Raw genomic sequence first — 56,683 nt, 5'->3', positions numbered from 1 at the left:
CAGGTCGTCGGGCTCGTCACGGCGAACGGCGCGTTCGTCGTCGGAGTCGCCGACGCGCTCAACCCCTGGGCGTTCGGGATCGGCGGCGCCCTCGGCATCTGGACCCTGCTGCTGTCGTACGCCCACGGCTGGAAGCCCGCCGACTGACGTCGGCCCTGAGAGAGAACGGATACTCATGACCATTCCCCCCGTCCCCGGCGACGTCATCGACGGCCTCGCCGCTCTCCCGGTCGCCAACATCGGCGACTCCATGGACCGCCTCGGCGTCGTGGATGCCGGCATCCAGGCCGTGTGGCCGGGTGCGACGCTCGCCGGTCCCGCCTTCACCGTCGAGGTGGCGGGCGGCGACAACGCCGGCATCCACGAGGCGATCGCGCAGGTTCCCGCGGGCGCGATCCTCGTGGTCAACGGCCACGGGGTCACCGATCGCGCGCTCATCGGCGAACTCATCGCGGAGCGCCTGCGCAGGGTCGGCTGCGCCGGCTTCGTCGTCGACGGTGCCGTGCGCGACGTCGACGACCTGGAGGAGATGGGCTTCGCCGTCTTCGCCCGCGCGAAGAGCCCGGCGGGTCCCTACAAGAACGGCCCCTTCCGCATCGGGGTGCCGATCGCCCTCGGCGGAGTCGTCGTGAGCCCGGGCGACGTGATCGTCGGCGACTCCGACGGCCTGGCCGTCGTTCCCGCCGTCCAGGCCGAGGCCGTGCTCGAACGAGCGCGTCGCAAGAACGCGGACGAGACCGAGACGCGGCGACGGATCCTGGCGTCCTGAGCGATCCGACACACTAGGTGGATGAGTTCGGCTCGTGAAGACACGTCAGGTCAGCCCACGGTACGCAGCGTCGAACGCGCCCTCGACCTGCTGGAGCTGCTCGAACGCGCCGACCGGCCGTTGCGTCTCGTCGACCTCGGGCGCGGCACGGGTCTGTCGACCGCCACGGTCCTGCGACTGCTCGGAGTGCTGCAGCGGCGCGACCTCGTCTCCAGCGTCGGCGGGGAGTACCGCCTCGGCGTCGCGACGCTCGGCATGGCCCACGGCTACATCTCGAGCGACCCGCTCAGCAACCGCGCGCGGCCGCACCTGCAGCAGCTCGCCGACACCACCCAGCTCACGACGTCGCTGTACGTGCGAAGCGGCGACGAACGCATCCTCGCCGTCCGCGTCGACGGGGAGCACCCCCTGCGGTACCAACTCCCGCTCGGGCGGCGGCTGGCTCTGCACCTCGGCGCGGGCAAGCCGATCCTCGCGCACCTTCCGGCCGACGAGATCGCTCGGATCCTCGACGCCCTCGGTGAGACGCAGACCGCGGGAGGGCTCACCGTCTCGACGGAAGGACTCGACGCCGATCTGGCGGAGATCCGCCGCAACGGGTTCCACATCTCGGTCGCCGAGCGCGACACCGCCGTCGCCTCCATCAGCGTGCCGGTGTTCTCTTCGACCGGAGAGGTCATCGCCTCGCTCTCCGCATCGGGACCGGTCGAGGCGACCGACCCCACCCACCTGCCCGACTGGGCACCAGAACTCCGACGGGCGGCAGCCGCCGTCGGCCGCTAGCGCGGGAATCCTCTCGCGCTTCTCGAGAGGAACGACATGCGCGTGATCGGAATCATCGGACTCGGCGAGGCGGGCTCGCTCTACGCTCGCGGAGCGGTCGAGGCGGGCTACGAAGTGCACGGCTTCGATCCGGCCCCCACCCCCACCCCCTCGGGTGTCGAGCGCTCGGGCTCGCTCGAAGCCCTCGTCGCGGCATCCGACCTCGTCATCGTGTTGACGGGCGCCGCGCTCAGCGAACGCATCGCCGCCGACGCCGCGCCGCACCTGCGCGCGGGCAGCGTCTACGCCGACTTCACCACGGCCTCGCCCGGTGTGATGGCCGAGGTCGCGGAGCTCGTCGAGCGCACGGGCGCCCGATTCGCCGACGTCGCGATCCTCGGGCCCGTCCCGACCAAGGGAGCCGCCACCGAGACGATCGTCAGTGGCACCGCCAGCGAAGACGTGGCCGAGGTGCTCCGCCGCTTCGGCGCCGACGTCGAGGTCATCGACGGCCCCGCGGGCGACGCGACCTCGCGCAAGCTCCTGCGCAGCGTCCTCATGAAGAGTCTCGCGGCCATCGTGGTCGAGGCGCTCGAGGCCGGCCGCGCGGCAGGATGCGAGCCGTGGGTCCGCGCGCAGATCGCCGCGCAACTGTCGGGTGATGCCGAAGCGAAGATGGACCGGTACGAGACCGGCAGCCGCAAGCACGCGGTTCGCCGCTCGCACGAGATGGAGTCGGTCGTCGAGTACCTCGGTGCACTCGGGGTCGATTCGGAGATGTCGGACGCCGCCCGTCAGGTGCTGACCCGGCTGGGGGAGCAGCAGGGCTGAGGCGGTGGCGCGAGCGTCCACCGATCGGTGGATGCCGACTCCACCGGCTCGTCGTTCCCGTGGCGGTCCCGCCCCGTCAGACTGAGGGCATGAGCGAGAACGTCGTCGAGGTCGAGAACCTCCGCAAGACCTACAAGGGCGGTCTCGAAGCGCTGCGCGGGGTGTCGTTCGACATCTGCCGCGGTGAGACGTTCGCGCTGCTCGGGCCGAACGGCGCGGGCAAGAGCACGGTCATCGAGATCCTCGAGGGCTACCGCGACCGCACGAGCGGAGACGTGCGCGTGCTCGGCGTCGACCCGCACCGCGGTGGCCTCGACTGGAAGGCGCGGCTCGGCATCGTGCTGCAGAACACCGGCGAGGCACCCACCGCGAGCGTGCGCGAGCTGCTGGCGCACTTCGCCTCGTTCTACCCGCGGCCGCGCGACGTCGACGAGGTCATCGCGTCGGTCGGTCTGACCGAGAAGGCGAAGGTCTCGGTGCGCAAGCTCTCGGGCGGGCAGCGGCGTCGCGTCGACGTCGCCCTCGGCATCGTCGGCCGACCCGAGCTGCTGTTCCTCGACGAGCCCACGACCGGCTTCGACCCCGAGGTCAGGCGGCAGTTCTGGGATCTCATCCGCGACCTGCAGCGCGAGGGCACCACGATCCTGCTGACCACCCACTACCTCGACGAGGCAGCCGAACTCGCGGAACGCGCGGCGATCATCGTGGGCGGGCAGATGGCATCCGTCGGTCGAATCGACGAACTCGGGGGACCCGACGCGCGCGTGCCGCTCGTGCGGTGGCGCGAGGGCGGCGAGACCCGCGAGCAACGTACGCAGGACCCCGGAGCCCTGGTCGCCCAGCTCTACGCCCGCCTCGGCGAACCCGAGCGGCTCGAGGTCGTGCGCCCGAGTCTCGAAGACGTCTACCTCTCGTTCCTCGGCGACGAAGCGCGCCGCACGGCCGCGGCGGGAGGCCTCGCGTGAGCCGCGTGCTGCGGCTGGGTGCCGCGCGCATCGCTTTCGAGGTGCGCTCGTACTTCCGCCAGGGCGACTCGGTGTTCTTCACCTTCCTGTTCCCCGTGATGATCCTGCTGATCTTCGCCGTCGCCTTCGACGCGCAGACCTTCGGTCCGCCCGGAGACGAGGTGGATGCCGCGCAGTTCTACCTCCCCGCGATGCTCGCCGCGGGCGTGCTGCTGTCGGGCCTGCAGAACATGTCGATCGACATCGCGATGGAGCGCAGTGACGGCACCCTCAAACGCCTCGGCGGAACCCCGCTCAGCCCGGTGTCGTACTTCATCGGCAAGCTCGGGCAGGTGCTGGTCACCGGCTTCCTGCAGTCGGCGCTGCTGATCGTGGTGGCCGCGGTGTTCTTCGGCGTGCCGCTGCCGACCGACCCGGAGCGCTGGTTGACCTTCGCGTGGGTGTTCCTGCTGGGCGTCACCACCTGCGCGATCCTCGGCATCGGCCTGTCGGCGCTGCCCCGCACCGGCCGCAGCGCCACGGGCGTCGTCATTCCGATCGTGCTGCTGCTGCAGTTCATCTCGGGCGTCTACATCAACTTCGCCGCCCTCCCCGAGTGGCTGCAGAACGTCGCGAGCGTCTTCCCGCTGAAGTGGCTCGCGCAGGGCTTCCGCTCGGTGTTCCTGCCCGAGGGGTTCGCGGCGGGCGAGCCGTCGGGCTCGTGGGATCACCCGCTGATCCTGCTGGTGACGGGCCTGTGGCTGGTGCTCGGGCTCGCGCTCGTGCGGCTGACGTTCCGGTGGATTCGAAAGGACGCGTGATGTCGCAACTCACCGCCGCCCCCGTCGCCGCCTCGGAGGGGGCGGATGCCGGACTCCCCACGACGCGAGGGTGGATCGTCGCCTTCCTCGCGGCGGGAATCCTGGGCGCCGGCATCGCCGTCGCGTCGGCGATCGTCGCCGGCATCCCGTGGGCGTCTGCCATCGCGGCGCTGACGCTTCTCGGGGCGTACACCGTGTTGATCCTTCTCGTGCTGCCCCGTCTCCTCCGACGCGAGGCGGGGACGATGGGCGCGCTCGAGGTGGTCACCATGGTGGTCACGGTGCTCGCGGTCGCCCTGCTGACCTTCCTCGTGCCATGGCTGGCGATGCTGCAGTTCTGGGTCTTCCCGCTGCTGTGGACGCTGGCCGCGTCGACCCGGATAGCAGTGGGCGCGTGCTTCGTCTCCGCCGCGTCGATCTTCGCCGCGCTGCTGCCTTGGACGGGCGGAGGATCGTGGGCGGTCATGGCCCTCGTGCAGGGCGCGTCTTTCGTTTCCGCCGTCGTGCTGGGTCTCTGGATCAGCGGCATCTCGCGGTACGGCTCCGAACGCGACGTCCTCGTCGCCGAATTGACGGCAGCGCAGAGCGAACTCGCCTCTCTGCATCGCGACGCCGGCGCGACGGCCGAGCGCGAGCGCCTCGCCGCCGAGATGCACGACACGATCGCCCAGAGCCTCGCCGGGACGGTCATGCTCGCGCAGCGCGCCCGGCGCGAGCTGGTCGAGGGAGCCTTGTCGCCGTCGACCCTCGAGCTCGTCGAGGAGGCCGCCCGGGCAGCGCTCGCCGAGACCCGAGAGCTGGTCGCCGGGGGAGCCCCCGCCTCGGTCGGGGTCGGCGGACTGACCGAGGCATTGCGCACGGTGGTCGCGCGGGCCGTCCGCGAGACGGGTCTCGACGTCGAGCTCGTGACCTCCGCCGTGCCGCCGCTCGATCGCGAGGCGGAGGTGGCGCTGCTGCGGTGCGCGCAGGAGGGACTGTCGAACGCGAGACGGCACTCCGATGCCCGTCGCGTCGAGGTCACTCTCGCCGAGCGGCACGGCGTCGTGGAGGTCACCGTGCGCGACGACGGCGTCGGTTTCGACACCGCCGCACGCGCGCACGGCTTCGGCATCGAGGGGTTGCGAGCACGCCTGAGCGCCCTCGGCGGGTCGCTCGAGGTCGACGGCACCCCCGGGGCGGCGACCGTGCGGGCCGGGGTTCCGGTGACGGCGGGGCGCTCGTGATCCGCGTCGTGGTCGCGGACGACCACCCGATCGTGCGCGCCGGGCTCGTCGGCATGTTGGACGCCGCCGACGGCATCGACGTCGTCGGAGCGGCATCCGACGGGGTGGAGGTCGTGGCCCTCGTCGAGAAGGAATGTCCCGATGTGGTGCTGATGGACATGCGGATGCCGCGCCGCGACGGCGACGAGGCGACCGCGATGCTGCGCGAGAGCGCACCCGCGACGCGTGTCATCGTCTTGACGACCTATGAGAGCGACGACGTCATCATGCGTGCGATCGCCGCGGGTGCAAGCGGATACCTGTTGAAAGCCGCCCCCGAAGCGGAGCTGCTCGCCGGTATCCGCGCGGTTGCAACCGGCGAGGTCGCTCTCGCGCCGAGTGTCGCCCGGGTGCTGGTGGCGCAGGCGGGGCGGGCGCCCGACGCGCCGACGCTGACCCCTCGAGAGGTCGAAGTGCTCTCCCACGTCGCGCAGGGGCTGAGCAACCGCGAAATCGGCGCTCGTCTCCACCTCGGCGAGGCGACGATCAAGACCCATCTGCTCAAGGCCTACGCGAAACTCGACGTCGCGGATCGCACACGCGCGGTCACGAGGGCGATGGAGCTCGGCATCCTGCGATCGCCCTCGTGAGAGGTCGGAATCGGTCGCTCCGCTCTCTGACAGGCGACACCCTCCGACCCCTCACGCCGACATCCGGATGCCGCGGCCCCGGTGTCGGTGGCCGGGTCTAGCGTGGAGGAATGGTCGCTTATCGCTATCTCGGTAACAGTGGATTCAAGATCTCGGAGATCACCCTCGGCAACTGGGTGACCCACGGCTCGCAGGTCGGTGACGACGCGGCGATCGCCACGGTGCACGCCGCCCTCGACGCGGGCATCACGACGTTCGACACCGCCGACACCTACGCCAACACGGCCGCGGAGACGGTCCTCGGCAAGGCTCTCGAGGGGCAGCGGCGCGAGTCGCTCGAGATCTTCACGAAGGTCTACTTCCCGACCGGTCCGAAGGGACCCAACGACACCGGCCTCAGCCGCAAGCACATCATGGACTCGATCAACGGGTCGCTCAAGCGCCTCGGCACCGACTACGTCGACCTCTACCAGGCGCACCGCTTCGACTACGAGACGCCGCTCGAAGAGACCTTCCAGGCGTTCGCCGACATCGTGCGCCAGGGCAAGGCGCTCTACATCGGCGTCTCGGAGTGGACGGCCGAACAGCTGCGCGACGGACACGCGCTCGCGAAGCAGCTCGGCATCCAGCTCATCTCGAACCAGCCGCAGTACTCGATGCTGTGGCGCGTGATCGAGGGCAAGGTCGTGCCCACGAGCGAAGAGCTCGGCATCTCGCAGATCGTCTGGTCGCCGATGGCCCAGGGCGTGCTGAGCGGCAAGTACCTGCCCGGTCAGCCCGTGCCCGAGGGCTCGCGCGCGACCGACGAGAAGAGCGGGGCCACGTTCATCAAGCGGTTCCTCGCCGACGACACCCTCGAGGCCGTGCAGCGACTCAAGCCCATCGCCGACGAGGCGGGGCTCTCGATGCCCCAGCTCGCGATCGCGTGGGTGCTGCAGAACCCCAACATCTCCGCAGCCCTCGTCGGAGCGTCGCGACCCGAGCAGCTCGCCGACACCGTGAAGGCCTCGGGCGTGACCCTGGATGCCGACACCCTCGCCGCGATCGACTCGGCCCTCGGCGATGCGGTGTTCTCCGACCCCGAGAACACCTACGAGGTGTCGCCGAAGCAGCGCGTGGCCTGACCCGCGCAAGACGGTGGGGCGGGGCTTCGGCTCCGCCTCACCGTCTCTCGTGGCGCGAAGAGGGGCGCTCGGCTGCGCCTCAGGCCGCGCTCAGGAGAGAGCAGGGTGGGCGTCGTACCCTGTGCGAATGTCCTTTTCCGCTCACCGGCCGGGCCGCTTCGGCTCCGATGGCCGCATCGAGTTCACGACGGACGAGGAACGCGAGCAGTATCTCGACGACATCCTCGCCGCGCAGAACGCGGCCCACCGCCCCGCCGAGGCCCAGGACCACACGTCCGAGCCATGGGGTGCGCCGCGCGCCGACGACGAGCCCGTCGACCCGTTCGTTTACGACGCACGCGACGCCGAGCCGGCCGAGACCCCCCGCGACGACGCCCCCGCCGACGACCACGACACCGTGGTGATCGACCGCGCCGAGCGCGCCCGCGCCGACGACGAGACCGCGGTCATCTCCGACGAGGAGCCCGAGCGAGAGCTCGAGCCCGTGGCATCCGCCCCCGTCTCTTCGGAGCCGCGCCAGCCGCGCCTGCGTCGGCACGACCCGCGGCGGCCGCGCCTGTCGCTCATCCGTCGCATGGCAGTGCTCGGCGGTGCCGACAACGACGTGCTCGACGAGGTGCCCGAAGAGGTGCCGCGTTTCGTGCAGATGTTCCTCGTGCTCGCCGGAACCGCGCTGGTGTCGGCCCTGTCGATGATGTTCGCGCTGCTGACCGGGGTGCGCGTCAGCATCCTTCTCGCGATCCCCCTGGCCCTCATCTGGGGCCTCATCATCTTCAACCTCGACCGCTTCCTCACCTCGACGATGCGCTCGACCAAGAACATCTTCCGGCTGCTGGGCCTTGCCATGCCCCGCGTGATCATGGCCGCGCTCATCGGCATCGTGGTGGCCGAGCCGCTCGTGTTGCAGGTGTTCCAGAACGACATCGCGCGCGAGGTCAACGCCACCAACATCACCCAGGCCCTGGGCGACCAGGACGCCGTGACCAGCGGCCCCGAGAAGCAGGCCCTCGACGCCGCCAGCGCACAGGTGTCGGCGCTCGAGAATCAGGCCGCGACCGGCATCGTCACCGGAACCTCGTCGACCTCGGCCGAATCCGCCGCCGCGCAGCAGACCGTCGACCAGCTCACCCAGCAGCTCGCGGCGCAGCAGACGGTGATCGACCAGGCCCGCGCGGTGTACCAGTGCGAGCTGACCGGCCAGGGCGCCGGCACCGTCCCCGGCTGCACGGGCGTCGCCGGCAACGGCGCGAGCTCCGACGCCGCCCAGGCCCAGCTGCAGCAGGCGCAGTCGGCGTACGACGCGCTGTCGACGCAGCTGCAGCAGGCGCAGTCGACCCTCGCCTCGGCGAACTCCGCCGGTGCCGAGGCCGCGGCTTCGTCGGCCGACGCCAACAAGCAGCAGGCCGAAGACCAGCTGCCCGCGGCCCGCGCGCAGTACGAATCGGCGCTCGCCGCGTACAACCAGCGCGCGTCGTCGATCGCCGACGGAAACGCCGGCGCCGTGGGTCTACTCAGCCAGATCACCGCCCTCGAACGCCTCTCCGACCGTGAGCCGGTGCTCCGCTGGGCGCACTACCTGATCGCGGCGCTGTTCTTCATGATCGAGCTGCTGCCGGTGCTCGTGAAGGTGCTCACCGGATTCGGCGGACCGTCGCTGTACGAGAAGGCCGAGAAGATGCGCGGACAGATCGCCCTCGACCGCGTCTCGGCCCGCACGTTCCGCAAGCGCGCCGACATCATCGCCGACGAGGCGAACCGGGTGCCGGCCACCGTCACCTGATGGTCGTGTGGAGTGCGGGACTGCTGCTGTACCGGCTGACGCCGGAGCCGCAGGTGTTCATCGCGCACATGGGCGGCCCGTTCTGGGCCAAGAAGGACGCCGGCGCCTGGTCGATCCCGAAGGGCGAGTTCGACCCCGAATCCGAGGGTGCTCTGGATGCCGCACGCCGCGAGTTCCGCGAGGAGCTCGGCGTCGAGCCGCCCGAGGTCGAGTGGGCCGAGCTCGGCACCTTCGCGTACTCGAGCGGCAAGAAGGTGGTCGTCTTCGTGGGCGACGGCGCCGGGTTCACGGCATCCGGAGACGATCTCACCTTCGGGGAGTTCGAGATGGCCTGGCCGCCTCGGTCGGGACGCACGGCCTCGTTCCCCGAGGTCGACCGCGCCGAGTGGATGGCTCCGGATGCCGCGCGCGAAGCGCTCGTGAAGGGCCAACGCCCCGCGATCGACGCGCTCGAAGCCGCGCTGGCGGAGCTGCCCGGGTCGTGACGCGTCGCGGATGCCCGCGGTCCCGTCGAGTGTCCACGACACGCCGCATTCCGTCGCGTGGGGCGGCGTGTTTCGGACACTGAACCGGGGGTTCGCGCCAGCGGGGGACCGCCGCGGCACCCGCTCAACGCGCGAGTGTCCAGAACACCCGGACGTTTCGAAGAACGGTCCGGGTGTTCTAGACACTCAGGGGTGGCGGCGGGGCCCCCGGCGCCGCGAGGCGCGCGGCGCGACCAGCCTTACGGGCGCAGCAGCACCTTGCCGACGCGGGGCGAGTCGCTCGCGCGGGCGGCCTCGCGGGCGTCCTCGAGACCGAAGGTGGCCGCGACCGGGAGCGTCAGGGTGCCGTCGGCGAGGTAGCGCGACAGCTCGCCGAAGAGGGCGCCGCGGGTCTCGGCATCCATCGTCTTGCTGACGACGCTGCCCCAGAAGCCCTTCACGGTGGCCTGGCGGAAGATGATGTCTCCGGCGCCCAGCTCGAGCTTGCCGGCGCCCATCGACCCGAAGATCACGAGCGTGCCGTTCTCGCTCAGGAGCGACAGCACCTGACCGGCGGCGGGTCCGCCGACCGAGTCGACGCCCGCGACGATGCGCGCACCGTCGGCGAGGGCGAGGGCCTTGTCGCGCCAGTCGTCGGCATCGGTCGACACGACGTTGTCGATGCCCTGCTCGGCGAGCTCGGCGACGGCGCTCTCGCGGCGCACGAGGCCGATGACGTTGACGCCGCGCGCCTTCGCGATCTGCGCGACCATGCGGCCGACCGCGCCGTTGGCGGTGTTCTGCACGATCCAATCGCCGGCCTCCAGGTCGAGCGAGTGCAGCAGGCTGATGGCGCTGAACGGCATCGAAACGAGCTGCGAGGCGACCTCGTCGGACAGGCCCTCGGCGACGGGGATGAGGCCCGCGGCCTTGGTGACGACCTGCTCGGCCCAGACGCCGAAGGTGCCGCCGGTGGCGACGCGCTGGCCGACGGTCAGGTTCTCGACGCCTTCACCGAGCTCTTCGATGACGCCGACGGCCTCGGTGCCGGCGCGGGCGGGCAGCTCGGGCTTGAAGCCGTAGGTGCCGCGGATGGTCCACAGGTCGTGGTTGTGGATGGGCGACAGCAGCACGCGCAGGCGCACCTCGCCGGGGCCGGGGGTCGGGGTCTCGACCTCTTCGACGCCGAGGACGTCGGCGGGCTCGCCGAACTCGTGGTGGATGACTGCGCGCATGGAATGCCTCCTGTGGTTATTTTGTAACGACTGGTCTAATATAGACCCGGAAGAGCCAAAGAGAAACCGTGAGGACCCTGAGCCCGTCGAAGGGTCCGGTGGCTTCGACAGGCTCAGCCACCCGTGGGAGGCTCAGCCACCCGTGGGAGGCTCAGCCGCCTTGATGAGGGAGAGAACATGGGACGGATGCCGAGCTTCGAGCGCTCCGCCGTCGTCGACGCCGCGCGTGACGTGTTCTGGCGCCGCGGCTACGCCGAGACCGGTATCGCCGAGCTCGAGCAGGCGACCGGGCTCACCCGGTCGAGCATCTACAACGCCTTCGGCAGCAAGCGCGGACTCTTCGACGCGGTGCTCGCGGCGTACCTCGACGATGTCGTGCGCACGCGCCTGCGGCCCCTGGGCGGGGGAGACCCCGGCGCGCTCGAGGCGTACATCGCCGAGATGCGCGAGGGCATCGAGCACGACACCCCCCGCGCCCGTCTCGGCTGCCTGTTGCTGAATGCCGGGTCGTCGTCGCTCGCCACCGACGACGCCGAGGTGCGCACCACGATCTCGTCCTACGCCGCCGAGATGCGCGGAGCCATCCGCGCCGCCGTGGCCGACCGTCGCCCCGATCTGACTCCGGATGCCGTGGACGCCCTGGCCGCGGTCTGCGCCTCCCTCGTCGTCGCGGGCCTCACCCTCGCCCGCGCCGATCGTGACGGAGCCCTGGCGACCCTGGCATCCGTCCCCACCACCCTGGAGTCGTGGGGTCGCGTCTGATCGCGTGCCGGCGCGCGTCACCGGTCGGCGACGACCTCGCGGCGACGGATGCCGAGCACGGCCGCTCCGCCCGCCACGATCACGACGATCGCCCAGACGACGGCGCCGCGCGGATCGACCGTGTCGCCGCTGACGACGGGGACGGATGCCAGCGGTGAGGCCCGCACCACGGCATCCGGCAACCCGAGGAGCGGGCCGAAGAGCCCGACGATCGCGGCGACGCCGACGACCGCCCATCCGATGAGCACCGCGAGACGCGGCACGAAGACGAACGCGAGGGCCGCGATCACGGCGATCGCCGCTGCCGCGAGAGCTTGACCGCCGGCACTCACGACGGCGTCGCGCAGCAGCGAGGTGTCGCCACCGTCGGTCGTGGCCAGGCCCACGGCCGCGCCCACGACGGCCGCACCGAGCACGCCGATGATCGCCGCGGCGCTGAGGGCGAGCCCCGCGCCGAGCCACCGCGAGCGACTCACGGCGGCGGCCAGGAGGGGTTCGGCGAGGCCGGCCGCCTCGTCCTGACGCAGGCGCGCGATCATCTGCACGCCCGCACAGGCGGCGAGGATCCCGGCGAGGGTGAAGAACACCTCCACCGCGCCCTGGGCGAGCGAGCCCTGCGCGGCGAGGGCCTGCAGTACGGCCTGGACCGAGGGGATCGTGTCGCCGATCTGCGCGATGACCGACGACAGACGCGTGGCGAGGAGCCCGACGACGAGGCCGCCCACCGTCCAGCCGATGACGGCACCACGGCCCTCGCGCCACGCCAGACCGAGGGGGCCGGAGAGCAGGCGTCCGGCCGCGGCGGCGCCGCGCGGCGCGGGCAGGAGAGAAGCCCCCAGATCGCGCGAGCGGTGCAGCGCGAACGCGACGAGAGCGCAGACCACCGTGAGCGCGAGCGACAGCAGCAACGGCCGGGCGTCGTCGGCGTCGAACGCCCGCACGTTCTCGGCCCAGCCGTAGGGCGAGATCCACGCCAGGGGAGCGCTCCGCATCCGCTGCAGATCGGCGCTCGGGGTGCCGAGGGCGTTGCCGAGACCGCAGACCAGCAGCCCGATCAGCACCGCCCACACCCCGATGGCGTTCGCGACGCGCGAGGTGCGGACCACCTGCGCCGCGACCAGCGCCACGGCGAAGAAGACGAGTCCGGTCGCCGTGACCGACAGGCCCAGCAGGAGGCTGCCGCGCGCGGGGTATCCGAACCCGAGGAAGGCGAGTGCGACGAGCGCCCCGAGAACGACGTCGGCCAGGATGCCGTGCCCCACCGTCGCGATCAAGGCCGCGGAGCGCCCGGCCGGGGTCGCCGCGATCAGCTCGGCTCGGCCCGTCTCCTCGTCGCCGCGGGTGTGCCGGACGGCGAGGAACGTGCTCATGAGCGCGGCCAGCAGCACGAGGAACGGCGCGATGAGGAACGTCGCGAACGCCGCCTCGTCGCTCCCCGAGGGGAGCCCCCGGAAGAGCAGGATGACGGGATTGGCGATCGCGGCGGCGAGCAGGCCCTGGCGGTCCTCGACCGTGGGGAACTGTCCCCGCACCCCCACCACGGCCGCGGCGGCGAGGGCCAGCGTGCAGGCGATCCACAGCGTCAACTGCACGGCGTCGCGGCGCAGACGGGCGCGCAGCAGCGGCCCGATGACGTTCATTCGCCCACGCCTGCGTCGACCCGCTCGCCGTAGCGGCGGAGGAACAGCTCCTCGAGCGACGGCGGCTCGACCCGCAGGCCCGTGACGCGCGCCGCGCCGAGGGTGGGGAGCACGGATGCCACGTCGTCGCTGTCGACCGTGAAGCGCACGCGTCCGTTCGAGCGCTCGACGTCGTGCGCTCCGGGCAGCGGCGGCAGGGCCGCCCCGGTGTCGGCGAACGACACCTGCGTGCGCGTGAGCTGACGCAGGTCGTCGAGGGTTCCGGTCTCGGCGACGCGTCCCGCCCGCACGAGGCTCACGCGATCGCACAGCTGTTCGACCTCGGAGAGGATGTGGCTCGACAGCAGCACGGTGGTGCCGTGCTCGTGCACGCGGCGGAGTTCCTGCTGGAAGACGACCTCCATGAGAGGGTCGAGGCCGCTCGTGGGCTCGTCGAGCAGCAGCAGATCGGCCGGGCACGCGAAGGCGGCGACGAGGGCGACCTTCTGGCGGTTGCCCTTCGAGTAGGCGCGGCCCTTCGTGCGGGGATCGAGGGCGAAGGCGTGCAGCAGGCGGTCGCGCTCGCGACGGTAGGCGGACGACCGGCCGTAGCCGCGCAGCCGCGCGAGCAGGTCGATGGTCTCTCCGCCCGAGAGGTTGGGCCACAGCGTCACGTCGCCGGGCACGTAAGCGAGACGCGCGTGCAGCGACGCGGCGTCGTGCCAGGGGTCGGCCCCGAGCACCTCGGCGGTGCCGTCGTCGGCCCGCGCGAGGCCGAGCAGGATGCGGATCGTCGTCGACTTGCCCGCTCCGTTGGGGCCGAGGAAGCCGTGGATCTCGCCGGGGGCGACCTTGAGGTCGAGGTCGTCCAGAGCCACCGTGCGGCCGTAGCGCTTTCGCAGGCCCGCGGTGCGGATCGCGGTACTCATGTCGCGGACGATACGCCGGGTGAAGTCACCCTTCAAGGGGTGTCTCTGTATACGCAGGACCCCCTGCGGAGGGTGGCGGCCCGACGGAACGGTGCGTAATGTATACACGACGGAGGTCATGATGAGAGCAGGCGAGCGCGCGTACGCGACCCTCCTCGACGAGATCCAATCGGGCACCCTCAGCCCCGGAATGGTGCTCGGCGAGGTGGAGCAGGCGACCCGTCTGGGCGTCAGCCGCACGCCGCTGCGCGAGGCCCTGCGCCGCCTGGCATCCGACGGTCTCGTCGTACAGACGTCGCCGCGCGTGACGGTGGTCGCCGGCATCGACGTCGACGACATCCGCGCACTCTTCGAGTTGCGCCGCGCCCTCGAGACCGAGGCGGCCCGCCTGGCCGCGGTGCGCGCCGAACGTCGCATCTTCGCCGCCCTCGCGCGCGAGTTCGCGGACGTCGACACCGTCGACGCCGACACCTATTACTCCCTCATCGCGCGCTTCGACGCGGCCATCGACACCGCCGTCGACAACGCCTACCTCGCGGGCGCCCTGCGCAGCGTGCGCACCCATCTCGTCCGCGTGCGCCGCATGGCCCGCGACAACCCCCAACGTCTCACCGCCTCGGCGAGCGAGCATGAACTGATCGCGCGAGCGATCGCCGCCGGCGAGCCCGACCTGGCCGCCCACGCCACGCACGTGCACCTGCACAACGCCGTGTCGACCATCCTCGAAGCCCTCACGGAGGAGCACTCATGACGATCACCCACCACGTGCGCGTGCACCGCAGCGACGAGAACCTCGCCCGAGAGGGTCAGCTCGCCTGGGCCCTGGCCCGCGTCGCCGTCGACCCCGTCGCCGTCGACGACGACGTGACCGAGATGATCGTCAACCGCCTTATCGACAACGCCGCGGTCGCCGCGGCCTCGCTCACGCGTCAGCCCGTGAGTGCCGCGCGCCAGCAGGCGCTCGACCACGCCGTGTCGATCGGCGGAGCGGGCTCGACGGTGTTCGGCTGCGCCCTCGAACGGCACTCGAGCCCCGAGTGGGCGGCCTGGGCCAACGGCGTGGCCGTGCGCGAGCTCGACTACCACGACACCTTCCTCGCCGCGGACTACTCGCACCCCGGCGACAACATCCCGCCCGTGCTGGCCGTCGCCCAGCACACCGGTCGCGACGGCGCCGCCCTCGTGCGGGCGCTCGCCACCGCGTACGAGATCCAGATCGATCTCGTACGCGCCATCTCGCTGCACAAGCACAAGATCGACCACGTCGCCCACCTCGGCCCCGCCGCCGCGGCCGGCATCGGCACCCTGCTCGATCTCGACCAGGAGACGATCTACCAGGCCATCGGTCAGGCCCTCCACGTCACCACCGCCACGCGCCAGTCGCGCAAGGGCGAGATCTCGACGTGGAAGGCGCACGCCCCCGCCTTCGCCGGGAAGATGGCGATCGAGGCCGTCGACCGGGCGATGCGCGGCGAGACGAGCCCCTCGCCGATCTACGAAGGCGAAGACGGCGTGATCGCCTGGATGCTCGACGGCCCCGACGCCTCGTACGACGTGCCCCTGCCCGGCGAGGGCGAGAGCAAGCGCGGCATCCTCGACTCGTACACGAAGGAGCACTCCGCCGAGTATCAGGCGCAGGCCTGGATCGACCTCGCCCGCCGCCTCGGCACCGAGCGCCCGGAGCTACGCGACCCCGCCCACGTGGCATCCGTCGTGCTGCACACCAGCCACCACACGCACTACGTGATCGGTTCGGGGGCGAACGACCCGCAGAAGTACGATCCGACCGCGTCGCGCGAGACGCTCGACCATTCGATCCCGTACATCTTCGCCGTGGCCCTGCAGGACGGCGCGTGGCACCACGTCGACTCGTACACCCCCGAGCGCGCGGGCCGCGCCGACACCGTCGAGCTGTGGCACAAGGTCACCACCGCCGAAGACGCCGAGTGGACGCGCCGCTACCACTCCGAAGACCCTCAGGAGAAGGCGTTCGGCGGCCGTGTCGTCATCACGCTGACCGACGGGTCGACCGTCGAAGACGAGATCGCCGTCGCCGATGCGCACCCGCTCGGTGCGCGGCCGTTCGCCCGCGAGGACTACGTGCGCAAGTTCCGTCTGCTCGCCGAGCCCGTGCTGCAGCCGGAAGAGATCGAGCGCTTCCTCGAGCTCGTGCAGCGCCTGCCCGAGCTGACCCCGGCCGAGGTCATGCAGCTCTCGATCGTCGCCAAGCCCGGCGTGCTGGCTCTGGCGCCCGCGCCGAAGGGGCTGTTCTGATGCGCGGCGGCGGGTGCGCCCCCGAGAAGCCCGAGCCGCCGGTGCGCGAGATCCACACGATGAAGCGAGGTCGCTGATGCTCTACGCCCAGACCACCGCTCAGCAGAAGCGTCGCGCGTTGCGCGAGAAGTTGGCATCCGGAGAACTCGTGCGGATGCCGGGAGCCTTCAATCCGCTGTCGGCTCGACTCATCGAGCGCAAGGGCTTCGAGGGCGTCTACATCTCGGGCGCTGTCATCTCGGCCGACCTGGGCCTGCCCGACATCGGACTCACGACGCTCACCGAGGTCGCCGGTCGCGGACAGCAGATCGCCCGCATGACGGAGCTGCCGGCGATCATCGACGCCGACACCGGGTTCGGCGAGCCGATGAACGTCGCGCGCACGATCCAGACGCTCGAGGACGCGGGGCTCGCGGGCACCCACATCGAAGACCAGGTCAACCCGAAGCGCTGCGGTCACCTCGACGGCAAGAGCGTGGTCGATGCCGACACGGCGATCAAGCGCATCCGCGCGGCGGTCGATGCCCGACGCGACCCCGACTTCCTCATCATGGCCCGCACCGACGTGCGCGCCGTCGAGGGGCTCGATGCCGCGATCGATCGCGCCAAGGCCCTGGTCGACGCGGGCGCCGACGCGATCTTCCCCGAGGCGATGCGCGACCTCGGCGAGTTCGAAGCGATGCGCTCGGCGCTCGAGGTGCCGATCCTCGCGAACATGACCGAGTTCGGCAAGAGCGAGCTGTTCTCGACGCAGCAGCTGCGCGACGCCGGCGTGAACCTCGTCATCTGGCCGGTCTCGCTGCTGCGCCTCGCGATGGGCGAAGCGGGTCGGGGCCTCGACGCGCTGGCATCCGAGGGACACCTCCGCGACAAGCTCGGGCAGATGCAGCACCGCGCCGACCTCTACGACCTCATCGACTACGAGGGCTACACCCGCTTCGACGCCGACGTGTTCGACTTCACCGTCGAGCGCTGAGGCCCCGCGCGGGCAGTGAGGTGACCATGTCCCGAAATGCGCAAACCATGTCCCGAAAATGGTCGTCTGGACAAGGCTCAGACAGCCGAAATCGGGACATGAGCCCCCGTACGAACACCGCACACGACTCAAGGGAGAGACGATGACCGACATCAAGAAGGGCCTCGCCGGGGTCACGGTCGACGAGACCGCCGTCAGCAAGGTGAACCCCGAGACGAACAGCCTGCTCTACCGGGGTTACCCCGTACAGGAGCTCGCGGCCACGCAGTCGTTCGAGGCGGTGGCGTACCTGCTGTGGAACGGAGAGCTTCCGGATGCCGCGCAGCTCGCCGACCTGCGCCGCACCGAGCGTGAGCACCGGGCATTGGGCCACGACGTCCGCGCCGCGATCGACCTGCTGCCGACCAGCGCCCACCCGATGGACGAGGCGCGCACCGCCGTCAGCGTCATCGGCGCGCGCGAGACGGCCGGCATCTCGAACGTGATGGATGCCGTGGGCACCCCCGCAGAGAACCTCGAGCGCAGCATCCGTCTGTGGGCGCAACTGCCCGCGGTGGTGGCCTACGGCCAGCGTCGCCGCCGCGGCGAGGAGCTTATCGAGCCGCGCGACGACCTGGACTACGCGGCCAATTTCCTGTGGATGACCTTCGGCGAGGAAGCGGACGAGGTCGTCGTCGACGCGTTCAACCGCTCGATGATCCTGTACGCCGAGCACTCCTTCAACGCCTCGACCTTCACCGCGCGCGTGATCGCGTCGACCCTCAGCGACCTGTACTCCGCCGTCGTCGGCGCGATCGGCGCCCTCAAGGGCCCGCTGCACGGCGGTGCGAACGAGGCCGTGCTGCACGTGTTCACCGAGATCGGCTCGGCCGAGAACGTCGGGCCGTGGCTCGACACCGCCCTCGCCGAGAAGCGCAAGATCATGGGCTTCGGACATCGCGTCTACAAACGCGGCGACTCGCGCGTGCCCACGATGAAGGCCGCGCTCGACACCCTGGTCGCGCACTACGACCGCCCCGACGTCGCCGCCCTCTACGACGCGCTCGAGTCGCAGTTCGTCGAGCGCAAGGGCATCTACCCCAACCTCGACTACCCCTCGGGCCCCGCCTACGACCTGATGGGCTTCGACACGCTCACCTTCACCCCGCTGTTCGTCGCGGCGCGCGTGACCGGCTGGACCGCGCACATCCGTGAGCAGCAGGCCTCGAACGCGCTGATCCGCCCGCTGTCGGAGTACGTCGGCGCCGACGAGCGGCACATCGAGGGCTACGTTCCGGATGCCGACGACCTCGAGGCCCAGGAACGCCCCGAGGAAGCCGCGGGCTGATGTCGGCGCCCAGGATCGTCCTCGTCTCGGGAGCGCGCACGCCCATCGGGTCGTTCGGCGGCGCCCTGTCGGGCGTCGACGCGTACGAGCTCGGTGCCGTCGCGGTGTCGGAGGCCTTGCGCCGCGCCGGAGTCGCGAAAGACGACGTCGACGAGGTCGTCATGGGTTGCATCGCCCAAAACGGCCCCGACGCCTACAACGCGCGCCGCGTCGCGCTCGCCGCGGGACTGCCCACGCGCGTGCCCGCTTTCACGGTGAACCGCCTCTGCGGCTCGGGCCTGCAGGCCATCTGGTCGGCCGCTCAAGAACTGCGTTGGGGCGGCATCGACGTGGCCGTGGCCGGTGGCGACGAGAGCATGTCGCGAACGCCGTTCCTCGAGTACGGGGCCCGCGGCAACTCCCGCCTCGGCGACCGGACGCTGCTCGACGGCACGCTCGCGATCCTCACCGACCCCTTCAGCGGCCGGCACATGGGGACGACGGCCGAGGTCGTGGCATCCCGATACTCCGTCTCTCGAGAAGAGCAGGACGCCTTCGCCGTCGAGAGTCAGCGGAGAGCTGCGACGGATGCCGCGCGCGCGGCCTTCGCGGACGAGATCGTGCCCGTGACCACCGGTGGCCGGAAGCCCGTCGCGGTCTCGGTCGACGAGCACCCGCGGCCGGGGACGACCATGGAGGCCCTGGCGGGGCTTCGGCCCGCGTTCGAGAAGGACGGGTCGGTCACCGCCGGAAACTCCTCGGGCATCAACGACGGTGCCGCAGCGACGGTGCTGATGCGCGAGGACGACGTGCGCGAGCGCGGGCTGACCGGGCTCGCGACCCTCGAGGCCGTGACCACCGCGGGCGTCGACCCCGAGATCATGGGCTACGCCCCGGTCGTCGCCCTGCAGCGACTGTGGGAGCAGACGGGGCTCAGGCCCGCCGACGTCGACGTGATCGAGCTGAACGAGGCCTTCGCGGCCCAGGCTGTGGCGGTCATCCGAGACGGCGGTCTCGACCCCGAGAAGGTGAATCCCTACGGCGGCGCGATCGCCCTCGGCCACCCCGTCGGGGCGACGGGCGCGATCCTCACCGTGCGCGCGGCCCTCGACCTGCAGCGCCGCGACCTCGAGTACGCGGTCGTGACGATGTGCATCGGCGGCGGCCAGGCCCTCGCCGCGCTGCTGCGGCGGTACTGACCGGGGTCGCGCCCGCGCGCCGCCTCGCCGGATCGTGCCGTCGTGCGGATGCCGGCGGTGACACGCCGGTCGGGAGGGGCCGTGGGGCGGCGTGTCGGGTGCGGGGTCCGCAGGACGGTCGGGCCGGGAGGGGATCGGCCCACCTCACCGGATCGTGCCGTCGTGCGGATGCCGGCGGTGACACGCCGGTCGGGAGGGGCCGTGGGGCGGCGTGTCGGGTGTGGGGTCCGCAGGACGGTCGGGTCGGGAGGGGCGCAGGCGGAACCCCAACCCTCGAGCGTGGAACCGCGGTCCGCGCGCCCCGGGATACTGGGCGCATGAGTGTTTTCCTCCTGGGCGGCGGTCGCGACCTCGCGCGCTGCGGCGACCTGCTGCGTCCGTTCGTCACCGAGGCGCGGCAGCGGGCCGCGCATCGCGCCCCCGTGATCGCCCTGCTGCTCGTCCTCGAGGCCGACGACGACTCGTCGGTCGCGCGCTTCACCGCGATGCTCGAGGCGGCCGGCGCCGCGGCGGAGGAGATCCGCGTGGAGTCGATCGTCGAGGGCGAGGTCTACGAAGCCTCGGCGCTGGACGCCGACGGGCTGTTCGTCGGCGGTGGCCTCACCCCGGCATACCTGAACGCCTTCGGACGGATCGGGGATGCCGTGATCCACCGAGTCCTGGAGGGGGTCCCCTACGCCGGGTTCTCGGCCGGTGCGGTCATCGCCGCCGCCCCGGCGCTCGTCGGCGGATACCGCGTCGGCGGGGTCGAGGTCGTGTCGCAGGACGCGAGCGAAGAGCTCGACGAGGTCGAGGTGCGCCCGGGTCTCGGACTCCTCGACTTCGCCGTCGACGTGCACGCCGCCCAGTGGGGCACCCTCTCGCGTCTGGTCGCGGCGGTCGATGCCGGCCTCGTCGCCGAGGGCGTGGCGATCGACGAAGACACGGCCCTGGTGGTCTCGGCGCAGGCGGCCCCGACCGTTCGCGGCAGCGGGCAGGTCTGGCGCGTCGAGTCCGCGGCATCCGGGGTGCACGTCCAGGTGCTCCGCGCCTGAGCGCCGCGCCCGCGTGAGGGGTCGAGAAGTGTCGCCTGGCGCGCATCCAGGTGACACTTTCCGACCCCTCACGCGAACGGGAACGGCCCCCACCCGCGAGGGTGAGGGCCGTTCCGGTGTCGGGCGTCAGACGGTGCGACGCTTGCGCAGGGCGAAGGCGAGACCGCCCGCGACCACGAGGAAGCCACCCGCGAGGGCGATGCCCCAGGGTGCCTCGACGCCGGTGTTGGCGAGTCCCTCGCCGGGAGTGCCCGCCGGCTGGCCGGGCTGGGCGCCGGGCTGACCGGGCTGACCGGGCTGCGTGCCGGGGTCGCCGGGCTGCTCGCCGGGCTGACCCGGCTCACCGGGCGCGGGCGCCTCACCCGTCGACAGCATCGCGCGGCCGAGCGGAGCGGGGTCGACCACGGGGGTCGCCTCGAAGTACGCCAGGGTCGCGTCGAGGTCGATCTGACCCGTGTCGGTGCGGTCGGTGCCGGCGGCGAAGGTCGGGAAGCCGTCTCCGCCGTTGGCGAGGAACGAGTTCGTCACGACCGTGAACGTGTCGGTGTCGGCGATCGGCTGGCCCTGGTAGGCCATCGAGACGACCGAGCCGACGCGCGGGTTCGCGGCGTCCTGCACGTACTCGTAGGTGAAGCCGTCCGAGACGCCGAGGTGCAGCTTCGGGCGGTCGCCCTCGGCCTTCCACTGCTCGTTCAGGATCTCGCGGATCTGCTCACCCGTGAGGGTCACCGTCACCAGGGTGTTGGCGAAGGGCTGCACGAGAGCGGCCTCCTTGTAGGTCACCACCCCGTCGTCGCCCTTCAGCAGGTCGGCGCGGAGGCCGCCCGGGTTCATCAGCGCGATCTGCGCCGTGGTGCCGGCGTAGGCGGGGTTCTGCGAGGTCGCCCACAGGTAGACGTCGGCGACCCAGTTGCCCATCGACGACTCGACGCCGCGGTCGGAGCCCGAGGGGGTGCCACCGCGCAGGATGTCGCCGCTGATCTCGCCGACCGGCTTCGCTCCGATCACGTCGGCCTGTGCGACGTACTCGGCGACCTTGGCCTCGATCGCGGCATCCGGAGCGAACGCTCCCGCGAGGGGGAACGTCGTGCCCGAGACGGATGCCAGGGAGTCGGTGCGGGTGTTCCAGCTCAGCGACAGCTGGCCCATGGCCTTGCCGTACTCCGAGGCCTGGATCACCGGGCGGGTGCGGTCGGTGCCGGCGACGGGCACGTCGCAGGCGTAGGTCTGGTGCGTGTGCGCCGAGACGATCGCGTCGATCTCGGGCGAGGCGTTCACGGCCAGCTTGCCGAATCCGGCCTGGTCGGCCTCGAGCGCGGCGCAGTCGTTCGACGAGGCGGCACCCGAGTGGGTGAGCAGCACGATGACGTCGGCGAGGTCGCCGGCCGTGATCTCGTCGGCCACGCGGTTCGCGGCCTCGAGCTGGTCGCCGAACTCGAGGTCGGCGATGCCTGCCGGGTCGACCATGGTCGCGGTGTCGGGGGTCACGGTGCCGATGAAGGCCACACGCACGCCGTCGACGTCTTTGATCGCGTACTCGTCGAGGACGGGCTCCTTCGTGCCCTTCTTGTAGACGTTCGCGCCGAGGCCGAACTCGCCGCCGCCGTACTCGGGGAGCACGCGATCGGTCAGGTCGGCGAAGCCGCGGTCGAACTCGTGGTTGCCGACGGCCGAGACGTCGAGGCCCAAGGCCTTCAGCGTGTCGATCGTGGGGGAGTCGTCCTGGATGAGCGAGGTGAACGTCGACGCGCCGATGTTGTCACCGGCCGAGACGAACAGCGTGTTCGGGTTCGCGGCCTCCTTCGCCTTCACGGCGCCGGCGATGACGGCAGCGCCGGCCTCGCCCTGTGATCCCGCCTCGAGGCGGCCGTGGAAGTCGTTGATGGCGAGGATGTCGATGTTCTTCACGTTCGGGTTCTCGACGGAGAAGACCGTCGTGGTGCCCGAGACCTCGTTGCCGACGGCCACGAGCGGGCGACCGGTGGGCGAGTTCTCGGCGGCGATGAACTCGACGCCCTCGGGGCCGAGGTCGCCGGCCTTGGCCAGCAGCTCGCGGTCGGCGGTCTCGTCGCCCGTCAGCTGGTCTTCGACCGAGATCGAGAAGTCGCGGTTGTTGACGTAGCCCGCGTAGGTCGCATCGGAGGGGTCGGTGATGTCGTAGGTCATCACGCCGCCGACGCGCTCGAGGCCGATGAAGGCGTAGGTGCGTCCGTCGACCTGGCCGATGGCGAGGTTCTCGGGCTCGGGGCCCTTGTCGTCGCTGCGGCCCTCGAGGTTCGAGGCGGAGTGGTTCGAGTTGAAGAACTCGGGGTTGGCGTCGTGCGTGATGCGCTCGAAGTCGGAGCCGGAGTCGAAGACCTGCTCGCCGTCGGTGGTCCACACCGAGAAGCCGCGGCCGCCGAACGTGTACAGCTCGGAGTAGCAGGTGCCGTCGGCGTTCAGGCCCATGTCGGTGGCGACGTTGAGGCGACCCAGGTCGGCGTCGTCGAGCGAACCCGCGAGTGGGCTGTCGGCGCAGACGGGGGCGAGGCCGTCGTCGCCGAGGTCTTTCACGCGAGCGGTGTCGTTGAAGTCGCCCCACTCGCGGCCGTCGCCCTCGTTGGCGGTGACGAGGTAGGTCTCGCCGTTCGCCTCGTAGGCCTGGATGCCGTCGGGCATGTACATGCCGAACAGCCCGGGATAGCTCTTCTCGGTGTAGGTGGGGGCGTCCTCGGGGTCGCGGTCGCTGGCGTCGAGCGTCTGCACGCCGTAGTCCTTGAACCCCAGGGGGCGGATGCCGGTGACCTCGGCCGACGCGAGGTCGACGACCGCGATGGCATTGGCTTCCTGCAGGGCGACGTAGGCGGTGGAACCGGCGATCGTCACGAACTCGGGCTCGAGGTTGCGGCTGACGCGGTTCGCGGCGAGCGGGGTGCTGCCCTGGTCGGGGGCGGCGACGTCGGGGCCGAAGACGCGGACGGCGGGGTCGAGGGTCTTCGATCCGCCCTGCTCGAACGCGGCGAATCCGGCGGTGCGCACGGCGTCCTGCGTCGGGGCCGCCTTGGCGGTGGGGAGCGACACCACGCCGACCGAACCCTCGGGGTCCACCGAGAAGTCGTCGGCGGGCTCCGCCTCGTTGGCGACGACCGCGGAGGTGCCGTCGTCGGAGATCGACACCATGTCGGGCAGAGCGCCCACGGTGACCTCTCCGAGGATCGTCGGCTCCGCGGCATCCGCGTCGAAGAACACCAGGCGACCGGGCGCGGTCTTGTCGACGTCTTCGAGCGCGATGACGCCGAGGCCGTCGGCGCGCACGGCGAGGGAGTTGGCGACGCCGGTGCCGGTGATCGAGTACAGCTTCGTCGGGGCCGCGGGGTTGCCGTTGTCGAGCACGTCGACGGCGCCGGCCTGCGCGTTGACGACGAACAGACGGTTCTTGTAGGCGTGCACGATCTCGGCGGCCGACTGGTCGAACACCCCGGTCTCGTAGCTGCCGAGCGGGCGCAGGCTCACCGCGCTGTCGGCGGGAGCGTCGCGGACCGGGTCGGGGACGATGGCGGCGGATGCCGCGGAGGCACTCGATAGCGCGAGTGCGCACACGGCCGCCGTGGTCGCGGTGAACGCGACCGCACGGCGGAGGAGGGGCGAAGGCATGCTGTGTCCTCGGGTACGGGGAGAAGGCGATGCGCGGTGTGGCGGGGGCGCACCGATCCGCGGCGGAGGCGCGCGGACGCAGCGATCCTCGCGGGGCTCGGTGACCCGCCGGTGAACGAGGGGCGAACGCCTCCCCCTCCGGTGCGGCGCAAGCCCGTCCCGCCGTCGGTGGGCGGGTCTACCCTGACCGCATGACGACAGCGAACGGGGCTCACGCCGACGAGCCGCACCGCCAGGGACTCTCCCAACGACTCAACTGGCTCCGCGCCGGCGTGCTCGGCGCCAACGACGGCATCGTCTCGACCGCCGCGGTCGTGGTCGGCGTCGCGGGCGCCACGAGTGACACCGGTCCGGTGCTCATCGCGGGCCTCGCCGCCCTCGTCGGTGGCGCCATCTCGATGGCGCTCGGCGAGTACGTCTCGGTCTCGAGCCAGCGCGACAGCGAGCACGCCCTCATCCAGAAGGAGAAGCGCGAGCTCGCCGAAGATCCCGAGGCCGAACTCGCCGAGCTCGTGGGCATGTACGAGGCCCAGGGGCTGTCGCGCGACACCGCGACGCGCGTGGCGACCGAGCTCACGGCATCCGACGCCCTCAAGGCCCACCTCTCGGTCGAACTCAACATCGACGCCGAAGACGTGGTGAGCCCGTGGGCCGCGGCCTTCGCCTCGGCGGTCGCCTTCACGATCGGTGCCCTGCTGCCGCTCGCGACGATCCTGCTCGCGCCGGTCGAGATCCGCGTGCCGCTCACCTTCGTCGCGGTGCTCATCGCGCTCGCGATCACGGGCTACGTTGCGGCGGTGCTGGGCGGAGCGCGGCGCGGTCGAGCGGTGCTGCGCACGGTGATCGGCGGGGCGCTCGCGCTCGCCGCGACCTACGCGGTCGGCGCGTTGTTCGGGGTCTCCGCCTCGTAGTCGGTACCTCTACCAATTAGTAGGACGTCCAGGTAATCTGGCGGGAGCGACGACGCCGTCGCCTTCCGAAGGAGAGCCGCATGGACACCACCCCTGCTCCCGCGCTCGACGCCCCGTCGACCGGCACCCTGAGTTCCGACGAGCGCGACGCCATCCTCGACGCCGTGCGCGACTTCGCCGCGACCGAGTTCGCCCCGCACACCCTCGAATGGGATGCCGAGAAGCACTTCCCCCGCGACGTGCTGCGCCGCGCGGGGGAGCTGGGCCTCGGCGGCGTCTACGTCAACGACGACGTGGGCGGCGCCGGGTTGTCGCGCGCCGACGCGGTGGCGATCTTCGAGGAGCTCGCCTACGGCGATCCCACGGTGACGGCCTACATCACGATCCACAACATGGTGGCGTGGATGATCGACACCTACGGCACCGCCGAGCAGCGCGAGCGGTGGCTGCCGTCACTCGTGGCCATGGACGATCTCGGCGCCTACTGCCTCACCGAGCCCGGCGCGGGGTCGGATGCCGCCGCGATCACCACCTCGGCGATCCGCCACGGCGACACTTACGTGCTGACGGGGGTCAAGCAGTTCATCTCGGGCGCCGGCGAGGCGTCGGTCTACGTCGTCATGGCCCGCACGGGGGAGCCCGGAGCGCGCGGCATCAGCGCCTTCATCGTGCCCGCCGACTCCGAAGGGCTGTCGTTCGGACCGAACGAGAAGAAGATGGGCTGGAACGCTCAGCCCACTCGCGCCGTGATCCTCGACGAGGTGCGGGTCCCCGCCGAGAACCTGCTCGGCGGCGAGGGTCGCGGCTTCTCGATCGCGATGAACGCCCTCAACGGCGGCCGCCTCAACATCGCCACGTGCTCGATCGGCGGGGCGCGCTGGGCGCTCGACCGTGCGATCTCGTACGTGCACGAGCGCTTCACCTTCGGCGAGGCCCTCGCCGAGAAGCAGTCGGTCGTGTTCGCGGTGGCCGACATGGCGACCGAGCTCGAAGCCGCGCGCCTGCTCGTGCGCGATGCGGCGACCGCGCTCGATGCGAAGACTTCGGATGCCGCGACCCGGTGCGCCATGGCGAAGCGGTTCGCGACCGACGTGGGCTTCCGCGTCGCCAACGAATCGCTCCAGCTGCACGGCGGCTACGGCTATCTGCAGGACTACGGCATCGAGAAGGTCGTGCGCGATCTGCGCGTGCACCAGATCCTCGAGGGGACCAACGAGATCATGCGGCTCATCGTGGGCCGCAGCGTCCTCGCGGCGTGAGGGGGCCCTTATTCCGTTTGGGGCGGATTCCGTCGCTTGGGGCGTGAATTCCCCGCCCCGAACGACAGGATCCGCCCCGAACCGGGCCGACGCCGCCGCGAAGAGCGCTGCCGCCGACGCCGTGCGGCAAGACCCTCGATCGATGTCGGTGGGGCGTGCGAGCATTCGAGGGCGGGAGAAGCCGCTGCGACCATCACTCGAGACGACGGGAGTCACCATGACCGAACCGGATGCCGGATACGAGACGATCCGCGTCGAGCAGCGAGGCCGCGTGGGGTGGATCTTCCTCGACCGGCCCGAGGCGCTGAACGCGCTGAACACGCAGTCGATGCGCGACGTCGTCGCGGCTGCCGAAGCCTTCGACGTCGACGAGGGTGTCGGGGCGATCGTGGTGACGGGGAGCGAGAAGGCCTTCGCCGCGGGCGCCGACATCAAAGAGATGGAGCAGAAGTCGGGTCTCGACATGATGCTCACCGACCACTTCGGCGCGTGGGCGCGCTTCGCGGCCGTGCGCACCCCCGTGATCGCGGCGGTGTCGGGCTACGCCCTGGGCGGAGGATGCGAGCTCGCCCTCATGTGCGACGTCATCCTGGCCTCGGATCGCGCGAAGTTCGGCCAGCCCGAGGTGCAGCTGGGCGTCATCCCGGGAATGGGCGGCACGCAGCGTCTCGTGCGGGCGCTCGGCTATTACAAGGCGGCCGAGCTCGTGCTGACCGGCCGCATGATCGACGCCGCCGAGGCCGAGCGCGCGGGACTCGTCTCGCGCATCGTGCCCGCGGCCGAGCTGCTCGACGAGGCCGAGAAGGTCGCGCAGACGATCGCCGAGAAGCCGCTACCCGCCCTGTACGCGGCGAAGGCGGCCCTCGACGTCGCGCTGGAGTCGACCCTCGCCGAGGGCGTGCGGTTCGAGCGTCAGGCCTTCGCGGCCCTGTTCGACACGGCCGATCAGAAAGAGGGGATGGCGGCGTTCCGCGAGAAGCGCGCGCCGTCGTTCACGCACCGATGAGTGCTCAGAGCGGGTCGGGCACCGGGGCGGGGTCGGCGAAGTCGCCCGCACCCTTGCGGAAGCGCGCGATGATCCGCACGAGCGCCCTCGCATCGTCGTCGTCGAGGCCGAGGTCGGCGAACACGGCGTTGAGCGCGTCGGTGGCTTCGTCGACTCGGCGTCGGCCGGCGTCGGTTAGCGCGAGCAACGCCGCGCGGCCGTCGGTCGGATGCGGCTCGCGCGTCACGTACCCGTCGCGTGCGAGGCGCTCGACCGTGTTGGTCACGCTCGTCGGGTGCACCTGCAGGCGCGCGATGGCGCTGGCCATCGGCATCCGCCCCTCGCGCGTGAAGGCGAGCAGCCGCAGCATCTCGAAGCGCGAGAACGACAGGTCGAAGGGCTTGAGCGCGCGGTCGATCGCCGCCATCAGCAGCTGGTGCGCGCGGATCACCGAGGTCACCACGGTCATGCCATCGGCGGCGTCGTCCCACCCGTGCGCGAGCCACTGGCGCTTCGCCTCGGCGATCGGGTCGACAGGCAGTCGTCGCGTCATCGGTCCTCCTCGCGTTTCACGGTACCGCTCGGGCGGGTCGGGGACCTCACGTGAGCGGTGGCTGAGCCTCTCGAAGCCCCCGGTCCCTTCGACAGGCTCAGGGACCTTGCTTTCGCGGCGGGGCCTGTCCGGACTCTCGCGCCTGGTCCCGGTCCCTTCGACAGGCTCAGGGACCTTGCTTTCGCGGCGGGGCCTGTCCGGACTCTCGCGCCCGGTCCCGGTCCCTTCGACAGGCTCAGGGACCTGGGGTTCGCGCCTCGCACTCACACGCTGCCGCCATGCAGCGGCATCCGCCCTCTCTCCGAAGGAGCCCCGTCGATGAAGATCGTGGTCCTGATCAAAGAAGTGCCCGACACCTGGGGCGAGCGTCGGCTCGACCTCGAGACCGGGCTCACCGACCGCGCGGGAGCGGCGGCCGTGCTCGACGAGATCGGCGAGCGGGCCGTCGAGGCCGCCCTCGCATATGCCGACGCGCACGCGGGCACCGAGGTCGTCGTCGTGGCCATGGCGCCCGCCTCGGCCACGGCGACCGTGCGCAAGGCCCTCGCGATGGGGGCGACCTCGGCCGTGCACGTGGTCGACGACTCCCTGCGCGGGGCCGACCTCGTGCTCACCGCCGAGGTGCTGGCCGCGGCGATCCGGCGCACCGGTTTCGACCTGGTGATCGCGGGCAACCTGTCGACCGACGGGGGAGGGGGCGTGCTGCCGGCGATGGTCGCCGAGCTGCTGGCAGTACCGCAGCTCACGGCCCTGTCGCGCCTCGAGGTGTCCGACGACGCCGTCTCCGGCGACCGCGTGAGCGACGCGGGCACCATGCGGGTCTCAGCGGCGCTGCCGGCCGTCGTGTCGATCACCGAGGCGATGCCCGAGGGGCGGTTCACGACCTTCAAGGGAATTATGGCGGCCAAGAAGAAGCCGTACGAGACCGTGGATGCCGCCGAACTCGGCGTCGAGGTCGACGATCCCGCCGTCGCGCGGTACATCATGCTGTCCGTCGCCGAGAGGCCACCGCGCGCGGCCGGCACGAAGATCGTCGACGAGGGCGATGCGGGCGAGAAGCTCGCGGCCTTCCTCGTGGCCGAGGGGGTGGCGTGATGACCGCGGCCCTCGTGCTACTCGAGGTGCTGCCCGGCGGGGCGTTGGCCGCCTCCGCCCCCGGCCTGCTCGCCGCCGCCGCGACCGTCGGAGACCCCGTCGCTCTGATCGCCTCCACGGCCGATGTGCTCGAACGGGCGTCTGCCGAGGCGGCGGAGCTCGGCGCGACGCGCGTGCTCACGGCCGTCACCGATGCCGATGCCCTGACCGGTCCGGTCGTCGACACGCTCGCCGCGGCGGTCGCGAAGGAGAGCCCCGACCTCGTGCTCGCGTCGCACGCGGTCGAGTCGCGCGACGCGCTCGCGCGACTGGCCGCACGCCTGCGCATGCCCCTCGCGACAGACGTCGTGGGCGTCGGCCGCGACGACCTCGGCGTGGTCGCCCATCACGCGGCGTTCGGCGGCGCCTTCACCGTCGACGGGGCACCCACCTTCGGCCCCCTCGCGGCGACGCTCCGCCCCGGATCCGTCGAAGAGCGTCTCGATGCGCGACCGCTCGTCGTCGAGAGCCTCGAGGTCGCGGCATCCGGAACCCCCCACGCCCGCGTCGAAGGGTTCGCCGAGACCGCTGTCGCCTCGTCGCGTCCCGAACTGCGCGGGGCCGCGGCGGTCGTCGCCGGCGGTCGCGGAGTGGGCTCGCGCGAAGATTTCGCCCTCGTCGAGCAGCTCGCCGACGCCCTCGGTGCGGCGGTCGGCGCTTCGCGGGCCGCGGTCGACGCGGGGTACGTGCCGGCCGCCGCGCAGGTCGGGCAGACCGGGGTGACGGTGTCGCCGCGGCTGTACGTGGCGCTCGGCATCTCGGGGGCGATTCAGCACCGCGCGGGCATGCAGACCGCGCGCACGATCGTCGCGATCGACAAGAACCCGGAAGCCCCCATCTTCGAGATCGCCGACTTCGGTATCGTCGGAGATCTGTTCACCGTCGTCCCGCAGCTCCTCAGCGCGCTGAACGCCCACAAGAAGTAATCCCGAGAGTAGATGGCGTCCACACCCCGCACCCCGCGACGCGGGCTGCCGCGCACCCCCGGCGGGGAGCCCTGGCCGCCCGCGGCCTCGAGCGTGCCCGGAGCGGGTGACGCCGACGGCGCGGACGCTGCTCTGGCCGCAACGGATTCGGACCCGCGCGACGGATCCGGATCCGAGACGCCCGGGGATCGGCGTCCGGTGCACCCGTCCGGCTCTGTGGCGCCCGCGTCCGCGCCGACCCCTCCTGCCTCGCCCGAGGCCGAGACGTCGCCCGCTTCCGTGTCGCCTGAGGCCGAGGTACCGACCGCTCCCGCGCCGGCCGCGGCGGGCGGTGTGCGTCGCGGACTGCCGCGCGAGCCCGGCGGGGAGCCGTGGCCGTCGGCATCCGCCGTTCCGTCCTCCACTGGACGTCCTGGTGCCGCGGCAGAACCGGGGAACCGCCCCGGGACCGGATCGGCCGAGCCCGCGCGCCCGGTCTCGGTGGGTGGATCCGACCCGGGTGCGGATGCCGGGAACCCGGCGCCCTCGACGGCGAGCGGTTCCGGCGCCGAGGCCCCGACGGTGAGCGCTTCCGGCCCAGGATCGGATGCCGCGACCCCCGCGGGCGAGGAAGCGGCCGGCATGCGTCGGGGACTCCCGCGCGAGCCCGGCGGGGAGCCCTGGCCGCCGGCATCCGCCGTTCCGCCCCCGATCCAGCACCCCGACACCGCCCGAGAAGCGCAGAATCGCGGCGCGCTCGGAGAGGTCGAGCCCGAGCGTCCGATGTCGGTGGGCGGATCCGATTCCGGTGCGGATGCCGAGACCCCGGCGACCGCGACGGTGAGCGGATCCGATGCGGACCTGGACGCCGTGCCTGCGGCGAGTTCCGACGAGACCGCTCGCGCGACGGCGGCGTTCGCGACCCCGGCCCCGGCCGCAGACGCCCGGCCATCGACGCCATCCCCGCGCCCGCCCCTCACCGTTCCGCGCACGGTCTGGCCGGGAGCCGCGGCCCGGAACCGCGCGACGACGCCGGCGCTCACGCAGAAGCGCCCCCCGGCGGCCCCGCCACGTGCGGCAGCAGCAGGTACCCGCCTCGCCGACTTCTCACCCGTGCAGCTGCTGGGCTCGACCGCCGTGCTCGGCGTCTTCGCGCTGGCACTCGTCGGCATCGTCGTGCTCGTCGCGCGCTTCGTGCTCGCGATCGGGCCGGGCCGCGAGTTCCTCGCGGCGTTCCCCGGCGAGTACCACCTGCCCGAGTCGGCGCCGGTCGGGCTCCCGGCCTGGCTGAACTGGTCGCACTTCCTCAACAGCTTCTTCCTGCTGCTGATCATCCGCACCGGCTGGCAGGTGCGCCGCGAGAAGCGCCCGGCCGCGTTCTGGTCGCCGCGCAACAACAAGAAGCGGCGCATCAGCCTGGCGCTGTGGTTCCATCAGGCGCTCGACGTCCTGTGGATCGCCAACGGCGTGATCTTCGTCGTGCTGCTATTCGTCACCGGACAGTGGATGCGGATCGTGCCGACCTCGTGGGAGGTCTTCCCCAACGCGCTGTCGGCTGCCCTGCAATACGCCTCACTCGACTGGCCGACCGAGAACGGGTGGGTGAACTACAACAGCCTGCAGCAGCTGTCGTACTTCGCCATCACGTTCGTCGCCGCGCCCCTCGCGATCATCAGCGGCGTGCGTCTGTCGGGGGTGTGGCCCAAGAACGCCGAGAAGCTCGACAGGCTGTATCCGGCCGAGTGGGCGCGCAAGGTCCACTTCCCCACGATGCTCTTCTTCGTCGCGTTCATCGTCGTGCACGTCGCCCTCGTGCTGGCCACCGGGGCGCTGCGAAACCTCAATCACATGTACGCCGCACGCGGCTCGGAAGACCCCGCCGCGTACACGAGCGACCCGACCGGTCTGCTGATCTTCGCGGCCTCGCTCGTGGTGATGGCCGCGGCGTGGGTGGCGGCGCGGCCGGCGGTGCTGGTGCCCATCGCGCGGTTGTTCGGCGACGTCAAGCAGCGCTGAGGCCGGCGCGGGTCGAGACCGCCGCTCCGACGCAGCGAAGGCACGTCAGACGCGTCCGCGCGCCCGCAACCCCGCGGCGATGAGCTCGAGCCCCGAGGCGAAGTCGTCGTCGGCCAGTCCGCCCGCGGCGCCCTCGCGAGCTCCTGCGCTGTCGTACTGCAGGCGCTGCTGCTCGTGCCACACGAAACCGAGCACGTAGTGCAGCACGGTGGTGGCGACCCGGCGGGCGGTCTCGTCGTCGAACCCGTCGGCGACCACGGCCGCCGCGAGTCGGTCGTGCGCCACCGTCGAACCGAGACCCATTGCCAGGGTGCTCGAGACCACTTCGGCGCCGTCGCGGTACGTCAGGAGGGCCTCGCGCAGTCCTCTGGCTTCCGCCACGAGGTCGACGGAGGGGCCGGATGCCATGCGCCCGACGATGCGGTCGGAGAGACCGGCGAGCAGCGTCTGCTTGTTCGGGAAGTGCCAGTACAGCGCGCTCGGCTGCACCTCGAGGGCGGCGGCGAGGCGCCGCATCGTCAGGTCGGGGAGCCCGTGCTCGTCGAGGATCCGCAGCGCGGTGAGGGCGACGTCGTCGGCGGAGTGTCCTCGGGGAGCCATGGTGTGAGTATAGTGAACGCCGTTCAGGTGAACACTGTTCAGGAAGGCTCCTCATGACTCGCACCCTCGACGCCACCGACCTCGCCCGCGTCGCCGTCTTCTCCGCTCTCATCGCCGTGCTGGGGTTGCCGGGCAGCTTCCCGGTGTTCGGCGGCGTGCCGATCACGGCGCAGACCCTGGGCGTGATGCTCGCCGGGGCCGTGCTCGGGCCGTGGCTCGGCGCGCTCTCGGTGACCGTGCTGCTGGCGCTCGTCGCCGTGGGGTTGCCGCTGCTCGCCGGCGGCCGCGGCGGGTTCGGCGTCTTCGTCGGGCCGACCGCCGGCTACGCGCTGGGGTGGATCCTGGGTGCGGCGGTCATCGGTCTCGTCGTGCACGCGGGCGCTCGTCGCCCGGTCGTCTGGCGCACGGCGCTGGCCATGATCGTCGGGGGCGTGCTGGCGATCTACGCGACCGGCATCCCGGTGCAGAGTCTCGTCACGCGCCTGCCGCTCGGTGAGACGGCGCTGTCGAGCCTCGTGTTCGTGCCGGGCGACCTGCTCAAGGCCGCCGTCGCCACCCTTGTCGTGACGACACTCGTGCGCGCCTACCCGCGCGGATTCCGCCGCACGTGGCGGGTCGCGGCGCCCGATCGGGGTCGGGTCGGCGTCGCGGCGTGAGCGTGATCCGCTGCGCGGGGCTGGGCGTCCGCCTCGGCGGGCGCGAGGTGCTGCGCGAGGTGTCGCTCGACCTGTCGGCGCGCACGATCGCCCTGATCGGCGACAACGGCTCGGGCAAGTCGACGCTCGCCCGGGTGCTCGCGGGTCTCGTGCGGCGCACGGAGGGAGACCTGCGCGTGCTCGGGTGCGTCCCCGACCGCGATCCCGCCGCGCTCCGCGCGAAGGTCGCGCTGGTGCTCAGCAATCCCGACGCCCAGATCATGATGCCCACCGTCGCCGAAGACGTCGCGCTGTCGTTGCGCGCGGCACGTCTGCCGCGGCGCGAACGTGACGCCCGCGTCGAGGCGGCCCTCGCGCGGTTCGGACTCGACGGGCTGGGCGACCGCCCCGCTCAGGATCTGTCGGGTGGACAGAAGCAGCTGCTCGCCCTCTGCGGTGCCTTCGTGCGCGAGCCCGCGCTGGTGATCGCCGACGAGCCGACGGCCTTGCTCGACGGGCGCAACGCGCGCCGCGTCGCCGATCACCTGCTCGCCGACGCCGGACACGCGCTCGTACTGGTCACGCACGACCTCGCCCTGGCCCGACGCTGCGCGAGCGCGGTGCTCATCGCGGACGGCCGGGTCGCGGCATCCGGTGCCTCCTTCGACGTCGTCGACGCCTACGAGGAAGCGCTCGCGTGCTGAGCCTGTACGTCCCCGCGACGGGATGGCTGCACCGGATGCCGGCGGGTCCGAAGCTCGCGATGCTCGCGCTGGTCGCCATGGCGGTCGCGGCGCTGCCGTCGACGTGGGTCACGGCGATGGTGCTGTTGCTGCCGCTCGTCCTGTATGCCGGGAGCGGCATGGGGGTCGGGCGGGGCCTGCGCGTTTTGGCGGACTCGGTGTGGGGGCTGCGGTGGGTCATCGTCGTCACCGCCGCCGGTCAGCTGATCTTCCTCGGCCTCGAACCCGCGGTGGCGAACACCGGTCGCGTCGTGGCAGCGCTGCTGGTCGTGAATCTCGTGCCGGTGAGCACGCCGGTCTCGGCGCTGCTCGACGCCCTCGAGCGGGGACTCGCTCCTCTCGCGCGGTGCGGTGTCGATCCCGGCCGCGCCGCGCTGCTGCTGACCCTGACGATCACCACGATCCCCGTGATCGCGCGGCTCGCCGCCGAGGTGAGCGATGCCCAGCGGGCGCGGGGGCTGCGTCCCTCACCGCGGCGCGGTGCGCTGCCGCTGCTGGTGTCGGCTCTGCGTCACGCCGATGACCTCGGCGAGGGCCTCGCCGCTCGCGGCATCCGCTGAGCTTCCGCGCCCTGGCCGCCCGACGCGGGAGCATGTCCCACTTCTGGCTGCTTCGAAGGGCTCCATCCAGCCATAACGGGGACACGGTCTGCGCATATCGGGACATGGTCCCGTCGGCCCCGCCCGCGGTGGAGAGGCGTCCGCCAGCCCGACGCACAACGTCAGCCCAACGCGCAACGTCAGCCCGACGCGCAAACGTCAGCCCGCGACGCCAGCCCGTCGTGCTCAGCCCGCGGCGTCTCGCCCCGCGGCAAACCCCTCGGCGTACGCTTCGTCGGCGCCCTGGCGGAACATGTCGCGCACCGGATCCCGCACGATCGAGCGCGCACCCGGCAGGTCGAGGTCGCCCACGAGGTCGGCGCGCCCGCGCACGATCGCGACGGGGCGCCGCGCGGCCTTGCCCTTGACCAGGTCGGTGGCGGCGGCGATCTCGTCGGCGACGCACGGCAGGGTCACCACGAGGGGGCGGCCTTCGGCATCCGTCGTCCCGCGGAGGTCTTCGAACACGTGGACGCCGCCGGCGCCGATCGCGTGGTCGGTCTGGCCTTCGCGCCACGCGCGCCCGAGCGTGTCGGTGATGATCACGCCCACGTGCGCCCCGGTCGCGGCGCGCAGTCCGGTCGCAAGGGCGCGGGCCGAGGCGTCGGGGTCGACCGGCAGCAGCAGCACGGTGCCCTCGGGGGTGTTGCTCGCGTCGACGCCGGCCGCGGCCGAGACGATGCCGAGCGGATTCTCGACGATGCGCGTCACGTGCCCGGTGGGGGAGGTGCGGGATGCGACGAGGCGCACGGTCTCGCGCGTGATGGCGTCTTCGCGGTCGTCGGCGCGGATGATGCGCCCCTCGGCCTTCGACACGACCTTGCTGGTGACCACGACGATGTCGCCGTCGCGCAGGGGGTCGCCCACGGCATCGAGGATCGCCTGGACGAGGTCATCGCCCGGGGTGATCTCGGGGATGCCGTCGAGGGCCCAGATCTGCAGCACGTCAGCGGACGAAGCGCACCTCGGTGAGCTCCTCACCGAGGAACGGCTCGGTGTGCGAGGCGCCGTCGAGCGTGAATCCGTTGCGCTGGTAGAACCGGTGCGCGCGCGGGTTGTCGTCGGCGACCCAGAGGTACAGTCCTTCGCCCTCTCCGACGGCGGCGTCGAACAGGCGCTGGCCGATCCCGGTGCCGTGGTAGGCGTCGAGCAGGTAGATGAAGTACAGCTCGCGCTCGCGCGGGGCGTCGTCGTCGCGCGCGGGGCCGGAGCCGACGAACCCGACGATCTCGCCGTTCACGAGGGCGGCGTACATGCGGTAGTCCTCGCCCTGAGCGGCCCAGTGGGTCCAGAGCTCGGCCATGCGACGAGGCGACACGGCCTCGAGGGCGGCGGTGCTGATGAGGTGGTCGTAGGTCTCGTGCCAGCAGGTGGCGTGCACGCGACCCAGGGCCTCGGCATCCACGTCGCGCACCGGACGGACGACGATGTCGGCTCGGATTTCCGCAGTCATGGCGCGACTCTACGCGCGGCATCCGTCCAGGGTGAAATCGGCCGCCCGAGCCCGTCTCGTGCGGTACAAGCGGCACTTTGTCAGACGTGCGTGCCAGCATGACCGCCGTGTCGGAACGCCCCCGGTTGACCTCCGTCGAGGCGCGTCTCGACGCCCTCGCGAACCGTCTGCTCACGACCGCTCCGGCCCTGGGTGCCCGAGCGCGTCTGGTCGAGTTCGCCGTCTTCGTGCTCAAGCAGGCGTGGGCGTGCGTGTTCGGCGCCGCGTTCCTGGCCGTGGTGCTCTCGGCGAAGCTCTGGTACCCGGATGACGCGCCGCTGGCGCGCAACGACGCCCTCACGATCGCGGCCGTCCTGATCCAGGTCGTCATGGTGCTCGGACGTCTCGAGACCCTGCGCGAGCTGCGCGTGATCGTCACGTTCCACGTCGTCGGGACGCTGATGGAACTCTTCAAGACCGACGTCGGGTCGTGGATGTACGCGGCCGACGGCGTGCTGCGCCTCGGCGGGGTGCCGCTGTACAGCGGGTTCATGTATGCGGCGGTCGGCAGCTATATGGTGCGCGTGTACCGCCTGTTCGACCTCCGCTTCACGCGTTACCCGCGCAGGTGGATCACGGCGGTCGTCGCCGTGGCGATCTACGCCAACTTCTTCACCCACCACTGGATCGTCGATCTGCGCTGGGTGCTGATCCTCGCCGTCGTCGTGTTGTGGGGTCGCACGATGATGCATTTCCGCTTCTTCCGCGGGCGGTTCCGGATGCCGATCCTCCTGGCCTTCGCGGGGGTGGCGGTGTTCATCTGGCTGGCCGAGAACATCGCGACTTACGCCGGAGCCTGGCTGTACCCGTCGCAGGTCGGGGAGTGGCATCCGGTCGACGTGTCGAAGCTCTCGTCGTGGTTCCTGCTCATGATCGTGTCGGTCGTGCTCGTGACCTGGGTCTACCCGCCGCGGGAACCGCAGAGATCTGTACGGGGCGTGGACCGGGCACTTGTGGACTGAGCACAAGGCAATCGTCGATCCGTGGTCGGATCGCTACGCTCGCCCCTCGTGAACGTCCTCTGGCGCACCCTGCTGGTGCTCGCTCGTGCTCGCCGTCGCCTCCGTCGCGAAGGCCCCATCGACCCCAGCACGGTGACGCGCATGCGCATCCGCGTGCTGCCCACCGACATCGACCTGCTGCGCCACATGAACAACGGGCGCTACCTGTCGCTGTTCGACCTCGGGCGGTGGGACCTGCTGACGCGGTCGGGACTCGTCGAGGCGATGACGAAGCAGGGCTGGTACGCCGTGGTCGCCGCTGAGACGATCACCTTCCGTCGCTCGCTCGAGCTCGGTCAGCGCTTCGACCTCGAGACGCGCATGATCGGCCACGACGACCGCGCGGTGTACCTCGAGCACCGCGCCCTCGTGCGCGGCGAGATCTACGCCCGCGCGATCATCCGGGCGCGGATCCTGCGCCGAACCGGTGGCACCGTGCCGCACGACGAGCTCTTCGCCGCCGTGGGTCGGCCCGAGGGTCTTCCTGACATCGAGTCGTGGGTGCACGACTGGGCCGCGGGCTCCGCCCTGCCGTCGACGAAGCGTCCGGCGCCCAGCGTCTGGGAGTGAGCCCGCGGCTCAGCGCCCGAAGCGGGCGTCGAGCCAGGCCACCTGCTTCATCCAGTGGCGGTAGCCGCCACCCTCGTGCCCGTTGTAGGCGTACTCCTCGAGGGCGGCATCGTCGGATGCCAGGGCGTGGAAGGCCGCGAAGACGCCCGACGGCAGCACGATGTCGTCCATGAGGGCGACCGAGAACAGCGCGGGCGCGGTGATGCGCCGGGCGAGGATCGCGCCGTCGACGTACGACAGCGTGCGCAGCACGTCGGCCGCGGCGTCGCGGTGCACGGACAGGTAGCGCGTGATCTCGGTGAACGGTGCCGACGGCGTGCGCTGGATGGCGCTCGGGAAGTCCGACAGGAACGGCACGTCGGGCATGACGGCCGCCACCGCGTCGCCGGCCAGCGCTGCGGCGGCGATCGCGAGCCCGCCGCCCTGGCTGCCGCCGGTGACGGCGATGCGCGTGGGATCGACCCCGGCGAACGTGCGCACCTCGTCGACCAGGCGCACCGCGTCGGTGTACAGCCGGCGGTAGTAGTAGTCGTGCGGGTCGCGGATGCCGCGGGTCATGACGCCCGGGAAGGCGGCGGCCGATCCGTGCGGGTCGGGGGTCTCGCCCACGCTCCACGTCGAGCCCTGCCCGCGGGTGTCCATGATCACGTGCACGTAGCCGGCGGCGGCCCAGGCGGTCTTCTCGCCGGGCAGGCCGCGGCCCCCGCCGTAGCCGATGAACTCCACGACCGCGGGGAGAACCTCGTCGCCGTGCGGGCGCACGACCCAGCCGCGGATCTCGTTGCCCGCATAGCCCGTGAACGTCAGGTCCTGCACCCGCAGCGCGCGCAGCGGGCCGTCGACGTCGACCAGCGTGCTCGGTCGGGCGGCGGCGCGGGCCTCGGCGAGGGTCTCGTCCCAGAACGCGTCGAGGTCGTCGGGCGCGGTGAGCTCGGGGCGGTAGGCGCGCAGGAGCTCGAGGGGCATGTCGGTGAGGGTGTGAGCCATGGCGGATCCTTCGTCGGTGCGGGGACGGGACGACAGTAGCGAAGCCGTGCCGATCGCGGGCGGCCCGGGGTCGCGGAGCGTCACGCGGATGCCGTCTGCACTGTCGTTCCGCCGCCGCTCGGCGGGCCGCCGGGCCAGCGCGCGCGGCGTGCTTAGGCTGTCGATCATGAGCCCCGTCGACCCGCCCGCCACCGGTCCCGCGCTCTCGTCCGACCTCGCCTCGCGGGCCGCGACACGCGCAGCCGCCCTCGTGCCCCGCGCCGGGGCCACCGACCCCGCGACGGCGCGTTTCGTCGCCTCTGCGGTCGACGGCGTGCTGCGTCCCGAGAGCACGACGGCCGCCGCCTCCGCTCTGCACCGGCTCGCCGCCGACATCCCCGCCGAGCTGCCGTGGTTCGTGCGCGGAGCCGTGCACCTCGGCGGAGCCGTGGCCCCCGTGCTCCCCGCCCCGGCCGTTCCCCTCGCGCGCCGTGCGCTACGCGACCTGCTCGCCGGCCTCGCCCTCGACGCGCGCCCCGAGCGTCTGGGTGTCGGCCTGGCGGGTCTCGCCGCCGACGGAACCTCGGTCGAGGTGCGCCTGGTCGGGCCCGCCGTGCTCGGTGAACAGTCCGCGCGGCGCCGGCTCGACGGCATCCGTTCGCTCGTGCAGCGCGACGACGTGAGCCGGGTGTCGCTGTCGGTCGCCGACGCCGTGGCGAACCCGTCGCCGTGGGCGTTCGACGCCGACGTCGAGCACGCGGCCGAACGACTGCTGCCCTTGTTCCTCGATGCCGCCGCCGCCGACACGCACGTCACGCTCGTGGTCGAGGGGCGGAGCGACCTCGACCTCGCCGTCGCCGTGCTGACCCGCGTGCTCGAGGAGCCGCGCCTGAGCGGACTGCGCGCGGGCATCCGCCTGCCGATCGCCGTGCCCGAGAGCCTCGCGGCCGTCGGCGAACTCGCCGCCTGGGCGCGCGTGCGCGTCAGCGCCGGGGGAGCGCCGCTCACCGTGCGGCTGAGCGACGCGGTGATCGAGACGACGGATGCCGTGGACGCCGCCCGCCACGGGTGGCTCGCCCCGGCCGTCACCGCCCGCGACGCCGTCGACGCCCAGCTGGTGCGCGCCCTGCGGGAAGCCCTGACCGACCGAGGCCGCGAGGGGCTCTCGCTCGAGATCGCCACCGTCGACCCCGAGCGCGCCGCGCTGGCGCTCGCCCACGTCGACGAGGCCGGAGCGGACGCCCTTCTGGTACTGCCCGCAGCGGCATCGTGGGCTCCCGACGCCCCGCACGTGGTCGCCGTCGCCGCGGCCCACCCCGACGACCTCGACGACGTCGCCGCTCGCCTGGCCCGCGCGCACGTCGAGGCCGTCACCGCCGCGCCCGCCCTTCCCTCGGCGGTGCCCGCGGCCTCCCTCGCCGCGGACGGCGTCGACGAGATCGACCCGCCCGAGACGCGGGGTGTCGCTGCGCGCGCCCGCCGCGCGCTCGCCGCGGCCGCCGATCCGGCCCCGCCCGCCCGAGCGCCGCAGCGCGACCTCGCGGAGGAGCAGGCGATCCTGCGCGAACGCGCTGCCGACGACGCGGAAGAGGCCGGGCTGACGCAGGCGGTGCTCGGCATCGCCCGTGAGGCCGCGGCATCCGGGGACACCTCCGCCCTGGGCCCCGACGTGCAGCAGATGCTCTTCGGCGGGCAGGCCTTCGTCGACACCGCGGTGTTCTCGGCGCGCGAGAGCGCGGAGCTCGCCGGGGGAGCCCCCGGGTTCCGCAACGTCGCCGACACCGATCCGGGCGTCGCCGCCGATCGCGACTGGGCGCTCGCGGTGCTCGATCGCGTCGCCGGCTCCACCGCCGGAGACGGCACCGCCGCCGCCGGCCGCATCGACGACGAAGCCGGACTCGACGCCGTGATCGCCCGGGTCGCCGAGGCCGCCGAACAGTGGGGTGCGCTCGCCGCCGCGGAGCGCGCCGTCGTCATCGGCGGGGCCGCGCGCACGCTGGCACAGCGCCGAGCAGAACTGATCGAGGTGCTCGCCGCAGAGAGCGGTGCCCTCGTGGGCGAGGCCGACGCCGAGGTGAGCCAGGCGGTCGACGCCGCCGCCTACGCCGCGGCGACGGCGAAAGAACTCGACCGGGTGCCCGGCGCCGTCTTCGTGCCCGACCGCGTCACCGTCGTGGCTCCGCGCTGGAACTCCTCGGTCGGCCTCTGCGCCGCCGAGACCCTCGCCGCCCTCGTCGCAGGCTCCGGAGTGCTGCTCACGCCGTCGCCCCGCGCCCGCCGCGCCGGCGCGGTCGTGGCCGAAGCCCTGTGGGCCGCCGGGGTTCCCCGCGACCTGCTCGCCTTCGTCGACCTGAACGAAGACGCCTCGGGCCGGGCGCTCGTCGTGCACCCGGGCATCGACCGGGTGCTGCTCGCGGGAGCCCGCACGACCGCCGAGCGCTTCGCGACGTGGCGGCCCGACCTGCCGATGCAGGCGCTGACCGCCGGCCGCAACGCCGCGATCGTCGCGCCCTCGGCCGACATCGACCAGGCCGTCGCCGACATCGTCGCGGGCGCCTTCACCCGTGCGGGGCAGGCGGCGACCGCGACCTCGCTGGTGATCCTCGTCGGAGCCGTCGCACGCTCGACGCGCTTCGCCGACCAGCTGCGCGACGCCGTGCTGTCGCTGCGGGTGGGGCCCGCCGACGACCCGCTGTCGGACGTCGGTCCGCTCGTCGAGGAGCCGAGTGGCGAGGTGCGCCGCGCGCTCACGGTGCTCGGCGACGGCGAGCACTGGCTCGTCGAGCCGCGCGAACTCGACCTCGGCCCCGAGACCGCCGGACGCTTCTGGTCGCCCGGCGTGCGCACGGGCGTGACCGCCGGATCGCACCTCACCCGCGCCGCCGTGGCCGCCCCGGTGCTCGGCGTGCTGCACGCGCCCACCGTCACCCGCGCGATCGAGCTGCAGAACGCGATCGGGTCGGGCTTCGTCGCCGGACTGCACACCCGCGACACCGCCGACCTCGAACTGTGGCTCGGCACCGTCGAGGCGGCCGTGCTGCGCGTGAACCGCCCGTCGACCGGTGCCGTCGTGCAGCGCGAGCCGATCGGCGGCTGGGGCGCGTCGACCGTCGGCGGCGGCGCGATGTCGGGCGGACCCAACCGGCTCATGACCCTCGGCTCGTGGCGGCCCTCGTCGGGCGGGGCGGCGTCGTCGACCCTGCACCTGCGCGGGCTCGACAGCCGCATCACGGGCCTGATCGAAGCCGCGCAGCCCTCGCTGTCGTACGAGGCGTTCGACTGGCTGCGCCGCGGAGCGCTGAGCGACGCCGTCGCCTGGGACCGCGAGTACGGACGCGTGCGCGACGTCTCGCGCCTCGGCGTCGAGCGCAACCTGCGCCGCTACCGCCCGACCGACGTCGCGATCCGCGCCACGGCCGACGCCGCGTGGCAGGCCGTGCTGCGCGTGCTCGTGGCCGCGGTGCGCTCGGGCTCGACCTACAGCCTCAGCACCCCGGTGGGGCTGCCCGCCGCGGTGCGGCACCTGCTCGGCGACAGCGGCGTACCCGTGTCGGTCGAGAGCGACGAGGAATGGCTGCAGCGGCTGTCGGGTGTGGTTCCGGATGCCGCGGAGGGCGAGGCTCTCGAGACCTTCCAGGCCGCGCCGCGCCCGACACGCGTGCGGCTGGTCGGCCCGGCGTCGACGGTGGCGGCCGTGCGCTCCGCCGTCGCCGAGGCGGTGGGTCCCGACGTCTCGCTGACCCTGTACACCGACGAGGTGACCACCGCGGGCCGCCTGGAGCTGCTGCCTTTCCTGCGCGAGCAGGCCGTGTCGATCGGGGCGTTCCGCTTCGGTCGGCCCGACCCGTGGAGCGCCGAGGCCATCTGAGGCGGTGTCTCCCGAACCCGACGGTTCGAGCGGCCGACGACTTCCTCCCCCGCATCCCGCCGTACTGCGGTGCGCTCGTTCTCGTGGGCTTCGCGCGAGTCTTTCCCGGGTGTCCGGGGCACTCGATCTGACGGGTTCGGGCCCGCCCGGCGCGCGACAGCGCAGACCGAGCGGGCCCGGGCCGTTACTGAATGCCCTCACGCACCAGACGCCACTGCTGGCACGTGAGACCGTTGGCCGTCCATTGCTGGGCGATGGCGCCATCGGCCGTGTAACAGCCATCGATCTCGAGCATCTTTCCGCTGTTCGCATTCGCGAAGGTCCACCAGCCGTTGCTGGTCGAGGCGTTCCAGTTCTGCGTCGCGTTGCCGGTGGGGCCCCATTGCGCGGCGTCGACGCCGTCGCCGGTCGCCGCTCCCGGGATCTCGAGCAGTTTGCCGCTGTTCACGTTCACGAGCTGCGTGGCGACTCCGGTGGGACGCAGTGTCCATCGTTGCGTAGCGTTCTCGGTCGGACCCCACTGGCCCACGGCCGCGCCATCGGCGAGGGAAGCCGACGCCACCTCGAGGAGCTTCCCGCTGTTGCGGTTCACGACCTGGAACTGCGGGTCGAGCGCGCTCGAGCGCCACACGTGCAGCGTGTCGATCTCGGCGAAGCCCGTGCCCTTGGCGAACCGGACGGTGTTGACCCCCGCATTGAGGGTCACGGTCTTCTGCGCCCACGCGTAGCGGCCCCAGTCGACGGTCGCGGGGTACGAGATCGACGAACTGGTCCCGCCGTTGACGCTGACGCCATGGGTGGACGTGCTGCCGCTGCCGTTGTCGTACCGGACGTTCAGCGTGTACGAACCCGCAGCGGGGACGCGGACGGTGAACTGCACCGAGCTCCCCGCGTTGTTGATGTTGCCGACCTTGCGACCATTCGACGCCTGCACGTGCGTCACGATCGTCGCGTCCGTGATCGTCGCCTTCTCGGCCTCGTACTGCTGGGCATCGACCGGGATCGATCCGACGCGGATGTCATTGAGCCCGGTTGCGGTGTTCTCGACGTTGGTCGCCTGGTAGAGCGTGCGTCCGTCGGTGCCGACGTCGAGGCCCTGGGCGAAGCCGCTGAAATTGCCCCCCTGCGTGTCGCTCGCGTCGTACGTGACGGGCATGGGGAGGCGCTCCCAGGCTCCAGCGCCGAGGTTGTAATTGACGTAAAGGTTCTGACCGCCGTCGATGGCGCCCGACGAGGTCAGCGACCACTTGGAGGCCACGATGACCATGCCCTTCGGGCCTCCGCCCGGCACCCACTTCACATATGGCGACGAGCCGATGCCGCGGCCGTCGGCGAGCCGGATCGGCGCACCGATGCTGGTCGTGTCGCCCCAGTTGAGCCCATCTGCGGAGGTCTTGAAGTAGACCGGTGCAGTGTTCTGCGACTGGCTCGGGCGGTTCACGACCTCGAAAGTGGCGAGGTAGCGCCCGTCGGGGAGCTTGGTGACGGTGATCATTCCGGGGCGGTCGCTGTGGTTCGGCGGTGCCGACACGTTGGACAGTGCACCCCACGTCTGGCCGCCGTCAGTGGAACGACGATAGGACACAGCCTGGAGGACACCGGACGCCTTCTGTCGCTCGTCGGAGTAGTACGCGACGAGACCACCGCCGCCGTCGATCGCGAAGGAGGGCTCCCAAACGGTGGTCGTCGTCGAGGAAGGGCTGGGGTCGTACACGGCGGGGCCGCCGGAGTCGATCGTGCTCAGGAACGACCAGGTGGCGCCTCGATCCGCGCTCTTGTAGACGACCAGTCGGCTGCTCGAGCGGTCCTCTGGCATGATCATGCCGGTCAGAAGGAGCGTTCCCGCGGGGAGCGGGCCGGATGCCTGGGGGAGCTCGTAGAGGAACGGTTGCGCGGTGCGCGTGTATCCGGGAAAGGTGCTGCTCGGGTCGACATCGGCGATCTTCGTCCACGACGATCCGTCGTCGGTGCTGCGATAGATCGGATAGACCTGTCGCCCGTTCTGAAGGACGAGCTTGTCGAAGGTGACGAGTTGCGTGCCGTTGTTCGCCCCGTTGTTTTTCAGGACGACGATTTTCGCGTAGGTCGTGCCGGCGGGGGTGCCGCCCTCCGGGTTGAAGGACGAACCCGCAGGGGGTGAGTAAACGACCGAGCCGTTGCCGGTCGTCACCGCCGCGGCCGGGCCTGCGGCGGCGATCCCGCCGACGGCGAGGACCGCGGCGGTCAGCGCTGCGGCGAGAAGACGCGATCGTCGTCGCGCGGGGGAAGAAGGATGTGGCATGTTTCGTGCTCCTCTGGGTGGAAGCGGCTGCCGGTGCGCGCCCGCGTCGGCGCAGCGACCCGCTCGGTGCGGATGGAGTCTCGACCGCGCTACTACAACGTTGTAGAGACGGCACGACCGTAAATGGCGGAGAGCTTCGCCGTCAAGGCTCGCTTGTGCAACGTTGTAGAGTCTCGACCAGAGCAAGGGGGATGCCATGACTGCGACGCTGCACGACGTGGCCCGCGCGGCCGGTGTGTCGATCAAGACGGTGTCGAACGTGATCAACAACTATCCGCACGTGCGCGTGACCACACGCGAGCGGGTGGAAGCGGCCATCGATCAGCTGCAATACCGCCCCAATCAGGCGGCGCGTAGTCTGCGCTCGGGTCGTGCCGACATGATCGGGCTCATCGTCCCCGACCTGCGCAATCCCTACTTCGCCGAGCTGGCCGACGACGTGATGCGGGCGGCGCGAGCGCGCGGTTTCTCGGTGCTCATCGAGCAATTCGACGCCGATCGCGAGAGCGAGCTCGCCGCACTGCGGGGCGCGCGCCGCCGGGGACTCGATGGCGTGCTGTACTCGGTGCTGTCGCTCGGTGAAGACGACGCGGAGCTGCTCGATGAGGTCGGCATGCCCATGGTGTTGCTGGGGGAGCGCATCTTCCACTCCGCCCACGATCACGTGACGATGCGCAACACCGAGGCGGCGCAGGCGGCGACCGCGCACCTGCTGCGGGGCGGCCGGAGCCGCATCGTGGCCCTGGGCTCGCACCCGGGCGAGGTCGTCGGCTCGGCCGGCCTACGTCTGCGCGGATACGAGGCGGCGATCGAGGCCGCGGGATTGACCGTCGACCCCGCACTCGTCGTGCCCGTGGACCGGTGGCACCGCATCGACGGCGCCGAGGCCATGCGCGCCGTGCTCGACGCCGGGCTCGCCTTCGACGGGGTCGTGGCTTTCAACGACTCGATCGCCTTGGGGGCGATGCGCGTGATGCTCGAGCGCGGGGTGACGATCCCCGACGACGTCGCCCTGATCGGCTTCGACGATCTGGACGAGACGCGGTACTCGCTGCCGGCTCTGACGACGATCGATCCCGGCCGTTCCGAGATCGCGCGGGTCGCGGTCGATCTGCTCGTGGACCGCATCGTCGGCGACGACGGTGATGCGCCGCGGGAGATCCTGGCTGAGTTCCGGCTGGTCGAGAGGGAATCGACGTCGCGCTGAGAACTCGCGCTTGACATCGCTCGACGGTCGGGCGATCATCCATTTACAACGTTTACCTCCATCGTTGTAAATTTGTTTCGCACCAGCCTCGGCACCCGAGCCGAAACGACGACGCAGTCACATGAAAGGCATCGAAGATGATGAAGCGCGCACTCCCCGCCCTTGCGACGGCGGGGGCCGTCGCACTCCTGCTGGCAGGTTGCTCAGGCTCGTCCGCCCCCGCCTCCGACGGCCCCGCTGAAATCACGTTCTGGCACGGCTACACCGAAGCCGACGGCAAGGTCCTCGACCAGATCGTCGCCGACTTCAACGCCTCGCAGCAGAAGTACAAGATCACCACCGAGACCAAGACCTGGGCGGTCATCGACGACACCCTGCTGCCCGCGCTGAGCTCCAAGGAAGGCCCGCAGATCGTCGCCATGCCCGCCGAGCGCATGCCCGTCTACGCCGACCGCGGCGCATTCGCCGACCTGAGCGACTTCTACGCCTCGTCCGACAGCAACACCGCCGACCTCGTTCCGCAGGCGGTCGACATGGTGAAGGTCGGTGGGACCCCGTATGGCGTTCCCACCGGTTTCGTTCCGCTGGCCATGTTCTACAACAAATCGCTCTTCTCCGCCGCCGGGATCACGGAGGCCCCCACGACGTGGGACGCCTGGGTCGCCGACGCGAAGAAGCTCACGGTCGACGAGAACGGCGACGGCACGCCCGAGCAGTACGGCGTCGCGATCCCCGACCACGCGACCGTGGCGAACGGCCTGTGGCCGAGCCTTCTGCTCAGCGGTGGGGGGCAGATCGTCGACGGTGACAAGGCCGTGATCGACTCGCCCGAGAACGCCAAGACCATCCAGTACTGGACCGACGCGATCACGAAGGACAAAATCTCTCCCACCGGCCTCGATGGAATCGCCGCCGACCAGTTGTTCAGCTCGGGCAAGGCCGCCATGCACGTGGGCGGTCCCTGGATGGCCTCGATCGCCAAGGACAACAACATCGACTACGGCATCGCCGCGATCCCGGCCGGTCCCGCCGAGCAGGCTGCCTCGGCGATCGGTGTCGCGATGGGTGTCACCGAGTCGGCCGACGACGCTCAACGCGCGGGAGCCGAGGCGTTCTTCTCCTACTTCTTCCAGAAGGACGTGGCGACGAAGTGGTCGCTGGCGTCGGGGTGGCCCCCGCTGCGCACCGACATCCCGCTCAGCGACGTCTCGTCCAACCCCGTCGTGGCCGCCCTCAGCGAGATCGCGCCGACGGGTCGCGCGCTGCTGCCGGGCGTGGTCAACAGCACCGACGTCATCTCCGACATCGACGAGCTCACCCAGAAGGCCGTCGCCGGCGGGAACGTGGACGAGCTTCTCGCGACGGCGCAGACGAAGATCCAGCAGGCCATCGAGTGATCAACGCACGGGAGGGGTGCCCGCGTCGCCCCTTCCGTGTCCTCACCTCCGCTTCTCGAACAGGACGACCATGACCACTCACGCCCCGAGCGCGCCGCCCCGTCGGCGCGGGGCCTACCGGCCGCCAGCCCCGATCGGCGGTCGCGGACCCCTCCGGCACAGCCCCCGCCGGCGTCTCACCGTCGTCGCCTTCCTGACCCCCGCGATCGTCATCCTCACGGTCTTCGTCGCGTGGCCCATGATCTCGGCGCTGCGACTGTCGTTCACGGATGCCAGCGGCTTCGGCCGCGAGAAGTTCGTCGGTTTCGAGAACTACGTTCGCGTGTTCACCGACGAGGACATCCTGCGAGCGATGGGTAACACCGCGCTGTACGCACTGCTGTTCACCCCGATCGCGATCGCCCTCGCCCTGGGCTTCGCGCTCCTGCTGAACAACCCTCTGCTGCCGCTGCGGGGCGTCTTCCGTACTGCGCTCTTCACCCCGTTCATCGTCTCTCTCGCGGTGGCCGCCTTCGCGTGGTCGTACCTGCTCGACCCCCAGATCGGACTGCTGAACTACTGGCTCCGAGGTCTCGGCATTCAACTCGGCAATGTGCTGCAAGACCCAACCCTCGCCATGCCGGCCGTCGTGCTGGTGGCGGTGTGGAAGAGCTTCGGCTTCTACATGGTGATCTTCCTCGCCGGTCTGCAAGACATCCCGACGAGCCTCTACGAGGCCGCCCGCGTCGACGGAGCGAGCGCGGGGCAGCGCTTCCGCAACATCACCTTCCCGATGCTCGGCAACACCATGGGCTTCGTCGTCATCGTCGCGCTCATCGCTGCTTTGCAGGCCTTCGACCAGATCTACGTGATGACCGGCGGCGGCCCCTACGGCAGCACGCAGACGATCGTCATGGAGATCTACCAGTCGGGCTTCCGCAAGCTCGAGCTCGGTTTCGCCTCCGCACTGTCGTACGTGCTCCTGCTCATCACCCTGGTGCTGAGCCTCACCCAGTTCCTCTTCTTCTCGCGTCGAGAGAAGGACGCCGCATGACCGCCCTCGCCGCCTCGCCCGCCGTCACGGCATCCGAAGCCCCCTCCCCCCGCGTCTCGCCGCAGCGACGTCGCCGCCGCCTGGTCTCCGCGCTGCTGCTGGTGGTGGTGGCCGCGTCGACGCTGGCCTTGATGCTGCCAATCCTGATCATCGTGTTCACGGCCTTCAAGCCCGTGGCGGAGGTGAACGCCTACCCGCCGACGTTGGTGCCGGGAGCCTGGACGCTCGACAACTTCACGCGCATCTTCACCGAGCTGCCGTTCGCGCGGCTCATCGCGAACAGCTTCGTCTTCGCCGGCGGGGTCACCGCCTTCGCGCTGGTGTTCGACTCGCTCGCCGCCTATGCGCTGGCGCGGCTCGACTTCCGCGGCAACAAGATCTTGCTCATCGCGATCATCGCGAGCCTCATGATCCCGTTCCAGGCGACGCTCATCCCGATCTACCAGCTCGTGTCCGATCTCGGGTGGGTCAACTCCTACGCGGGACTCATCGCGCCGCGCGCAGCCGACGCCTTCGGCATCTTCTTCCTGCGTCAGTTCTTCCTGTCGCTGCCGCGCGATCTCGACAACGCCGCACGCATCGACGGCGCCGGCGAACTGCGCATCTTCGGCAGCATCGTGTTGCCCAACGCCGTTCCGGCGTTGCTGACCCTGGGCATCTTCACCTTCGTCAACAACTGGAACGACCTGCTTTGGCCGCTGGTGTTCACCACCGACGCCGAGATGGGGACGGTCACCTCGGGGTTGACACTGCTGACGGGCCCGGGCGGCATCATCCCCCAGGGCGTGATGATGGCCGGCTCGCTCATCGCGCTGCTGCCACTGGCCATCCTGTTCCTGATGATCCAGAGGCGTTTCGTCGAGAGCGTCGGAACGTCGGGACTGAAATGAGAGAGCGACGGATGCCGAGCACCCCCTGGTACCGCGATGGACGCCTGCACTTCGGGGCGGGGATCGAGAACACCTTCGTGCCGCAGGAGCGGCCCGGGGAGCGCGCGATCGACGAGTACGCCCTCACCGAGCACTACGACCGGTGGAGCGACGACCTCGATCTGGCGGTCTCGGTGGACGCCGAGTTCCTCCGCTGGGGGATCCCCTGGCACGTGGTCTCCCCCGAGCCTGGCCGGTGGGACTGGTCGTGGACCGATCGGGTGCTCGACGGCTTCGCCGAACGGGGACTCCGCCCCATCGTCGACCTGCTGCACTACGGGACTCCGACCTGGGTCGAGGGAGAGTTCACCCACCCCGACTACCCGCGGTTCGTCGCCGAGTACGCCCACCGCGCGGCTGAGCGTTACCGCGATCTCGCCACCGACTACACCCCGGTCAACGAGCCGATGCTGCACGCCCTGTTCAGCGGCGAATACGCCTACTGGCCGCCGTACCGCGCCGGCATAGAGGGTCTCGTCGAGGTCTCTACGGCGATCGCACGCGGCTTCGTGCTCACCCAGGAGGCCGTCGCGGGGGTGCTCGGCGAGGCTGCGACCTTCGTGCACGTCGATGCATCGATGCGGTACGCGGGAGACATCGATGCGCCCGAGCACCGCGACACCGCTCACCGGTACGCGCACCAGGCCTTCCTCGTCGAAGACCTGGTCACCGGTCGCGTCGGCCAGGACCACCCGCTGCTGCCCGTCCTCCGCGACAACGGCATGGCCGATGAGACCCTCGCCTGGTTCGCCGAGAACGCCGTGCAGCCCGACGTCATGGGGGTGAACTACTACCCACGGCACTCCACGGAGCTGTTCGAGGCCGGCGTGCACCACGTGGGCGGCTTCGCCGATCCACGACCGACGCGCGACGACGGTGTGGGCGGCCTCACCGAGATGCTGCGCACGTACGCCGCGCGCTACGGGGCTCCGGTGATGCTCGCCGAAACCTGCGTGACTGACGATGTCGGGACGCGGCTGGACTGGCTCGATGCCTCGGTCGCGGCCGTGGAGGGCCTTCGCTCCGACGGCGTCGACATCGTCGGGTATACGTGGTGGCCCCTGTTCGACATGTACGAGTGGACCTACCGGCACAGCGACCTGCCGCGATCCGCCCACCTTCTCACCATGGGTCTGCACGACCTCGTGGAGACCCCTGACGGGCTCGCGCGCCGCCGTAACCCCGTCGCCGACCGATTCGCCGCACACGCATCCCGAGGAGCACGATGACCACCGCCCGACTCACCGTCGACCCCCGCTTCCCGATCGGGGCCGTGCGCCGCCGTCTGTTCGGCGGGTTCGTCGAGCACCTCGGCCGCCACGTCTACGACGGCATCTACGAACCCGGTCATGCCGAGGCCGACGAGCAGGGCTTCCGCCGCGACGTGCTCGAGCTCGTGCGCGAGCTCGGCGTCTCGATGATCCGCTACCCCGGCGGCAATTTCGTCTCGGGTTTCCGCTGGGAGGACAGCGTCGGTCCGCGCGAGCAGCGCCCCCGCCGTCTCGACCTCGCGTGGCACTCGACGGAGACGAACGAGGTGGGCCTGCACGAGTTCGCCGACTGGCTCGACAAGGCGGGCAGCGAGCTCATGCTGGCCGTCAACCTCGGCACCCGCGGCGTTCTCGAGGCGCTCGACCTGCTCGAGTACAGCAACGTTCCCGGCGGCACCGCGTTGTCGCAGCAGCGCATCGACAACGGCCGCACCGAGCCGTTCGACGTGCGTGTCTGGTGCCTCGGCAACGAGATGGACGGACCGTGGCAGCTCGGCCACCGCTCCGCGGACGACTACGGCAAGCTCGCGGCTCAGACCGCCAAGGGCATGCGGCAGATGGACCCCTCGATCGAACTCGTCGTGTGCGGGTCGTCGGGCGCCGCGATGCCCACGTTCGGCGAGTGGGAGCGCGAGGTGCTCACCCACACCTACGACGACGTCGACATGATCTCGTGCCACGCGTACTACCAGGAGCACGACGGCGACATCGACTCGTTCCTCGCCTCGGCCGTCGACATGGACCGCTTCATCGAGGCGGTGGTCGCAACGGCCGACCACGTCGGAGCCGTGCGCGGGAGCGACAAGAAGATCGACATCTCGTTCGACGAGTGGAACATCTGGTACCAGACCCGCTTCCACGACGTCGATCAGCTCTCCGGGATCGACAACTGGCCGGTCGCCCCGCGTCTGCTCGAAGACGTGTACTCGGCGGTGGACGCCGTCGTGTTCGGCAGCCTCATGATCTCGCTGCTCACGCACGCCGACCGCGTGGCATCCGCCTCTCTCGCCCAGCTGGTCAACGTGATCGCGCCGATCATGACCGAACCGGGCGGGCCCGCGTGGCGGCAGACGACGTTCTTCCCCTTCGCGATCACGTCGCGCCTCGCGCAAGGCGACGCGGTGCGTCTGCGGGTCGAGGCGCCCACGATCGACACGGCGAAGCACGGCACGGTGTCGGCGGTGGATGCCGTGGCCACGCATGACGCCGAGACGGGCGCGAGCGCGATCTTCCTCGTGCATCGCGGTCGCGGTGAGGCGGTCGAGCTCGCGATCGACGTCAGCGGCCTGGGCGACGTCGAGGTCGCGGAGGCCCATGTGCTGCACGACGACGACCCCTACGCCCGCAACACGCTCGACGACCCCGAGCGGGTGGGACCGTCGACGCTCGAGACGCGCCTCGCCGACGGCCTCCTGCACGTCACGCTCCCGCCCATCTCGTGGGCGGCACTGGCGCTGCGCCGCGTCGGCTGACGACGCCGCCATCAGCGGTTCGGGGCGGATTCTGTCGTTCGGGGCGGAGAATCCACGCCCCGAACGGCGAATCCCGCCCCGAACCGGGGCCGCAGGGCCAGGATGGTCGCGACATCCCGCACGTGGAAACGCCCGCTCCGCGCAGTCCCCGAGGGGAGCCGCGCGGAGCGGGCGTTCGTGCGTACGTCAGACCAGCTGCGCGCGGCGCGCGGAGAGCTGGTCGAAGCTCGCGAACGACTCCGCGATGGGGCTGCCGGTGAAATGGCCCACCCAGCCGTCGTCGTCGTGGAAGAAGCGCACGCTGACGTAGTGGGGCGAGGTGCCCATGTCGAACCAGTGCGTGGTGTTGGCCGGCACCGAGATGAGGTCGCCCGCCTCGCAGTACACGGCGTGCACCTTCTCGTTCGCGTGCAGGTAGAACACGCCCGCGCCCTTGGCGAAGTAGCGGTCTTCGTCGTCGTCGTGCTTGTGCTCCGACAGGAACTTCTCGCGGAACGGCGTCTTCACCTCGTCGTAGTCCGCCTGCGCGGGGTCGAGGGCGACGACGTCGACGAGGGTGTAGCCCTCTCGCTGCTTCACCTCGTCGATCTCGCCCTGGTACAGCGCGAGCACCTCGTCTTGCGAGGCGCCGGGGGCGACGTCTTTGACCTCCCAGCGCGAGAAGCGCGCGCCGAGGCCGGCGAGCGCCTCGCGGATCTCGGCTTCGTCGGTGGTCTCGAGCACGGGCGTGCTCGGGTCGGTCTCTTTCCAGACGGTCAGGAGCGTCACGGCTCCTCCTCTCGACGCGATATGAGCGGAATGACTCGATTGTGTCTCCGATCCGCACCGAATGCCCACTCCCGAGGCCTCATCCGCCTCGCGGGTGTAACAAAGTGCAACCTCGACTAACCGGCCGATCGCGCCTGCTGCTTGACTGCTCGACGGCCGCCCGGACCCGCCCGCGACGCGCCCCCACTCCGCTCCCTCGACGAAGGGGACCCCGTGTCCATTCGATCCCACCGCTGGGCGACGCTCGTCGCGACCGCCGGCATCGCCGCCCTCGCCCTGACCGGCTGCGCGCAGCAGAACACTTCGACCCCGGCGGCATCCGCGGCTCCCGTGCAGAAGCTCGCCGACCTGCCCGCGCCCTTCGACGGGGCGCCGCTGAAGGTCGCGCTCGTGCAGCAGTCGGGAGCCGGCGACTACTTCACCGCGTGGACGGCCGGCGTCAAGGCGCAGGCGACCGCCGCCAACATCGATCTGACCGTCTTCGACGCGCGCAACGACAACGCCAAGCAGGCCTCCGACCTCGAGCAGGCGATCGCCTCGAAGCCCGATGCGATCATCGTCGACCACGGTCAGACCGACACGATCGAGCCGGGAGTGCACGAAGCGGTGGATGCCGGCATCCCGGTCATCATCTACGACCTCGCCCTCAAGGACACCGACGGCGTCATCGTGACCTCGCAGTCCGACGCGTCGATGGCGCAGGGCGTGCTCGACCAGATGATCGCCGACGTGGGCGACGGCGCGAAGGTGGGCCTGGCCAGCACCGACGGCTTCGCCCCGCTCGAGCGCCGCAAGAAGGTGTGGGACGAGGTCGTCTCGGAGCACGGTCTCGACCAGCTCTTCTTCACCGGCAAGGTCACCGAGTCGACCGCGACCGACAACATCCCGCTCATCGACGCGGCGCTGAAGTCGAACCCCGGCGTGCAGGCGATCTTCGCCCCCTACGACGAGATCACCAAGGGCGTCGTGCAGGCCGTGCAGCAGAACAACCTGCAGGACAAGGTCAAGGTCTACGGCATCGACATCTCGAACGCCGACATCGAGGTCATGACCGCCGACGGCAGCCCCTGGGTGGCCACGAGCGCGACCGACCCCTCCGCCGTGGGCGCCGCCGTCGTGCGCGCCCTGGCGCTGAAGCTCGCCGGTCAGCTCGACGAGACGAGCGTGCAGTTCCCCGCCGTCACGATCACCCGCGACTTCCTGCTCGAGAAGGGCATCACCAACGTCGCGCAGCTGCGCGAGGCCGAGCCGTCGCTGCTGCTGGGCGACACCGTGGTGGCCGACTGGCTGCCCGCGGTCTCGGGATGACCGGACCCCTCCACGACGCCGCCCGGACGCACGACACCTCGGTCGTGCGCCTGAGCGGCGTCGGCGTGCGCTTCGGCACCAACCAGGTGCTGCGCGGCGTCTCGCTCGCCCTCGAGCCCGGCAGCATCACCGCGCTGCTCGGCACGAACGGCGCGGGCAAATCCACCCTCATCGGCGCCGTCTCGGGAGCCAACGCGGGGTACACGGGCGACATCGCCGTCGGGGGAGAGGTGCTGCGGCTCTCGTCTCCCGCGCGTGCCCGCCGCGCCGGGATCGAGACGGTGCACCAGCGCATCGCCGACGGCATCGTGCCGGGGCTGAGCGTCGCCGACAACCTCGCTCTGACCGACCTCGCCACCGGCGGTCACCGTCTCGTGCGCCGGGCCGAGGCGGAGCGGATCGCGCGGGCGGCCCTCGAACGCCTGGGGCTGTCGTGGTCGGATGAGGTCTTGAGGGCGGATGCCGCCCGCTTGGGCACCTCCGACGCCCAGCTGCTCGTGCTCGCCCGCGCCCTGCGCTCGACTCCTCGACTGCTCATCCTCGATGAGCCCACGTCGGCGCTCACCGCCGCCGAGGCCGACCGCCTGTTCGCGGTGCTGCGCACGCTGCGCGACGAGGGCCTGTCGATGCTGTTCGTCAGTCACCGCTTCGGCGAGATCGAGCGCCTCGCCGACCGCATCGTGGTGCTGCGCGACGGCGGGCTCGAACTCGACGCCGCGCGACCCTTCGACTGGCACGCGGCGCTGGAGGCCATGCTCGGCGTCCCCACCGAACTGCAACAGCACATCACCGAGCCGCTCCCCGCGACCGACGAGGTGCTCGCGGTCGTGGGGGCCGCGCTGCTCCCCGGCAGCGACCCGCTCAGCCTCTCGGTCGCGGGAGGACAGGTCACCGGCATCCTGGGCCTGCTCGGCGCCGGCAAGACCGAACTCGCCGAGGTCATCGCGGGGGTGCGTCCCGCGAGCGGCGCGCGCCTCGTGCTCGACGGGGAGACCTACCGGCCGACCTCGCCCGCGGCCGCGATCGCCGCCGGCGTGGTGCTCGTGCCCGAGGACCGTCAGCGCCAGGGCATCCAGCCCGGCTGGTCGATCGCGCATACGGTCGGCCTGCCCGTGCTGCGCGCCCTGTCGCGCGCGGGCGTCATGGCCACGCGCCGCGAGCACGCCGCCGCCGACGAGGTGATCGACGCCTACGGAGTGGTCGCGCCCTCGGCCGATGCGCGGGTCGACGACCTCTCGGGCGGCAACCAGCAGAAGGTCGTCGTCGGCCGCTGGCTGCGCACCGGCCCGCGGGTCGCCGTGCTCGACGAGCCGTTCCGCGGCGTCGACATCGGCGCGCGCCGCCGCATCGGCGACGCCGCCCGCGCACGGGCCGCCGAGGGAGCTGCGGTCGTGGTGCTCTCGAGCGACGTCGACGAAGTGCTCGACGTCGCCGACCGCATCGTCGTGCTCGTCTCGGGACGCATCGTGCTCGACACCCCCGCCGGAACCCTCGACCGCGCGCGCATCGTCGCCGCCCTGCTCGACGACCCCGGCCACCGGAAGGAAATCGCATGACCAGCGTGTCCACCGCCGCCCCCGTGCGCGCGGGCCTCGGCTCCCGCGCGATCGACGCCGTCGCGAAGTGGGGCTTCGTCGCCGTCACGGTGCTTCTCATCGTGTTCTTCGCCCTCACCGAGCCGGCGTTCGCGACCCCCGAGAACGTGTTCGGGATGCTGAAGTACATCGCCCCGATCGGCATCGCCGGTCTCGGGGTGACCCTGGCGATGACCGTGGGCGGCCTCGACCTCTCGGTCGGCGCCAACGCCGGGTTTGCCGTGTCGATAGCGGCGTGGACCCTCGTCATCGCCGGTCAGGTCGGCGGGATCGCCGTGGGCGTCGTGCTCGTCTCGGGTGCGCTCATCGGGGCGGTCAACGCCGCGCTCATCGTGTTCGCGCGCATCCCCGACCTGCTCGCGACCCTCGCCACGATGTTCACCGTCGTGGGGCTCAAGCTCATCATCGTCGACGGCAAATCGATCTCGTCGCAGATGACCCTCGACGACGGCACCACCGCTCCGGGCAGGTTCACCCCCGACTTCCTGTGGTTCGACCGCGGCGCGATCGGCCCGGTCTCGGTGCCCGTGCTGCTGTTCCTCGGCCTCACGATCGTGCTGTGGTTCGTGCTCGACCGCACGCGGTGGGGCCGCGCGCTCGCCGCAGTGGGCTCGAACCCCGAGGCCGCCCGGCTCGCCGGCATCCGGGTCCGCGCCTATCGCGCCGCGGCCTACATCGGCTGCGGCATCCTCGCCTCGATCGCCGGTCTCGTGCTGGCCGCCCGCATCGGTCAGGGCGACGTCTCGGCCGGCAACAGCCTGCTGCTCGACGCCGTGGCCGTCTCACTTGTGGGGGTCTCGGTGCTCGGCATCGGTCGCCCGAACGCGTGGGGCACGGCCCTCGGCGCGGTGCTGATCGCCGTGATGGTCAC

50 protein-coding genes (2 of these 50 running past the window's edge) are annotated in these 56,683 nt (G+C 71.3%); 39 read left to right on the top strand and 11 right to left on the bottom strand.

Annotation, left to right across the window (positions count from 1 at the left end; genetic code table 11):
* The 11 genes from LPW41_RS15340 to LPW41_RS15290 all read left to right on the top strand — a co-directional run.
* Positions 1-147, top strand: partial view of a hypothetical protein gene (locus tag LPW41_RS15340; protein ID WP_144834399.1) — the 3' portion only. 132 nt of this gene lie to the left of the window's left edge; only the last 147 of its 279 coding nucleotides appear in the window; its start codon lies beyond the left edge, outside the window; its stop codon occupies positions 145-147.
* A gap of 28 nt (positions 148-175) precedes the next feature.
* Positions 176-769, top strand: coding sequence for a methyltransferase (locus tag LPW41_RS15335; RefSeq protein WP_154097698.1), 594 nt, complete (start codon positions 176-178; stop codon positions 767-769).
* Between the two features lie 21 nt (positions 770-790).
* Positions 791-1,552, top strand: a complete 762-nt coding sequence (locus tag LPW41_RS15330; protein WP_144834403.1) for an IclR family transcriptional regulator — start codon at positions 791-793, stop codon at positions 1,550-1,552.
* Between the two features lie 36 nt (positions 1,553-1,588).
* Positions 1,589-2,362, top strand: coding sequence for a DUF1932 domain-containing protein (locus LPW41_RS15325; protein WP_144834405.1), 774 nt, complete (start codon positions 1,589-1,591; stop codon positions 2,360-2,362).
* A gap of 89 nt (positions 2,363-2,451) precedes the next feature.
* Positions 2,452-3,327 (top strand): ABC transporter ATP-binding protein, encoded by an 876-nt coding sequence (locus LPW41_RS15320; RefSeq protein ID WP_144834407.1) that lies wholly within the window; start codon positions 2,452-2,454, stop codon positions 3,325-3,327.
* On the top strand, positions 3,324-4,127 hold the full coding sequence (locus LPW41_RS15315; protein WP_230705326.1) for an ABC transporter permease: 804 nt from the start codon (positions 3,324-3,326) through the stop codon (positions 4,125-4,127). The genes LPW41_RS15320 and LPW41_RS15315 overlap by 4 nt, the downstream gene beginning before the upstream one ends.
* Entirely contained in the window at positions 4,127-5,350 is a 1,224-nt protein-coding gene (locus tag LPW41_RS17125) for a sensor histidine kinase (protein WP_230705325.1), read from the top strand. Before LPW41_RS15315 ends, LPW41_RS17125 begins: the two co-directional genes overlap by 1 nt.
* Entirely contained in the window at positions 5,347-5,979 is a 633-nt protein-coding gene (locus tag LPW41_RS15305) for a response regulator transcription factor (RefSeq protein ID WP_230705324.1), read from the top strand. Before LPW41_RS17125 ends, LPW41_RS15305 begins: the two co-directional genes overlap by 4 nt.
* A 110-nt stretch (positions 5,980-6,089) precedes the next feature.
* Positions 6,090-7,103: an aldo/keto reductase family protein gene (locus LPW41_RS15300; RefSeq protein ID WP_230705323.1), complete on the top strand. Its 1,014-nt coding sequence runs from the start codon at positions 6,090-6,092 to the stop codon at positions 7,101-7,103.
* Between the two features lie 127 nt (positions 7,104-7,230).
* Entirely contained in the window at positions 7,231-8,883 is a 1,653-nt protein-coding gene (locus tag LPW41_RS15295) for a DUF4407 domain-containing protein (RefSeq protein WP_230705322.1), read from the top strand.
* Positions 8,883-9,368, top strand: coding sequence for an NUDIX domain-containing protein (locus tag LPW41_RS15290; RefSeq protein ID WP_230705321.1), 486 nt, complete (start codon positions 8,883-8,885; stop codon positions 9,366-9,368). Before LPW41_RS15295 ends, LPW41_RS15290 begins: the two co-directional genes overlap by 1 nt.
* A gap of 239 nt (positions 9,369-9,607) precedes the next feature.
* Here LPW41_RS15290 and LPW41_RS15285 read toward each other — a convergent pair whose 3' ends face one another.
* Complete coding sequence (locus LPW41_RS15285) at positions 9,608-10,582, bottom strand: zinc-binding dehydrogenase (RefSeq protein ID WP_230705320.1); 975 nt, start codon at positions 10,580-10,582, stop codon at positions 9,608-9,610.
* 177 nt (positions 10,583-10,759) lie between these two features.
* On the opposite strand from LPW41_RS15285, the gene LPW41_RS15280 reads away from it, so the two are divergent.
* Positions 10,760-11,344: a TetR/AcrR family transcriptional regulator gene (locus tag LPW41_RS15280; protein WP_144834420.1), complete on the top strand. Its 585-nt coding sequence runs from the start codon at positions 10,760-10,762 to the stop codon at positions 11,342-11,344.
* Positions 11,345-11,361: 17 nt separating this feature from the next.
* Here the strand turns inward: LPW41_RS15280 and LPW41_RS15275 are convergent, their stop codons facing one another.
* Positions 11,362-12,984 (bottom strand): polyketide antibiotic transporter, encoded by a 1,623-nt coding sequence (locus LPW41_RS15275; RefSeq protein ID WP_230705319.1) that lies wholly within the window; start codon positions 12,982-12,984, stop codon positions 11,362-11,364.
* Positions 12,981-13,892, bottom strand: a complete 912-nt coding sequence (locus LPW41_RS15270; protein WP_230705318.1) for an ABC transporter ATP-binding protein — start codon at positions 13,890-13,892, stop codon at positions 12,981-12,983. Before LPW41_RS15270 ends, LPW41_RS15275 begins: the two co-directional genes overlap by 4 nt.
* 121 nt (positions 13,893-14,013) lie before the next feature.
* On the opposite strand from LPW41_RS15270, the gene LPW41_RS15265 reads away from it, so the two are divergent.
* The 6 genes from LPW41_RS15265 to LPW41_RS15240 all read left to right on the top strand — a co-directional run bounded on the left by LPW41_RS15265 (position 14,014) and on the right by LPW41_RS15240 (position 20,681).
* Complete coding sequence (locus tag LPW41_RS15265; RefSeq protein WP_144834426.1) at positions 14,014-14,643, top strand: GntR family transcriptional regulator; 630 nt, start codon at positions 14,014-14,016, stop codon at positions 14,641-14,643.
* Positions 14,640-16,166, top strand: a complete 1,527-nt coding sequence (locus LPW41_RS15260) for an MmgE/PrpD family protein (protein WP_144834428.1) — start codon at positions 14,640-14,642, stop codon at positions 16,164-16,166. The genes LPW41_RS15265 and LPW41_RS15260 overlap by 4 nt, the downstream gene beginning before the upstream one ends.
* A 76-nt stretch (positions 16,167-16,242) precedes the next feature.
* Complete coding sequence (gene prpB, locus LPW41_RS15255; protein ID WP_230705317.1) at positions 16,243-17,142, top strand: methylisocitrate lyase; 900 nt, start codon at positions 16,243-16,245, stop codon at positions 17,140-17,142.
* A 142-nt stretch (positions 17,143-17,284) separates the two neighbouring features.
* Positions 17,285-18,469, top strand: coding sequence for a bifunctional 2-methylcitrate synthase/citrate synthase (locus LPW41_RS15250; protein WP_144784210.1), 1,185 nt, complete (start codon positions 17,285-17,287; stop codon positions 18,467-18,469).
* Positions 18,469-19,647 (top strand): thiolase family protein, encoded by a 1,179-nt coding sequence (locus LPW41_RS15245; RefSeq protein WP_230705316.1) that lies wholly within the window; start codon positions 18,469-18,471, stop codon positions 19,645-19,647. The genes LPW41_RS15250 and LPW41_RS15245 overlap by 1 nt, the downstream gene beginning before the upstream one ends.
* 317 nt (positions 19,648-19,964) lie before the next feature.
* On the top strand, positions 19,965-20,681 hold the full coding sequence (locus LPW41_RS15240) for a Type 1 glutamine amidotransferase-like domain-containing protein (protein WP_154097686.1): 717 nt from the start codon (positions 19,965-19,967) through the stop codon (positions 20,679-20,681).
* Positions 20,682-20,807: 126 nt separating this feature from the next.
* Here the strand turns inward: LPW41_RS15240 and LPW41_RS15235 are convergent, their stop codons facing one another.
* Positions 20,808-24,314: a choice-of-anchor I family protein gene (locus LPW41_RS15235; RefSeq protein ID WP_230705315.1), complete on the bottom strand. Its 3,507-nt coding sequence runs from the start codon at positions 24,312-24,314 to the stop codon at positions 20,808-20,810.
* Between the two features lie 191 nt (positions 24,315-24,505).
* On the opposite strand from LPW41_RS15235, the gene LPW41_RS15230 reads away from it, so the two are divergent.
* The 3 genes from LPW41_RS15230 (at position 24,506) to LPW41_RS15220 (ending at position 27,490) form a co-directional block, all read left to right on the top strand.
* Positions 24,506-25,225, top strand: coding sequence for a VIT family protein (locus tag LPW41_RS15230; protein WP_230705314.1), 720 nt, complete (start codon positions 24,506-24,508; stop codon positions 25,223-25,225).
* 80 nt (positions 25,226-25,305) lie between these two features.
* Positions 25,306-26,484 (top strand): acyl-CoA dehydrogenase family protein, encoded by a 1,179-nt coding sequence (locus LPW41_RS15225; protein WP_230705313.1) that lies wholly within the window; start codon positions 25,306-25,308, stop codon positions 26,482-26,484.
* Positions 26,485-26,701: 217 nt separating this feature from the next.
* Positions 26,702-27,490, top strand: a complete 789-nt coding sequence (locus LPW41_RS15220; protein WP_144834442.1) for an enoyl-CoA hydratase-related protein — start codon at positions 26,702-26,704, stop codon at positions 27,488-27,490.
* Between the two features lie 4 nt (positions 27,491-27,494).
* Here the strand turns inward: LPW41_RS15220 and LPW41_RS15215 are convergent, their stop codons facing one another.
* Positions 27,495-28,022: a MarR family winged helix-turn-helix transcriptional regulator gene (locus LPW41_RS15215; protein ID WP_144834444.1), complete on the bottom strand. Its 528-nt coding sequence runs from the start codon at positions 28,020-28,022 to the stop codon at positions 27,495-27,497.
* A 318-nt stretch (positions 28,023-28,340) separates the two neighbouring features.
* Between LPW41_RS15215 and LPW41_RS15210 the strand changes: the two genes are divergently transcribed.
* The 3 genes from LPW41_RS15210 (at position 28,341) to LPW41_RS15200 (ending at position 32,077) form a co-directional block, all read left to right on the top strand.
* Positions 28,341-29,117, top strand: coding sequence for an electron transfer flavoprotein subunit beta/FixA family protein (locus tag LPW41_RS15210; RefSeq protein ID WP_230705312.1), 777 nt, complete (start codon positions 28,341-28,343; stop codon positions 29,115-29,117).
* Entirely contained in the window at positions 29,117-30,082 is a 966-nt protein-coding gene (locus LPW41_RS15205; RefSeq protein WP_230705311.1) for an electron transfer flavoprotein subunit alpha/FixB family protein, read from the top strand. Before LPW41_RS15210 ends, LPW41_RS15205 begins: the two co-directional genes overlap by 1 nt.
* Before the next feature lie 561 nt (positions 30,083-30,643).
* Complete coding sequence (locus tag LPW41_RS15200) at positions 30,644-32,077, top strand: cytochrome b/b6 domain-containing protein (protein WP_230705310.1); 1,434 nt, start codon at positions 30,644-30,646, stop codon at positions 32,075-32,077.
* 45 nt (positions 32,078-32,122) lie between these two features.
* On the opposite strand, the gene LPW41_RS15195 is transcribed toward LPW41_RS15200, so the two are convergent.
* A complete protein-coding gene (locus LPW41_RS15195) occupies positions 32,123-32,677 on the bottom strand; it encodes a TetR/AcrR family transcriptional regulator C-terminal domain-containing protein (protein ID WP_230705309.1) in 555 nt (184 codons plus the stop codon).
* Positions 32,678-32,730: 53 nt separating this feature from the next.
* Between LPW41_RS15195 and LPW41_RS15190 the strand changes: the two genes are divergently transcribed.
* From LPW41_RS15190 to LPW41_RS15180, 3 genes are read left to right on the top strand one after another with little or no spacing between them, the layout of a single operon-like run.
* The gene (locus tag LPW41_RS15190) at positions 32,731-33,333 is read left to right on the top strand and encodes a biotin transporter BioY (RefSeq protein ID WP_230705308.1); all 603 of its coding nucleotides are present in this window, start codon (positions 32,731-32,733) and stop codon (positions 33,331-33,333) included.
* Complete coding sequence (locus tag LPW41_RS15185) at positions 33,330-34,016, top strand: energy-coupling factor ABC transporter ATP-binding protein (RefSeq protein ID WP_230705307.1); 687 nt, start codon at positions 33,330-33,332, stop codon at positions 34,014-34,016. The genes LPW41_RS15190 and LPW41_RS15185 overlap by 4 nt, the downstream gene beginning before the upstream one ends.
* Positions 34,010-34,615: an energy-coupling factor transporter transmembrane protein EcfT gene (locus LPW41_RS15180; protein ID WP_230705306.1), complete on the top strand. Its 606-nt coding sequence runs from the start codon at positions 34,010-34,012 to the stop codon at positions 34,613-34,615. Before LPW41_RS15185 ends, LPW41_RS15180 begins: the two co-directional genes overlap by 7 nt.
* 225 nt (positions 34,616-34,840) lie before the next feature.
* Here the strand turns inward: LPW41_RS15180 and cofE are convergent, their stop codons facing one another.
* Positions 34,841-35,599 (bottom strand): coenzyme F420-0:L-glutamate ligase, encoded by a 759-nt coding sequence (cofE, locus tag LPW41_RS15175; RefSeq protein WP_144834459.1) that lies wholly within the window; start codon positions 35,597-35,599, stop codon positions 34,841-34,843.
* A 1-nt stretch (position 35,600) separates the two neighbouring features.
* On the bottom strand, positions 35,601-36,107 hold the full coding sequence (locus tag LPW41_RS15170; RefSeq protein WP_144834461.1) for a GNAT family N-acetyltransferase: 507 nt from the start codon (positions 36,105-36,107) through the stop codon (positions 35,601-35,603).
* 98 nt (positions 36,108-36,205) lie between these two features.
* Between LPW41_RS15170 and LPW41_RS15165 the strand changes: the two genes are divergently transcribed.
* Both LPW41_RS15165 and LPW41_RS15160 read left to right on the top strand, forming a co-directional pair.
* Entirely contained in the window at positions 36,206-37,108 is a 903-nt protein-coding gene (locus LPW41_RS15165) for a DUF817 domain-containing protein (RefSeq protein WP_230705305.1), read from the top strand.
* Positions 37,109-37,156: 48 nt separating this feature from the next.
* On the top strand, positions 37,157-37,717 hold the full coding sequence (locus LPW41_RS15160) for an acyl-CoA thioesterase (protein ID WP_154097675.1): 561 nt from the start codon (positions 37,157-37,159) through the stop codon (positions 37,715-37,717).
* Positions 37,718-37,726: 9 nt separating this feature from the next.
* Here LPW41_RS15160 and LPW41_RS15155 read toward each other — a convergent pair whose 3' ends face one another.
* Entirely contained in the window at positions 37,727-38,704 is a 978-nt protein-coding gene (locus LPW41_RS15155; RefSeq protein WP_144834467.1) for an acetylxylan esterase, read from the bottom strand.
* A 166-nt stretch (positions 38,705-38,870) separates the two neighbouring features.
* Between LPW41_RS15155 and LPW41_RS15150 the strand changes: the two genes are divergently transcribed.
* Entirely contained in the window at positions 38,871-42,551 is a 3,681-nt protein-coding gene (locus tag LPW41_RS15150) for a proline dehydrogenase family protein (protein WP_230705304.1), read from the top strand.
* Between the two features lie 184 nt (positions 42,552-42,735).
* Here the strand turns inward: LPW41_RS15150 and LPW41_RS15145 are convergent, their stop codons facing one another.
* Entirely contained in the window at positions 42,736-44,832 is a 2,097-nt protein-coding gene (locus LPW41_RS15145; protein ID WP_230705303.1) for an RICIN domain-containing protein, read from the bottom strand.
* Between the two features lie 196 nt (positions 44,833-45,028).
* Between LPW41_RS15145 and LPW41_RS15140 the strand changes: the two genes are divergently transcribed.
* The 6 genes from LPW41_RS15140 to LPW41_RS15115 all read left to right on the top strand — a co-directional run bounded on the left by LPW41_RS15140 (position 45,029) and on the right by LPW41_RS15115 (position 52,141).
* Positions 45,029-46,039 carry a LacI family DNA-binding transcriptional regulator gene (locus LPW41_RS15140; protein WP_154097672.1) on the top strand — a complete coding sequence of 337 codons (1,011 nt, stop codon included), beginning with the start codon at positions 45,029-45,031 and terminating at the stop codon, positions 46,037-46,039.
* Positions 46,040-46,176: 137 nt separating this feature from the next.
* Positions 46,177-47,436 (top strand): ABC transporter substrate-binding protein, encoded by a 1,260-nt coding sequence (locus LPW41_RS15135; protein WP_230705302.1) that lies wholly within the window; start codon positions 46,177-46,179, stop codon positions 47,434-47,436.
* A gap of 70 nt (positions 47,437-47,506) precedes the next feature.
* Complete coding sequence (locus LPW41_RS15130; RefSeq protein WP_230705301.1) at positions 47,507-48,469, top strand: carbohydrate ABC transporter permease; 963 nt, start codon at positions 47,507-47,509, stop codon at positions 48,467-48,469.
* Entirely contained in the window at positions 48,466-49,359 is an 894-nt protein-coding gene (locus LPW41_RS15125; RefSeq protein ID WP_144834474.1) for a carbohydrate ABC transporter permease, read from the top strand. The genes LPW41_RS15130 and LPW41_RS15125 overlap by 4 nt, the downstream gene beginning before the upstream one ends.
* Before the next feature lie 11 nt (positions 49,360-49,370).
* Complete coding sequence (locus LPW41_RS15120; protein WP_230705300.1) at positions 49,371-50,627, top strand: family 1 glycosylhydrolase; 1,257 nt, start codon at positions 49,371-49,373, stop codon at positions 50,625-50,627.
* The gene (locus LPW41_RS15115; RefSeq protein ID WP_154097670.1) at positions 50,624-52,141 is read left to right on the top strand and encodes an alpha-N-arabinofuranosidase; all 1,518 of its coding nucleotides are present in this window, start codon (positions 50,624-50,626) and stop codon (positions 52,139-52,141) included. Before LPW41_RS15120 ends, LPW41_RS15115 begins: the two co-directional genes overlap by 4 nt.
* Positions 52,142-52,327: 186 nt before the next feature.
* Here the strand turns inward: LPW41_RS15115 and LPW41_RS15110 are convergent, their stop codons facing one another.
* Positions 52,328-52,909, bottom strand: coding sequence for an acireductone dioxygenase (locus LPW41_RS15110; RefSeq protein ID WP_144834480.1), 582 nt, complete (start codon positions 52,907-52,909; stop codon positions 52,328-52,330).
* Between the two features lie 213 nt (positions 52,910-53,122).
* On the opposite strand from LPW41_RS15110, the gene LPW41_RS15105 reads away from it, so the two are divergent.
* The 3 genes in view from LPW41_RS15105 to LPW41_RS15095 are tightly spaced (each overlapping or abutting the next) and all read left to right on the top strand, a layout consistent with a single transcriptional unit that may run on beyond the window.
* Positions 53,123-54,217: a substrate-binding domain-containing protein gene (locus LPW41_RS15105; protein WP_154097669.1), complete on the top strand. Its 1,095-nt coding sequence runs from the start codon at positions 53,123-53,125 to the stop codon at positions 54,215-54,217.
* Complete coding sequence (locus LPW41_RS15100) at positions 54,214-55,773, top strand: sugar ABC transporter ATP-binding protein (protein WP_230705299.1); 1,560 nt, start codon at positions 54,214-54,216, stop codon at positions 55,771-55,773. The genes LPW41_RS15105 and LPW41_RS15100 overlap by 4 nt, the downstream gene beginning before the upstream one ends.
* A protein-coding gene (locus tag LPW41_RS15095; RefSeq protein WP_230705298.1) for an ABC transporter permease crosses the window boundary here: on the top strand, positions 55,770-56,683 show its 5' portion. The gene runs 139 nt beyond the window's last position; 914 of the gene's 1,053 nt are visible here — the first part of the coding sequence; the start codon lies at positions 55,770-55,772; its stop codon lies beyond the right edge, outside the window. Before LPW41_RS15100 ends, LPW41_RS15095 begins: the two co-directional genes overlap by 4 nt.

It is taken from the genome of Microbacterium sp. JC 701 (assembly GCF_021026215.1).
Classification (GTDB): Bacteria; Actinomycetota; Actinomycetes; order Actinomycetales; family Microbacteriaceae; genus Microbacterium; species Microbacterium algihabitans.
This window is presented reverse-complemented; position numbering and strand designations above follow the sequence as displayed.

Excerpts from the sequence above, each read along its gene's own strand:
- LPW41_RS15335 (WP_154097698.1), top strand. The coding sequence starts at position 176 with ATGACCATTCCCCCCGTCCCCGGCGACGTCATCGACGGCCTCGCCGCT.
- LPW41_RS15330 (WP_144834403.1), top strand. The coding sequence starts at position 791 with ATGAGTTCGGCTCGTGAAGACACGTCAGGTCAGCCCACGGTACGCAGC.
- LPW41_RS15325 (WP_144834405.1), top strand. The coding sequence starts at position 1,589 with ATGCGCGTGATCGGAATCATCGGACTCGGCGAGGCGGGCTCGCTCTAC.
- LPW41_RS15320 (WP_144834407.1), top strand. The coding sequence starts at position 2,452 with ATGAGCGAGAACGTCGTCGAGGTCGAGAACCTCCGCAAGACCTACAAG.
- LPW41_RS17125 (WP_230705325.1), top strand. The coding sequence starts at position 4,127 with ATGTCGCAACTCACCGCCGCCCCCGTCGCCGCCTCGGAGGGGGCGGAT.
- LPW41_RS15300 (WP_230705323.1), top strand. The coding sequence starts at position 6,090 with ATGGTCGCTTATCGCTATCTCGGTAACAGTGGATTCAAGATCTCGGAG.
- LPW41_RS15295 (WP_230705322.1), top strand. The coding sequence starts at position 7,231 with ATGTCCTTTTCCGCTCACCGGCCGGGCCGCTTCGGCTCCGATGGCCGC.
- LPW41_RS15290 (WP_230705321.1), top strand. The coding sequence starts at position 8,883 with ATGGTCGTGTGGAGTGCGGGACTGCTGCTGTACCGGCTGACGCCGGAG.
- LPW41_RS15285 (WP_230705320.1), bottom strand. The coding sequence starts at position 10,582 with ATGCGCGCAGTCATCCACCACGAGTTCGGCGAGCCCGCCGACGTCCTC.
- LPW41_RS15280 (WP_144834420.1), top strand. The coding sequence starts at position 10,760 with ATGGGACGGATGCCGAGCTTCGAGCGCTCCGCCGTCGTCGACGCCGCG.
- LPW41_RS15275 (WP_230705319.1), bottom strand. The coding sequence starts at position 12,984 with ATGAACGTCATCGGGCCGCTGCTGCGCGCCCGTCTGCGCCGCGACGCC.
- LPW41_RS15270 (WP_230705318.1), bottom strand. The coding sequence starts at position 13,892 with ATGAGTACCGCGATCCGCACCGCGGGCCTGCGAAAGCGCTACGGCCGC.
- LPW41_RS15265 (WP_144834426.1), top strand. The coding sequence starts at position 14,014 with ATGAGAGCAGGCGAGCGCGCGTACGCGACCCTCCTCGACGAGATCCAA.
- LPW41_RS15260 (WP_144834428.1), top strand. The coding sequence starts at position 14,640 with ATGACGATCACCCACCACGTGCGCGTGCACCGCAGCGACGAGAACCTC.
- prpB (WP_230705317.1), top strand. The coding sequence starts at position 16,243 with ATGCTCTACGCCCAGACCACCGCTCAGCAGAAGCGTCGCGCGTTGCGC.
- LPW41_RS15250 (WP_144784210.1), top strand. The coding sequence starts at position 17,285 with ATGACCGACATCAAGAAGGGCCTCGCCGGGGTCACGGTCGACGAGACC.
- LPW41_RS15245 (WP_230705316.1), top strand. The coding sequence starts at position 18,469 with ATGTCGGCGCCCAGGATCGTCCTCGTCTCGGGAGCGCGCACGCCCATC.
- LPW41_RS15240 (WP_154097686.1), top strand. The coding sequence starts at position 19,965 with ATGAGTGTTTTCCTCCTGGGCGGCGGTCGCGACCTCGCGCGCTGCGGC.
- LPW41_RS15235 (WP_230705315.1), bottom strand. The coding sequence starts at position 24,314 with ATGCCTTCGCCCCTCCTCCGCCGTGCGGTCGCGTTCACCGCGACCACG.
- LPW41_RS15230 (WP_230705314.1), top strand. The coding sequence starts at position 24,506 with ATGACGACAGCGAACGGGGCTCACGCCGACGAGCCGCACCGCCAGGGA.
- LPW41_RS15225 (WP_230705313.1), top strand. The coding sequence starts at position 25,306 with ATGGACACCACCCCTGCTCCCGCGCTCGACGCCCCGTCGACCGGCACC.
- LPW41_RS15220 (WP_144834442.1), top strand. The coding sequence starts at position 26,702 with ATGACCGAACCGGATGCCGGATACGAGACGATCCGCGTCGAGCAGCGA.
- LPW41_RS15215 (WP_144834444.1), bottom strand. The coding sequence starts at position 28,022 with ATGACGCGACGACTGCCTGTCGACCCGATCGCCGAGGCGAAGCGCCAG.
- LPW41_RS15210 (WP_230705312.1), top strand. The coding sequence starts at position 28,341 with ATGAAGATCGTGGTCCTGATCAAAGAAGTGCCCGACACCTGGGGCGAG.
- LPW41_RS15205 (WP_230705311.1), top strand. The coding sequence starts at position 29,117 with ATGACCGCGGCCCTCGTGCTACTCGAGGTGCTGCCCGGCGGGGCGTTG.
- LPW41_RS15195 (WP_230705309.1), bottom strand. The coding sequence starts at position 32,677 with ATGGCTCCCCGAGGACACTCCGCCGACGACGTCGCCCTCACCGCGCTG.
- LPW41_RS15190 (WP_230705308.1), top strand. The coding sequence starts at position 32,731 with ATGACTCGCACCCTCGACGCCACCGACCTCGCCCGCGTCGCCGTCTTC.
- LPW41_RS15170 (WP_144834461.1), bottom strand. The coding sequence starts at position 36,107 with ATGACTGCGGAAATCCGAGCCGACATCGTCGTCCGTCCGGTGCGCGAC.
- LPW41_RS15165 (WP_230705305.1), top strand. The coding sequence starts at position 36,206 with ATGACCGCCGTGTCGGAACGCCCCCGGTTGACCTCCGTCGAGGCGCGT.
- LPW41_RS15155 (WP_144834467.1), bottom strand. The coding sequence starts at position 38,704 with ATGGCTCACACCCTCACCGACATGCCCCTCGAGCTCCTGCGCGCCTAC.
- LPW41_RS15150 (WP_230705304.1), top strand. The coding sequence starts at position 38,871 with ATGAGCCCCGTCGACCCGCCCGCCACCGGTCCCGCGCTCTCGTCCGAC.
- LPW41_RS15145 (WP_230705303.1), bottom strand. The coding sequence starts at position 44,832 with ATGCCACATCCTTCTTCCCCCGCGCGACGACGATCGCGTCTTCTCGCC.
- LPW41_RS15140 (WP_154097672.1), top strand. The coding sequence starts at position 45,029 with ATGACTGCGACGCTGCACGACGTGGCCCGCGCGGCCGGTGTGTCGATC.
- LPW41_RS15135 (WP_230705302.1), top strand. The coding sequence starts at position 46,177 with ATGATGAAGCGCGCACTCCCCGCCCTTGCGACGGCGGGGGCCGTCGCA.
- LPW41_RS15130 (WP_230705301.1), top strand. The coding sequence starts at position 47,507 with ATGACCACTCACGCCCCGAGCGCGCCGCCCCGTCGGCGCGGGGCCTAC.
- LPW41_RS15125 (WP_144834474.1), top strand. The coding sequence starts at position 48,466 with ATGACCGCCCTCGCCGCCTCGCCCGCCGTCACGGCATCCGAAGCCCCC.
- LPW41_RS15120 (WP_230705300.1), top strand. The coding sequence starts at position 49,371 with ATGCCGAGCACCCCCTGGTACCGCGATGGACGCCTGCACTTCGGGGCG.
- LPW41_RS15115 (WP_154097670.1), top strand. The coding sequence starts at position 50,624 with ATGACCACCGCCCGACTCACCGTCGACCCCCGCTTCCCGATCGGGGCC.
- LPW41_RS15100 (WP_230705299.1), top strand. The coding sequence starts at position 54,214 with ATGACCGGACCCCTCCACGACGCCGCCCGGACGCACGACACCTCGGTC.